This window comes from Streptomyces sp. NPDC000075, from assembly GCF_040301925.1.
GTDB classification, from domain to species: domain Bacteria; phylum Actinomycetota; class Actinomycetes; order Streptomycetales; family Streptomycetaceae; genus Streptomyces; species Streptomyces polychromogenes.
Window position 1 is genome coordinate 115344 of the sequence record NZ_JBEPFL010000011.1, and the last position, 55939, is coordinate 171282.

General features: G+C 73.9%; 54 protein-coding genes and 1 pseudogene (2 of these 55 only partly in view). 31 read left to right on the plus strand and 24 right to left on the minus strand.

Translation table 11 applies throughout. The annotated features are described in order from the left end of the window. Both ABT403_RS15600 and ABT403_RS15605 read left to right on the plus strand, forming a co-directional pair. On the plus strand, positions 1–753 hold the 3' portion of the coding sequence (locus ABT403_RS15600; protein WP_344152699.1) for a glycosyl hydrolase family 28-related protein. It extends 612 nt beyond the left edge of the window; the window shows 753 of its 1365 coding nt (coding positions 613–1365); its start codon lies beyond the left edge, outside the window; its stop codon occupies positions 751–753. A 105-nt stretch (positions 754–858) separates the two neighbouring features. Then, entirely contained in the window at positions 859–1197 is a 339-nt protein-coding gene (locus ABT403_RS15605; protein WP_344152702.1) for a hypothetical protein, read from the plus strand. Positions 1198–1215: 18 nt separating this feature from the next. Here ABT403_RS15605 and ABT403_RS15610 read toward each other — a convergent pair whose 3' ends face one another. From ABT403_RS15610 to ABT403_RS15620, 3 genes are all read right to left on the minus strand, one after another. Next, positions 1216–4140 carry a tetratricopeptide repeat protein gene (locus ABT403_RS15610; RefSeq protein ID WP_344152705.1) on the minus strand — a complete coding sequence of 975 codons (2925 nt, stop codon included), beginning with the start codon at positions 4138–4140 and terminating at the stop codon, positions 1216–1218. A gap of 196 nt (positions 4141–4336) precedes the next feature. Next, positions 4337–5659 carry an acyltransferase family protein gene (locus ABT403_RS15615; RefSeq protein WP_344152708.1) on the minus strand — a complete coding sequence of 441 codons (1323 nt, stop codon included), beginning with the start codon at positions 5657–5659 and terminating at the stop codon, positions 4337–4339. Between the two features lie 86 nt (positions 5660–5745). Continuing rightward, a complete protein-coding gene (locus ABT403_RS15620) occupies positions 5746–6573 on the minus strand; it encodes an SGNH/GDSL hydrolase family protein (RefSeq protein WP_344152711.1) in 828 nt (275 codons plus the stop codon). Positions 6574–6741: 168 nt separating this feature from the next. Between ABT403_RS15620 and ABT403_RS15625 the strand changes: the two genes are divergently transcribed. The 5 genes from ABT403_RS15625 (at position 6742) to ABT403_RS15645 (ending at position 11166) form a co-directional block, all read left to right on the plus strand. Continuing rightward, positions 6742–7449, plus strand: a complete 708-nt coding sequence (locus ABT403_RS15625; protein WP_344152713.1) for a response regulator — start codon at positions 6742–6744, stop codon at positions 7447–7449. After that, positions 7446–8948, plus strand: a complete 1503-nt coding sequence (locus tag ABT403_RS15630; protein ID WP_344152716.1) for a sensor histidine kinase — start codon at positions 7446–7448, stop codon at positions 8946–8948. Before ABT403_RS15625 ends, ABT403_RS15630 begins: the two co-directional genes overlap by 4 nt. Continuing rightward, entirely contained in the window at positions 8945–9529 is a 585-nt protein-coding gene (locus ABT403_RS15635; RefSeq protein WP_344152719.1) for a GerMN domain-containing protein, read from the plus strand. Before ABT403_RS15630 ends, ABT403_RS15635 begins: the two co-directional genes overlap by 4 nt. A 118-nt stretch (positions 9530–9647) precedes the next feature. Beyond that, positions 9648–10415, plus strand: coding sequence for an alpha/beta fold hydrolase (locus ABT403_RS15640; protein ID WP_344152723.1), 768 nt, complete (start codon positions 9648–9650; stop codon positions 10413–10415). Between the two features lie 136 nt (positions 10416–10551). Beyond that, the gene (locus tag ABT403_RS15645; RefSeq protein ID WP_344152726.1) at positions 10552–11166 is read left to right on the plus strand and encodes a hypothetical protein; all 615 of its coding nucleotides are present in this window, start codon (positions 10552–10554) and stop codon (positions 11164–11166) included. 86 nt (positions 11167–11252) lie between these two features. Here ABT403_RS15645 and ABT403_RS15650 read toward each other — a convergent pair whose 3' ends face one another. Further along, the gene (locus ABT403_RS15650; RefSeq protein ID WP_344152729.1) at positions 11253–11906 is read right to left on the minus strand and encodes a maleylpyruvate isomerase family mycothiol-dependent enzyme; all 654 of its coding nucleotides are present in this window, start codon (positions 11904–11906) and stop codon (positions 11253–11255) included. A 71-nt stretch (positions 11907–11977) separates the two neighbouring features. Here ABT403_RS15650 and ABT403_RS15655 point away from each other — a divergent pair, with 71 nt between their 5' ends. The 8 genes from ABT403_RS15655 to ABT403_RS15690 all read left to right on the plus strand — a co-directional run bounded on the left by ABT403_RS15655 (position 11978) and on the right by ABT403_RS15690 (position 21954). Further along, on the plus strand, positions 11978–12895 hold the full coding sequence (locus ABT403_RS15655; RefSeq protein WP_344152732.1) for a LysR family transcriptional regulator: 918 nt from the start codon (positions 11978–11980) through the stop codon (positions 12893–12895). A gap of 198 nt (positions 12896–13093) precedes the next feature. After that, entirely contained in the window at positions 13094–14626 is a 1533-nt protein-coding gene (locus ABT403_RS15660; RefSeq protein ID WP_344152735.1) for an aldehyde dehydrogenase family protein, read from the plus strand. Then, positions 14623–16176: a GMC family oxidoreductase gene (locus ABT403_RS15665; protein ID WP_344152738.1), complete on the plus strand. Its 1554-nt coding sequence runs from the start codon at positions 14623–14625 to the stop codon at positions 16174–16176. The genes ABT403_RS15660 and ABT403_RS15665 overlap by 4 nt, the downstream gene beginning before the upstream one ends. Further along, on the plus strand, positions 16173–17300 hold the full coding sequence (locus ABT403_RS15670; protein WP_344152741.1) for a quaternary amine ABC transporter ATP-binding protein: 1128 nt from the start codon (positions 16173–16175) through the stop codon (positions 17298–17300). Before ABT403_RS15665 ends, ABT403_RS15670 begins: the two co-directional genes overlap by 4 nt. Before the next feature lie 295 nt (positions 17301–17595). Further along, positions 17596–19497, plus strand: coding sequence for an ABC transporter permease subunit (locus tag ABT403_RS15675; RefSeq protein WP_344153013.1), 1902 nt, complete (start codon positions 17596–17598; stop codon positions 19495–19497). A 1-nt stretch (position 19498) separates the two neighbouring features. Beyond that, the gene (locus ABT403_RS15680; protein WP_344152744.1) at positions 19499–20470 is read left to right on the plus strand and encodes an ABC transporter substrate-binding protein; all 972 of its coding nucleotides are present in this window, start codon (positions 19499–19501) and stop codon (positions 20468–20470) included. 123 nt (positions 20471–20593) lie between these two features. Then, positions 20594–21289, plus strand: coding sequence for a hypothetical protein (locus ABT403_RS15685; protein WP_344152747.1), 696 nt, complete (start codon positions 20594–20596; stop codon positions 21287–21289). 125 nt (positions 21290–21414) lie between these two features. Continuing rightward, entirely contained in the window at positions 21415–21954 is a 540-nt protein-coding gene (locus ABT403_RS15690; RefSeq protein ID WP_344152750.1) for a hypothetical protein, read from the plus strand. 9 nt (positions 21955–21963) lie between these two features. Here ABT403_RS15690 and ABT403_RS15695 read toward each other — a convergent pair whose 3' ends face one another. Beyond that, positions 21964–23973: a spermine/spermidine synthase domain-containing protein gene (locus tag ABT403_RS15695; RefSeq protein ID WP_344152753.1), complete on the minus strand. Its 2010-nt coding sequence runs from the start codon at positions 23971–23973 to the stop codon at positions 21964–21966. Positions 23974–24111: 138 nt separating this feature from the next. After that, positions 24112–25059: a helix-turn-helix transcriptional regulator gene (locus ABT403_RS15700; protein WP_344152756.1), complete on the minus strand. Its 948-nt coding sequence runs from the start codon at positions 25057–25059 to the stop codon at positions 24112–24114. A 391-nt stretch (positions 25060–25450) separates the two neighbouring features. Here ABT403_RS15700 and ABT403_RS15705 point away from each other — a divergent pair, with 391 nt between their 5' ends. Then, entirely contained in the window at positions 25451–26023 is a 573-nt protein-coding gene (locus ABT403_RS15705) for a hypothetical protein (protein ID WP_344152759.1), read from the plus strand. A 152-nt stretch (positions 26024–26175) separates the two neighbouring features. Here ABT403_RS15705 and ABT403_RS15710 read toward each other — a convergent pair whose 3' ends face one another. Then, positions 26176–26592 carry a hypothetical protein gene (locus tag ABT403_RS15710; protein ID WP_344152762.1) on the minus strand — a complete coding sequence of 139 codons (417 nt, stop codon included), beginning with the start codon at positions 26590–26592 and terminating at the stop codon, positions 26176–26178. Between the two features lie 100 nt (positions 26593–26692). Here ABT403_RS15710 and ABT403_RS15715 point away from each other — a divergent pair, with 100 nt between their 5' ends. Further along, positions 26693–27124: an ATP-binding protein gene (locus ABT403_RS15715; protein WP_344152765.1), complete on the plus strand. Its 432-nt coding sequence runs from the start codon at positions 26693–26695 to the stop codon at positions 27122–27124. On the opposite strand, the gene ABT403_RS15720 is transcribed toward ABT403_RS15715, so the two are convergent. From ABT403_RS15720 to ABT403_RS15730, 3 genes are all read right to left on the minus strand, one after another. Next, positions 27082–28287, minus strand: coding sequence for a cytochrome P450 (locus tag ABT403_RS15720; RefSeq protein ID WP_344152768.1), 1206 nt, complete (start codon positions 28285–28287; stop codon positions 27082–27084). The two genes, ABT403_RS15715 and ABT403_RS15720, sit on opposite strands and share 43 nt — an antisense overlap. A 312-nt stretch (positions 28288–28599) precedes the next feature. Beyond that, the gene (locus ABT403_RS15725) at positions 28600–29133 is read right to left on the minus strand and encodes an EF-hand domain-containing protein (protein ID WP_344152771.1); all 534 of its coding nucleotides are present in this window, start codon (positions 29131–29133) and stop codon (positions 28600–28602) included. 182 nt (positions 29134–29315) lie between these two features. After that, the gene (locus ABT403_RS15730; RefSeq protein ID WP_344152774.1) at positions 29316–30860 is read right to left on the minus strand and encodes an MFS transporter; all 1545 of its coding nucleotides are present in this window, start codon (positions 30858–30860) and stop codon (positions 29316–29318) included. A gap of 105 nt (positions 30861–30965) precedes the next feature. Here ABT403_RS15730 and ABT403_RS15735 point away from each other — a divergent pair, with 105 nt between their 5' ends. Then, a complete protein-coding gene (locus tag ABT403_RS15735) occupies positions 30966–31688 on the plus strand; it encodes a TetR/AcrR family transcriptional regulator (RefSeq protein WP_344152777.1) in 723 nt (240 codons plus the stop codon). After that, positions 31681–32016, plus strand: coding sequence for a DUF6204 family protein (locus tag ABT403_RS15740; RefSeq protein ID WP_344152780.1), 336 nt, complete (start codon positions 31681–31683; stop codon positions 32014–32016). The genes ABT403_RS15735 and ABT403_RS15740 overlap by 8 nt, the downstream gene beginning before the upstream one ends. 7 nt (positions 32017–32023) lie before the next feature. Here the strand turns inward: ABT403_RS15740 and ABT403_RS15745 are convergent, their stop codons facing one another. Both ABT403_RS15745 and ABT403_RS15750 read right to left on the minus strand, forming a co-directional pair. Continuing rightward, the gene (locus ABT403_RS15745) at positions 32024–32662 is read right to left on the minus strand and encodes a response regulator transcription factor (protein ID WP_344152783.1); all 639 of its coding nucleotides are present in this window, start codon (positions 32660–32662) and stop codon (positions 32024–32026) included. An 8-nt stretch (positions 32663–32670) separates the two neighbouring features. Further along, positions 32671–33756 carry a sensor histidine kinase gene (locus tag ABT403_RS15750; RefSeq protein WP_344152786.1) on the minus strand — a complete coding sequence of 362 codons (1086 nt, stop codon included), beginning with the start codon at positions 33754–33756 and terminating at the stop codon, positions 32671–32673. A 215-nt stretch (positions 33757–33971) separates the two neighbouring features. On the opposite strand from ABT403_RS15750, the gene ABT403_RS15755 reads away from it, so the two are divergent. Beyond that, positions 33972–35255 (plus strand): tannase/feruloyl esterase family alpha/beta hydrolase, encoded by a 1284-nt coding sequence (locus ABT403_RS15755; RefSeq protein ID WP_344152789.1) that lies wholly within the window; start codon positions 33972–33974, stop codon positions 35253–35255. A 42-nt stretch (positions 35256–35297) separates the two neighbouring features. Here ABT403_RS15755 and ABT403_RS15760 read toward each other — a convergent pair whose 3' ends face one another. After that, a complete protein-coding gene (locus ABT403_RS15760; protein ID WP_344152791.1) occupies positions 35298–36359 on the minus strand; it encodes a GlxA family transcriptional regulator in 1062 nt (353 codons plus the stop codon). Between the two features lie 119 nt (positions 36360–36478). On the opposite strand from ABT403_RS15760, the gene ABT403_RS15765 reads away from it, so the two are divergent. Beyond that, positions 36479–37303, plus strand: a complete 825-nt coding sequence (locus ABT403_RS15765) for a dienelactone hydrolase family protein (RefSeq protein WP_344152794.1) — start codon at positions 36479–36481, stop codon at positions 37301–37303. A gap of 6 nt (positions 37304–37309) precedes the next feature. On the opposite strand, the gene ABT403_RS15770 is transcribed toward ABT403_RS15765, so the two are convergent. The 3 genes from ABT403_RS15770 to ABT403_RS15780 all read right to left on the minus strand — a co-directional run bounded on the left by ABT403_RS15770 (position 37310) and on the right by ABT403_RS15780 (position 41265). Then, positions 37310–39127, minus strand: coding sequence for a vWA domain-containing protein (locus tag ABT403_RS15770; RefSeq protein ID WP_344152797.1), 1818 nt, complete (start codon positions 39125–39127; stop codon positions 37310–37312). Then, positions 39124–40185, minus strand: a complete 1062-nt coding sequence (locus ABT403_RS15775) for an ATP-binding protein (protein WP_344152800.1) — start codon at positions 40183–40185, stop codon at positions 39124–39126. Before ABT403_RS15775 ends, ABT403_RS15770 begins: the two co-directional genes overlap by 4 nt. A gap of 102 nt (positions 40186–40287) precedes the next feature. Further along, a complete protein-coding gene (locus ABT403_RS15780) occupies positions 40288–41265 on the minus strand; it encodes a GlxA family transcriptional regulator (protein WP_344152803.1) in 978 nt (325 codons plus the stop codon). A gap of 103 nt (positions 41266–41368) precedes the next feature. Between ABT403_RS15780 and ABT403_RS15785 the strand changes: the two genes are divergently transcribed. Further along, positions 41369–42061 carry an HD domain-containing protein gene (locus tag ABT403_RS15785; RefSeq protein ID WP_344152806.1) on the plus strand — a complete coding sequence of 231 codons (693 nt, stop codon included), beginning with the start codon at positions 41369–41371 and terminating at the stop codon, positions 42059–42061. Positions 42062–42121: 60 nt separating this feature from the next. Continuing rightward, positions 42122–43048: a class A beta-lactamase gene (bla, locus tag ABT403_RS15790; protein ID WP_344153016.1), complete on the plus strand. Its 927-nt coding sequence runs from the start codon at positions 42122–42124 to the stop codon at positions 43046–43048. 28 nt (positions 43049–43076) lie between these two features. Here the strand turns inward: bla and ABT403_RS15795 are convergent, their stop codons facing one another. Together ABT403_RS15795 and ABT403_RS15800 are read right to left on the minus strand one after the other, a co-directional pair. Next, a complete protein-coding gene (locus tag ABT403_RS15795) occupies positions 43077–44441 on the minus strand; it encodes a cytochrome P450 (RefSeq protein WP_344152809.1) in 1365 nt (454 codons plus the stop codon). Between the two features lie 2 nt (positions 44442–44443). Next, positions 44444–44656: a hypothetical protein gene (locus tag ABT403_RS15800; RefSeq protein WP_344152812.1), complete on the minus strand. Its 213-nt coding sequence runs from the start codon at positions 44654–44656 to the stop codon at positions 44444–44446. A gap of 295 nt (positions 44657–44951) precedes the next feature. On the opposite strand from ABT403_RS15800, the gene ABT403_RS15805 reads away from it, so the two are divergent. Then, complete coding sequence (locus tag ABT403_RS15805; RefSeq protein ID WP_344153019.1) at positions 44952–45716, plus strand: FAD-dependent oxidoreductase; 765 nt, start codon at positions 44952–44954, stop codon at positions 45714–45716. Positions 45717–45770: 54 nt separating this feature from the next. Further along, positions 45771–46202 (plus strand): ester cyclase, encoded by a 432-nt coding sequence (locus tag ABT403_RS15810; RefSeq protein WP_344152815.1) that lies wholly within the window; start codon positions 45771–45773, stop codon positions 46200–46202. Positions 46203–46210: 8 nt separating this feature from the next. Here the strand turns inward: ABT403_RS15810 and ABT403_RS15815 are convergent, their stop codons facing one another. Next, entirely contained in the window at positions 46211–46438 is a 228-nt protein-coding gene (locus tag ABT403_RS15815; protein ID WP_344152818.1) for a hypothetical protein, read from the minus strand. 183 nt (positions 46439–46621) lie between these two features. Between ABT403_RS15815 and ABT403_RS15820 the strand changes: the two genes are divergently transcribed. Beyond that, positions 46622–47182, plus strand: a complete 561-nt coding sequence (locus tag ABT403_RS15820; protein ID WP_344152821.1) for a DUF6817 domain-containing protein — start codon at positions 46622–46624, stop codon at positions 47180–47182. Positions 47183–47377: 195 nt separating this feature from the next. Further along, complete coding sequence (locus ABT403_RS15825; protein WP_344152824.1) at positions 47378–48901, plus strand: FAD-dependent oxidoreductase; 1524 nt, start codon at positions 47378–47380, stop codon at positions 48899–48901. A gap of 5 nt (positions 48902–48906) precedes the next feature. On the opposite strand, the gene ABT403_RS15830 is transcribed toward ABT403_RS15825, so the two are convergent. Beyond that, positions 48907–49434, minus strand: coding sequence for an ArsR/SmtB family transcription factor (locus ABT403_RS15830; protein ID WP_344152827.1), 528 nt, complete (start codon positions 49432–49434; stop codon positions 48907–48909). A 101-nt stretch (positions 49435–49535) separates the two neighbouring features. Here ABT403_RS15830 and ABT403_RS15835 point away from each other — a divergent pair, with 101 nt between their 5' ends. After that, entirely contained in the window at positions 49536–50804 is a 1269-nt protein-coding gene (locus tag ABT403_RS15835) for an MFS transporter (RefSeq protein WP_344152830.1), read from the plus strand. A 114-nt stretch (positions 50805–50918) separates the two neighbouring features. Here the strand turns inward: ABT403_RS15835 and ABT403_RS15840 are convergent, their stop codons facing one another. After that, positions 50919–52034: a serine hydrolase domain-containing protein gene (locus ABT403_RS15840; RefSeq protein WP_344152833.1), complete on the minus strand. Its 1116-nt coding sequence runs from the start codon at positions 52032–52034 to the stop codon at positions 50919–50921. A gap of 113 nt (positions 52035–52147) precedes the next feature. Between ABT403_RS15840 and ABT403_RS15845 the strand changes: the two genes are divergently transcribed. Both ABT403_RS15845 and ABT403_RS39025 read left to right on the plus strand, forming a co-directional pair. Beyond that, on the plus strand, positions 52148–52747 hold the full coding sequence (locus ABT403_RS15845) for a TetR/AcrR family transcriptional regulator C-terminal domain-containing protein (protein WP_344152836.1): 600 nt from the start codon (positions 52148–52150) through the stop codon (positions 52745–52747). Positions 52748–52768: 21 nt separating this feature from the next. Next, a pseudogene (locus ABT403_RS39025) lies at positions 52769–53040 on the plus strand (class I SAM-dependent methyltransferase); the annotation flags it as partial. On the opposite strand, the gene ABT403_RS15855 reads toward ABT403_RS39025, so the two are convergent. From ABT403_RS15855 to ABT403_RS15865, 3 genes are all read right to left on the minus strand, one after another. Next, a complete protein-coding gene (locus ABT403_RS15855) occupies positions 52986–53837 on the minus strand; it encodes a HEAT repeat domain-containing protein (RefSeq protein ID WP_425580121.1) in 852 nt (283 codons plus the stop codon). The pseudogene ABT403_RS39025 and the gene ABT403_RS15855 sit on opposite strands and share 55 nt — an antisense overlap. A 3-nt stretch (positions 53838–53840) precedes the next feature. After that, entirely contained in the window at positions 53841–54311 is a 471-nt protein-coding gene (locus ABT403_RS15860; protein WP_344152842.1) for a hypothetical protein, read from the minus strand. Between the two features lie 76 nt (positions 54312–54387). Further along, positions 54388–55494, minus strand: a complete 1107-nt coding sequence (locus ABT403_RS15865) for a right-handed parallel beta-helix repeat-containing protein (RefSeq protein WP_344152845.1) — start codon at positions 55492–55494, stop codon at positions 54388–54390. Positions 55495–55775: 281 nt separating this feature from the next. Between ABT403_RS15865 and ABT403_RS15870 the strand changes: the two genes are divergently transcribed. After that, positions 55776–55939: the 5' portion of an FUSC family protein gene (locus ABT403_RS15870; RefSeq protein ID WP_344152848.1), read on the plus strand. It continues 1075 nt past the right edge of the window; the window shows 164 of its 1239 coding nt (coding positions 1–164); it begins with the start codon at positions 55776–55778; its stop codon lies beyond the right edge, outside the window.

Sequence of the window (55939 nt, forward strand, 5' to 3'; positions counted from 1 at the left end):
ACCACCGCCAGCACGACCCAGCCCAACATCTGGCTGCGCAACGCCTCCTCGGCCACCGAGGGCGCCTGGGGCCACAGCAAGGACAACATCAACCAGATCCACTTCACCGGCTGCCGCCTGGAGGCCTTCGGCACCGGCGCGCTGTGGATCGGCCAGGGCGCCGTCACCACCAACAACCCCAACGGCGTCTACCTCACCGACTGCAAGTTCGAGACCTCCCGCATGCAGGGCGGCCCGCACCTGAAGACCGACGCCGGGTGCCGGCACGTCTACGCCACCAACATCTACTGCTACGCCGGCGACTTCGCGGCGGGCACCCCGGCCACCGCCCGGAACATCATCAGCTGGGCGGCGAGCGCCAGCGCGCTGGAGAACGTGGTCATCGCCAACCGGGACAAGGCCACCGTCAACGCGGGCGTCGCCCTCTACTCGGGCCCCGGCTCCACCGCCGTGCTGCGCAACGTCGTCGGGCTCTACGCCACCGCGCCGACCGGCACCCACATCTACTACGAGCAGTCCTCCACCGGCGACTTCCGGGTGGAGAACAGCTACGGCAGCACCGGCGCCCAGGCGACCGGAACGATCCCCGTCAAGAACGCGCCGAACCCGCCGCTGCGGCTGGTGCCCGGCCCGGTCACCGACGCCTCCTTCACCCATCAGCCCCTCGACGGCACCATGGCCGTGGACTCCGCCAACAAGCGGCTCTACGTCCGCGTCGGCGGCCAGTGGCTCTGGTCGGCGCTCAACGCGTGACCGCCCGCTCCGGCCAGCGGCCCGCCGGTTCCTGAGTACGTGCCCCCAGGGGGCTGAGTAGCCGGACCCTGCCGCAGGCCCCGGCCGCCGGGGTTGGGTGGGGGCATGAACGCATCCGGTTCCCCTTCCCCCGCCCTCCCGGTGGCGCCGCCGCGCGACCGCGTCCGGTTCTGGGCGGTCCTGGCCGCCGCCCTGTTCCTGCCCGCCGCCGCGGGCGCCGGCATCCTGACGCTGGCGTCGGAGCGGGCGTCGCGGTGTGTCACGTACGGGGAGCCGTGCGCTTCCGGACTCCCGGGGTGGCTGTTCGGATGGGGCGCCGCACTCGGCGTCCTGGCGCTGGTCCTCGCGTTGGCCGCGCCGGCCGTGCGGGTCCGGCGGGCCGCGCTCGCCGTCCAGGTGTGCGCCGAGTGCGTCGCGCTGCTGGTGATCGTCAGCTACGCCTGACGTCACGGACGTGCCTGCTCAGAGGCCGGCCTTGCCGCCCCAGTAGGCGTGTTCGCGCAGGCTGGTGAGGGTGTCGGGATGGTCGGGGCCGAGTACGCGGGTGTGGTCCGCCAGCAGGTCGGAGTAGAGGGCGTGTGCCGTGGCGGGCCGTCCGGACCTGCCGGTCCAGCGGGCGAGTTTGTGCCGGCTCCACAGGGTCCTGCGGTGGTCGGCTCCGACGAGGCGGGTCAGCTCGGGGACGAGGGCTTCGAAGAGGGCGCGGGCCGCCTCCGGGAGCCCGGCCTCTCCGGTGAAGTGGGCCTGGTCGTGCCGGGTGTCGAGCGTGGCGGGGTCGTCGGGTTCGAGGATCCGCTCGAGGTCGGGCAGCAGGGCGTCGCACAGTTCGCGGGCGCGGGACGGGTCGCCGCAGCGGCCGGTCCAGCGCGCGAGCCCGGACCGGGCGGCCAGCGTCTCGGGATCGTCCACGCCCAGCCACCGCTCGTAGCGGGCGACCAGACCGGCGAAGAGGTCGCGCGCGGCGACCGGGTCCCCGGCTTCGCCGGTCCAGCGGGCGAGCTCGCGGTGGGCGTTCAGGGTCTCCACGTCGTCGGCGCCGAGGACCCGGGAGCAGTCGACCGCCAGACGGGCGTAGAGGTCGCGTGCGGCGGCCGCGTCACCGGTCTCACCCGTCTGGTGCGCGAGCCCCGTACGGGAGAAGAGGGTGTCGGGAGCGTCGGCTCCCAGGACGCGTTCGCGGTCCCGGACCAGGCGGACGTAGAGCTCGCGGGCGGTCGCCGGGTCGCCCGCCGAGGCGGTGTGATGGGCGTGGTTGTGGCGCGCGTTCATGGTGGCGGGATGCTCGGCGCCCTGGACGCGTTCGCGGTCGGCGACGAGTTCGGCGAAGAGGTCCCGCGCGGCCCGCGCCTCGCCCAGCTCCCCGACCCAGTACGCGTGGTCGTGCCGGGCGTCGAGGGTGGAGGGGTGGTCGGCGCCCCGGACGCGCCGGCGGTCGGTGATCAGGTCGGCGTAGAGGTCCCGCGCGCGGGCCGCGTCTCCGGCCTCACCCGTCCAGTGCGCGTGCTCGTGGCGAGTTTTGAGTGTGAGGGGGTGGTCGGGACCGTCGACGCGTGCGCGGTCGCCGATGAGACCGGCGTAGAGGTCGCGGGCGGCGTCCGCGTCCCCGGCCTCACCCGTCCAGTCCGCGTGGTCACGGCGTGCCTTGAGGGTGGCGGGGTGGTCGGCGCCGTGGACGCCCGCGCAGTCGGCGACGAGGTCGGCGTGGAGGTCGCGGGCGGTGTCCGCGTCCCCGGCCTGACCCGTCCAGTGCGCGTGGTCGTGCCGGGCGGCGAGGGTGTCGGGGGCGTCGGGGCCGTGGAGGCGTTCGAGGTCGGTGAGCAGGGCGGCGTAGAGGTCGCGGGCCGGGCCGGCCTCCCCGGCCTTGCCCGCCCAGTGGGCGTGGTCGTGCCGGGTGTCGAGGGTGTCAGGGGCGTCGGGTCCCAGCACGCGTGCGCGGTCGGTGACCAGGGCGGCGTGGAGGTCGCGGGCGGCGGCCGCGTCCCCGGCCCTGCCCGTCCAGTCCGCGTGGGCGTGGCGGGTCCTGAGGGTGTCGGGGTGGTCGGGACCCTGCACGCGTACGCGGTCGGCGATCAGGGCGGCGTGGAGGTCGCGGGCGGCGTCCCGGTGTCCGGCCCGGCCCGTCCACTCGGCGAGGGCGTACCGCGTGTCGAGGGTTTCGGGATGGTCGGGTCCCAGGGTGGTGGTCTCGTCCCGCAGGATCCCGGTGTACAGGTCGCGGGTGGCCGCGGCGTCCCCGCTCTCCCCGGTCCAGTAGGCGTGGTCGTACCGGCTGGCGAGGGTGTCCGGGTAGGTGGGGCCCAGCAGCCGGGTGGAGGCGCGTACGAGCGCGCCGTACGCGGCCGCGGTCGCGGCCGCGTCACCCTGCTCCTCGGCTTCCTTGGCGGCGGCGCGCAGCTGTTCGAGACTGCGGCCGTCCTCGGCGTCGTGGCCGTTGGCGGTGGCGGTGGCGGCGTTGTCCGGGACGGCCCCGGGTGGGGCCGCGCCGAGGCCCGTCTCGGTGCTGATGCGGGCGATGGTGTCGTCGTCGGTGTCGTTGACGGCGCTGACGCGGGCCAGGACGGCGTCGATGTCGTCGCCTTCGGGATCGCGCGGTACGCCCTGCGCGCCGGCCCGGGGCCCTCCGGCCGGGGCCGCCGGTACCGCGAGCGCACCGCCCGCCGGCGCGCCCGGCCCCCGCAGCCGGTCCAGCTCGTCGGTCAGTTCGTCGATCCGTTCCTGGAGCCGGGACGACAGGGCTTCGGCCTGCCGCTTCTTCGCGTCGGCCCGCTCCAGCTCCTCCTCGGCCTTCGCCTGCTGCGCCAGGGCCCTGTTGAGGCGTTCGTCGACCGCGACGGCCCGCGTGGCGTCCGGCCCCTCCCTGAGCCGGTCGCGTTCGGTGGTGAGGGCGGTGACGCGTTCGCGCAGCCTGTAGATCATCCCCAGCAGCACCATGATCAGCTTCGCGGAGTTGTCGGCGGCCTGCCGCAGCTCGCCCTGCTGCTCCAGCGACCGGGTCAGCCGGTCGTAGGTCTCGATCTGCCGCGCCTGCGCCGCGGTGAGGTCCGCGCCGCCGTGGGCCGTCCGCGGCCCGGGCACCGTCCCGGCGGTGCGCGGCGGATGCACCGCGTCCCGCAGCAACCCGGCCGCCTCCTCCTGCCGCCGCTCGCGCAACTGCGGCGGGACGGTGGCCCTGACGAGCGCGGAGACGAACGCGTGCGGTGGGACCTTCCCGGCCAGATAGGTGCTGACCTGGGACTTGGAGAAGTTCACCTCACCGGCCAGGACCGCCAGCGTCTTCCCGGACTCGTCCACCCGGGCCCGCAGGAACTCCGCCAGTCTCCCCGCCTGCGTGTTCTCGGGCCGGATCGGCCCCCAAGGCCGCCCCCCGGCAACGCCCCTGCCCGCCATCCCGCGCCCCCTCGCCCGGTCCCCGCCGCCCGCCCCGTTCCGGACGGCCGCCTCTGCGTCCGGAACTTACCCGCGTCGCCCCGCCCGGGTGGTGCGGAAGCCCCAAGTCCCCATGAGGGGATGGACGGGGACGCTGCGGCACGGGCCCGTCCCGGCGGTCAGCCCGGGCCGTGAGCCGCGTCAGGGGGCGGCGACCTCAATGAGTCCCTCCGGCCGTGAGCCGGTCGACGTCGACCGTGCCCGCGCCGAGTTGCGGCCGGGGGAGGAGGGCCCACAGGGCGGTGAGGAGGACGAGGGCCGCCAGGAGGGCCACCGCTCCGGCCCGGCCGTGCGCCCAGCGGGAGCGGAAGCGGACGGGGTCCTCCACCAGGCGCGCGGAGAGCAGGGCGGCGGTGAGGGAGACGGCGAGTATCACGGCGGTGCGGGCCCAGCCAGTCAGGCCCAGCCGCTCCTCGCTCAGCAGCAGGAACACCGGCCAGTGCCACAGGTAGAGGCTGTACGAGATCCTGCCGAGGCCGCGCAGCGGCGGCGCCGACAGGGCCCGGGCGAGCGGGCCGTGCGGGGTGCGCGCGACGCAGGCGATGAGCAGGGCCGCGGCCAGGGCGTGCAGGAAGAGGCCGCCCTGGAACAGGCCGGGGGAGCCCTGCCCGTCGGCGGTGGACCAGTACGCCGCGAGGGCGGCCGCGAGGACCGGGCTCCACCACTTCCGCGCCCGCTCGCCGAGCCGGCCGATGAGCCGCGCGGCGGGTTCCGTGGCCATCAGGGAGCCCAGGAGGAGGGAGAAGGCGCGGGTGTCGGTTCCCTCGTAGACGCGGGTGGTGTCGACCGGGTCGACGAGCGTGACCATCAGGACGAGGGAGAGGAGCGCCCCCGCAGCGGCCGTCGCCGCGACCAGACGCTCGCCCCGGACCCGGCCGGCGCGCACCAGTACGACGACCAGCAGCGGCCAGAGCAGGTAGAACTGCTCCTCGACGGCGATGCTCCACAGATGGCCGAAGACCTGCGTGCCGGACGCCTTCCAGTATCCGGCCTGGCCGGTGATGAAGTGCCAGTTGGCGAGGTTGGCCATCGCCCAGAGCGTGTCGTCGAGGGCCTGGCGCCGCAGCGGCGGCGTGCCGAAGGCGGTGACCAGCAGCAGCGTTCCGCCGATCATGACGGTGAGCGCGGGTGCCAGACGGCGCGCCCGCCGTCCCCAGAAGGCGGCCAGGCGGATCCGGCCGCCGCCCTCCCGGGCCTCTCTCAGCAGCAGCCCGGTGATCAGGAAGCCGGACAGCACGAAGAAGAGGTCGACCCCCAGGAAGCCGCCGCCGAAGTGGCCGGCGTGGAAGAGCAGCACGCCCAGGACCGCCGCGCCGCGCAGTCCGTCGAGGGCCGTGATGTGGCCCGGGGCGCCGCCCGGTTGCGGCCCGCCGCCCGGTGCCGCCGCGCGGGCGGGGCCCCGGCGGCGGTGCGAGCGCGGCGCCGGACCGGACGCAGGGGAGGCCGGGGCGGCGGGGGAGGTGGGGGAGGGGACGGTCATGGTGCTCCTAGGGAGCACGCGGCGGCACACGGCCCGTCGGGCGGGGTGCCGCCGCGTGCGGGGGACGGACGGGGCGACAGGGGCGGCTACGCGCAGCCGAGCGGGCCGTAGACCTTGTCGGCGGTCCACGTTCCGGTGGCCCACTGGTCGGGCGCGGCGGCGGCGAACCCGTACCGCTTGTTCAGCTCCTTGCCGAACCAGGCGGCGAACGCCGCCGAACCCTGCTGGCAGGAGTGGATGCCGTCCTTGCTGCGCAGCGCCCCGGCCGCCGCGCCGTCGGTGCCCCACAGCGCGGACGCGTCGAGGAAGCCGACGGACTGCGGGTGCTTCTCGGCGACCTCACGGGCGGAGCGCGGGGCCGTCTTGATGGCCGCCTCGTGCGGCTTGTAGAAGTCGTCGAGCTTGAACGGCGGGGCGGAGACGATCAGGAGGTCGGCGCCGGCCTCGGTGACCGTCTTGACCAGGCGCTCGTACCCGGCACGCTGTTCGTCGGCGGATCCCCAGTCGTAGGTGGTGATCTGGTAGGCGACGACGTCGGGCTTGAACTCCGCCAGCTTCTTCGGCAGGTCTTCCCAGGTGGGGGCCGCCATCTCACCGATCACCCCGCCGCCTCCCGCCGCGGCCATCGAGGCGAAGCCGGCCCCGCCCGCCTTCATGGCGGCGCCGAGCGCCGGCGCCTCGGCCTCGCCGATGGAGTCGCCCATCCACAGCAGCCGCTGCGGCTTCGCGTCGCCGCGGCCGTCACTCGGCCCGCCGGCGCCGCCCTTGTCCGCGGTGGCCCCGCCGCCCGGCCCGCAGGCGGTGAGGCCGAGGCCGAGGACGACGGCGGAGACGGTGGCGGTGGCGGTGGCGGTGGCGGTGGCGAAAAGGAAGCGGCCGGTACGGGTGTTCTTCATGGAACGTGCATTGCTCATGTCCTCGACGGAACCGCTTCGAGTGGCAGAAAGGGCAGGCCGTCATCGTTTCATCACGAAAAGCGGAACCCGTCGTCATACGCTTCGAGCACCCTTGTCGAAGAACACGGCAGCCATCCGAAGGCTCACCCGAGGACCCACCGAGCACAGGAGACGAGCGCACCCGCCATGGCACGAGTCCTGCTGATCGAAGACGACCTCGCCGTGCAGAAGGGCGTCACGCTCGCGCTCAAGCGCCGGGGCCACGAGGTCGAGGTCGCGGCCAGCGGCGAGACGGGACTGCTCCTGCTGGAACGCCACCGGCCGGACCTGGTGCTCCTCGACCTGATGCTGCCCGGGATGAGCGGACTGGAGGTCTGCCGCCGCATCCGGGAGAGCAAACAGCTCCCGATCATCATCCTGTCCGCGCGCGGCGACGACATCGACATGGTCGTCGGACTCGAAGCCGGCGCCGACGACTACATCGTCAAACCGGCGAGCGGGGAGGTCCTGGAAGCGCGGATGAAGGCCGTCCTGCGCCGGGTCGCCCCCGCCCCCGACGGCGGCCCCGGGGACGCGCCCGCGCACACCGGCGCCGAAAGGTACGGGGACCTGGCCGTGGACCGGACGGCGCTCATCGTCTCCAAGGGCGGAACCGAGCTCGCCCTCGCCCCCTCCGAGCTCAAGCTCCTGCTGTTCCTCTCGGCCTCACCCGGCCAGGTCCACTCCCGCCAGCAGCTGCTCGAACAGGTCTGGGAGCACTCCTTCTACGGCGACGACCGCCTCGTCGACGCCTGCGTGATGCGGCTGCGGGCCAAGATCGAGGACGATCCGCGCGCACCGGCGTACATCCAGACGGTCCGGGGCTTCGGCTACCGCTTCGGGCCCGTCGGATGAGGTGGAAACGTCCGGCCCTGCGGCCACGCGTCCCGCGCGGCCTGCGGGTACGGTTCGTCGTCGCCTTCCTCCTCGCCGCCGCCTTCGGCTCCCTGCTCACGGCGGGGCTCACCTTCCAGCGGGCCCGCTCCGCCATCCTCGACCGCACCCAGGACGCCGCCGTCGCCGACCTGCGCGCCCAGCTCGACTCCCTCGCCCCCGGCCTGCCCTTCCCGCCGAGCACCGCGGACCTGCGCGACCTGACCCTGCAACTCGACCGCGCCGGCGGCGCCCACCCCCGGCACTCCGGCGCCGCGTACCAGAACGGCCCCCTCGTCACCGCCACCCCCGGGAACCCGCCCGTCCCGCCGGAACTCCGCGCGGCGGTGCGGGACGGCGCCCAGGCCGCCTACCAGCGCGTCGAGCACGACGGGCGCCCCTGGCTGGCCCTCGCCATGCCGGTCGCCTACGCCGGCACACCGGCCGGATCCACCGCACCGAACCCCCCGGGGCCGTCCGGCCTCACCGTCTACACCTCCCTCCGCCTCGACGACGACGCGGCGGACATCGCGGCCCTGCTCACCGCCGCCCAGGCGGCGGCCCTCCCCGCCCTCGCCCTCGCCCTCGTGCCCGCCCTCTTCGCGGCCCGCCGCGTCCTGCGCCCCGTCCGCAGGCTCCACGACGGCGCCGAACGCATCGCCGCCGGTGAACTGGGCACCCGCCTCCAGGCCGAGGGCCGCGACGAACTCGGCGACCTCACCCGTACGTTCAACAAGATGGCGCAGACCCTGGAACGCGACGACGCCGAACTGCGCCGCATGGAAGCGGGTGCGCGCCGCTTCGCGGGCGACGTCGCCCACGAACTGCGCACGCCCCTCGCCGCGATGAGCGCGGTCACCGGAATCCTCGACGAGGACGCCGCCTCCGGAACGCTGCCGCCCGACACCGCCGACGCCGTACGCCTCATCAGCGACGAGACCCGCACCCTGGTCCGCATGGTCGAGGACCTGATGGAGGTCGCCCGCTTCGACGCCAAGACCGCCCCCCTGCGCGCCGAACGGATCGACCTGCGCACCCTCGTCACCAAGACCCTCCACCTGCGCGGCTGGGACGGCGACGAACGCGTCACGGCCGACCTCGCCGAGCCCGTACCCGTCCTCGCCGACCCGCGCCGCGTCGACGTGATCCTGGCCAACCTGGTCGGCAACGCCCTGCACCACGGCCGCCCGCCCGTCACGGTCCGCGCCCGCGCCCGCGCGGAGGACGGCACGGCCGTCCTCACCGTCACCGACCACGGACCCGGCATCCCCGAACACGCCCTGCCCCACGTCTTCGACCGCTTCTACAAGGCCGACACGGCCCGTACCCGCTCCGAGGGCAGCGGACTCGGGCTCGCCCTCGCCCACGAGAACGCCCTGCTGCACGGCGGCACCCTGACGGCCGCCAACGCCCCCGGCGCCGGTGCCCGGTTCACCCTCACCCTCCCCCTCGCCACCCCGCCCCCACCGGAACCCCGATGACCCGCCGCCACCCCACCCTCGCCGGAACCGCGATGACCCGCCGCCGCACCGCCCTCGCCGCGCTGCTCACCCTCCTCACCGCCGCCGGCTGCGGCATCACCCCGACCGGCCCGGTCACGGCCGGCGCCCCCGCCTCCGGCATCCAGCCGCCGGGCACGCGGGCCCGCACCGTCCAGCTCTACTTCGCCGGCCCGTACGGCATCCGCGCGGTCGACCGGCCGACCGACCGCCCGCTGAGCCCGCAGCAGGCCCTGGACCTCCTCCTGGAGGGACCGACCCCCGCCGAACGCGACCGCGGCCTGGTCACCCAGGTCCCTCCGATGGCGGGCCGGCTCACCGCGACCGCCGGCAACGGCGCCGTCGACGTCCACGTGCCGCGCGCCGTCAGCAGCGGGGACCTCGACGTGACGGCCGTGTCCCAACTGGCCTGTACCGCCGCCCACGCCCAGGTCCCGGGCGACCGCCCCCCGGCCCAGGTCGACATCCGCATCCACGAGAACCTCGGCTCCAACGGCCCCTCCGGAGCCCCGTGGACCGTGCGCTGCGGCCCCAACGGCACCGTGACACCGGTGCCGGGGTGAGACCCGGCCCCGCACGCCGCCGCTCAGCGGCCCCGGACCGGCCGCGCAGCCGACCGCTCGCCGCTCACCGCTCGCCGCTCGCCGTCGACTGTCAGTGCGGCCCCCTACGATCGAGGCCATGCGCGAGTACTTCACGGCGGGAGGGCGGCGGCTGTCATACCTGGACTTCGGCGGTCCGGGGAAGCCGCTCCTCGCCCTGCACGGGCACTACAACGAAGCGTCGGCGTTCGCCCCGCTCGCGCGGGCGCTCGCGCCGAGCCGGCGGGTGATCGCCCTCGACCAGCGCGGCCACGGGGAGTCCGACCCGGCCGACGGCTACGGGCGCGAGGACTACGCGGCCGACCTCCTCGCCCTCCACCGGCACCTGGGATTCGGCCCGGTGGCGGTGCTGGGGCACTCGCTGGGCGGGGTCAACGCCTACCAGTTCGCCGCACGCCACCCCGACAGGGTCGAACGGCTGATCGTGGAGGACATCGGCGCGGTCGTCGACTGCGACTGGTCGTTCACCACCCGCCTTCCCCCTCCCGCACCGTCCAGACAGGCGCTGGCCGAGGCACTGGGCCCGGCCGCGCCCTATCTGGAATGCGCGTTCCGGGAGCGGGACGGGCGCTGGGGCTTCTCCTTCGGCATCGAGTCCACGGTGACCTCCCAGAAGGCGCTGAACGGCGACCACCGGGCCGACTGGACCGCGGTGTCCTGCCCCACGCTGCTGGTCCGCGGAACGCACAGCGACGAGCTGACGGCAGCTCATGCCCGGACCATGATCGCCGCCCGCCACGACGGCCGCGCCCGCCTGGTGGAACTCCCCGCCGGTCACGTAGTCCACCACGACGCCCCGGAGCGCTTCGCCACCACGGTCTCCGCCTTCCTCGCCGAGTCCCGCTGAGGAACGGGGCCGGATCACCGGCGACGCCCCTGGGGTGAGCCGAGTGCCCCGCCCCAGCCCGGGGCAGTGGCCACTGACGGCGCCGGCCGACCGCCGTAACGTGACGTGACGAGACGCGAGAAAGAGAGAGCACGACATGGGCACGCCCTTCGAACCGCCGGTGGACCGAACCCCGCAGGAGCTCGTCACCGAGCTGCGGGGGCTGGCCGACGTCCACTGGGAGACCGTGTGGAACGGCCCGCCGCTGCCCGGCCAGGGGCTGGACGAGTGGTGCGCGCAGTTCGGGTGGACGCCCACGCAGTTCGAGTACGTGCTGAACGTGGTCACGCGGACGGGGGGCCGGATGACGCTGAACGCGGCGGGTGGCAGCTGGGCGCCCGTGCAGAGCCTGCGGCACTGGGTGTGGGGGGAGTCGGCGGCGAGTCCGGAGGAAAACCCGCGGGTGCTGGCCGAGGCGGACCGGGTCTGGCCGTTGTACCGGGATGCCGTGTCCTCGGTGTTCGGCGAGCCGGCCTGGGAGGGCGCCTGGGATTCCACCGCGTTTCCGCAGGAACTCGGCGAGTACGAGATCCCTCAAGACGCCGACAGGATCGAGGAGAAGGACCCGTACCACATGGCCTACTGGGAGCTCCCCACCCCGAGAGGCGCCCTCGTCAGCCTGCGTGTCACGCCGGCTCTGGGGACCGCCGACGGGTCCGACGCGGGAGCGGTGAACATGGGCCTTCGGGTCTGTCCCCATCCCCCGAAGTGACGGCGAGAAAGGTGAAGAGGACGAGGGCCGTCACCGCGCTGGCGGCCCACTGCACGTGGGGGCCTCCTTCGGGTGCGTGCCGGCGCTCAGGCGGTGGTGAAGCGGGCCCTCGCCTCGCCCCGGAGCCGCCCGGGCGGAAGCCTCCGGCCGAAGGCCAGCAGGAGGAGGTCCTGGGCGGCGCCGTACAGGGGGAGCCCTGATCCGTACGACCAGTCCAGGTCCTCGGCGCACAGCCGCACTCCACCGAGGTCGGCGCCGAAGAACCGCAGCCCGCTGGGCCGGATGTCGTCGAGCAGGACCCGCAGCCGGTCCTCGGGGACACGGCGGTCGTGGCCGAGGGCGACCGTGATGTCCAGGCCGTGCACCACGTCGTGGCCCAGCGCGGCCCGGAACCCCCCGACCGGTGGAGTCCAGGGGTGACGGGCGCCCTCCCGCAGGTACGCGGCGAGTTCGGCCGTGGAACGGGCGGCGGCGTCCCGGCGGGCGACGCCGTCCGTCATGCGGTGCAGGTTCCCCCGGGCCCTGGCCAGCTCGACGAGCATCGCGGGCAGGGAGAGCCGGAAACCCATCGACATGTGCGCCGCGACCTCGCGGATCCGCCATCCCGCACAGAGGCTCGGCTCGTCCCACTGGGCGGGCCGCAAGCCGTCGAGCAGATCGGCCAGTTCCTGCCGTTCCGCCGCGATCAAAGCTCTGATTCCGGCGTGCCGGTCGTCAGTTCGAGATGTCGTGTTCCCCATGCGACCAACCCTGGGGCCGGTCCAGCCATATGTCCAATAGATGGACGCGATGCGATCTAGAATCAGCAGTTATGGAGCTCCGCCAGTTGCGCTACTTCGTCACCGTCGTCGAAGAGGGCGGCTTCACCCGCGCCGCCGCCCGGCTCCATCTTTCCCAGCCGGCGCTCAGCGCCCAGATCCGCCAGCTGGAGAAGGAGCTCGGGCAGCCCCTCCTCGAGCGGTCCAGCCGATCGGTGACGCCGACTGCGGTGGGCCGGTCCGTCCTGCCGTACGCGCGGGCCGCGCTGGCCGCCGCGGACGCGGTGCGCAACGCCGTGGACGAGCACGCCGGACTCCTGCGCGGCCGGGTCACGCTCGGGCTGGTCTCCGGCGCCACCCACCATGCGTTCGACGTCGCCTCGTTCCTCGCGGACTTCCACGACGCCCACCCCGCCATCGAGATCGCGCTGACCGAGGACACGTCGGAGCGGATGCAGGCCGCGCTCCTGGCCGGTGAGATGGACGTCGCCCTCCTGGGGCCCACCGGAGAGGCCCCTCCGCCCGGCCTCGCCTACCGGACGGTCATCGACGTCCCGCTCGGCGCCGCTCTCGCGCCAGGCGACCCGCTGCTCACCCCCGCCGGGCGCGTCGACATCCCGCTGGCCGATCTGCGGGACCGCCCGCTGATCTGCCTGCCGCGCGGTACCGGAGTACGGGCGTCCCTCGAACGCGCCTGCGCCAGGGCGGGATTCCGGCCCCGCGTCGCATTCGAGGCGGCGGCCCCGCACGTGCTGGCACGGCTCGCCGCCCGGGGTCTGGGCGTCGCCGTACTGCCCCTCGGCGAGGAGGGCGCGGATCCGGCCGGACCCTTGCGCACCCTGCCGATCGTCCAGCCCCGGATCCGTGCCCGTATCGTCCTCGCCTGGCCGGCCACCGGACCGGTGAGCCCTGCGGCCCGGGTGCTCCTCGACCGCATGCGCGGCGTTCTGCCGACGGCACCCCCTGCGTAGTCGCGAGATCTCCAGCTGCCATTCGTCCTATTTGACCCCTTATATGCGGACCCGCCCCGTGAAGTGGATCACTCTCCTCCGCTCTTTCCGCATGCCCCCGGATGACGAGGGCACGCGCGCCCCGGGCGGCCGGCAGCGGCCTCCCGGTCCCCCGGACGACCAGCGGGGGGCCTGAAGGAACGAAAGGCAACACCCGACGTGAGCGCAGCACAACAGACCATCCACGTGGGCGGCGAGTGGCGGGCATCACTCTCCGGAGACGCCCGCCGGATCATCGACCCCGCCGACGCCACCGCCTTCGCGGTCGTCGCCGAGGGCGGGGTCCGGGACACCGACGACGCGGTGGCCGCCGCCCGCGCCGCCTTCGACGCGGGCGCCTGGCCCCGTACGCCCGTCGCCGAGCGCGCCGCCCTGCTGCGCCGGGTCGCCGACCGGCTGGAACGCGACCGGGAGCGGATCGGCGCCCTGGAGAGCCGGGACGCGGGCAAGACGCTGGAGGAGGGCCGCACCGACGTCGACTGCGTGCGCGACGCCTTCCGCTACTTCGCCGATCTGGTGGAGAAGGAGAGCGCGGAGCGCGTCGTCGACGCCGGCTCCCCGGACGTCCACAGCGTGGTCGTCCACGAGCCGGTGGGCGTCTGCGCGCTGATCACCCCGTGGAACTACCCGCTCCTCCAGGCCAGCTGGAAGATCGCGCCGGCCCTCGCGGCCGGCAACACCTTCGTCATCAAGCCCAGCGAGCTCACCCCGCTGAGCACGGTCGCCCTGGTGGAGCTGCTGCTGGAGGCCGGACTCCCGCTCGGCGCCGCCAACATCGTCACCGGCCCCGGCCACACCGTGGGCGCGCGGCTCGCCGAGCACCCCGACGTCGACCTCGTCTCGTTCACCGGCGGGCTCGCCAGCGGCACCAAGGTCGCGCGGGCGGCGGCCGGCAGCGTCAAGAAGGTCGCGCTCGAACTGGGCGGCAAGAACCCCAACATCGTCTTCGCCGACGCCTGCGCCACCCCCGAGGGCTTCGACACCGCCGTCGACCAGGCCCTCAACGCCGCCTTCATCCACAGCGGCCAGGTCTGCTCGGCCGGCTCCCGCCTCATCATCGAGGAGCCGCTGCGGGACCGGTTCGTCGCCGAACTCTCCCGCCGGGCCCGGCTGATCCGGCTGGGCCGCGGCACCGACCCCGGCGTCGAGTGCGGGCCCCTGGTCTCGGCCGCCCAGCGGGAGCGGACCGAGGAGTACGTGGCCTCCGCCCTCGCCGAGGGCGCGGTGCTGCGCGCCGGCGGAAGCCGGCCGGACGGCCCCGGCTTCTTCTACCGGCCCACCGTCCTCGACCGCTGCCACCGGGGCATGCGCGTGGTGCGCGAGGAGGTCTTCGGCCCGGTCCTCACCGTGGAGACCTTCCGCACCGAGGAGGAGGCCGTCGCCCTCGGCAACGACACCGAGTACGGCCTGGCCGGGGCGGTGTGGACCGCCGACGCGGAACGGGCCGGCCGCGTGGCCGGGCTGCTGCGCCACGGCACCGTGTGGATCAACGACTTCCACCCGTACCTGCCGCAGGCGGAATGGGGCGGCTTCGGCAAGTCCGGCATCGGCCGCGAACTGGGCCCCACCGGCCTCGCCGAGTACCGCGAGGCCAAGCACGTCTACCGCAACCTCGCTCCGCGCCCCGTCCGGTGGTTCGCCGGCGGACGGCACGACGGCGCACGGAACGAGCACCGGAAGGACCGGGCATGAACCACCAGCACCCCCAGCACCGCCAGGACGACCAGCAGGTCTACGACTACGTCGTCGTCGGCGGCGGGACCGCCGGCTGCGTGATCGCCTCCCGGCTCACCGAGGACCCCTCGCTCAGCGTGGCCGTCATCGAGGGCGGACCCAGTGACGTCGGCCGCGAGGACGTCCTCACCCTGCGCCGGTGGACGGGGCTCCTCGGCGGCGAACTGGACTACGACTACCCCACCACCGAGCAGCCCCGCGGCAACTCCCACATCCGGCACAGCCGGGCGCGGGTGCTGGGCGGCTGTTCCTCGCACAACACGCTCATCTCGTTCAAGCCGCTCCCCTCCGACTGGGACGAGTGGGCCGAGGCCGGCGCCGAGGGCTGGGACGCGGTCTCCATGGACCCGTACTTCGACCGGCTCCGCAACAACATCGTCCCGGTCCACGGGGACGACCGGAACCCCATCGCCCGGGACTTCGTGGAGGCGGCGCGCGGCGCCCTCGGCGTCCCCCGGGTCGAGGGGTTCAACAAGGCGCCCTTCCACGAGGGGGCCGGCTTCTTCGACCTGGCCTACCACCCGGAGGACAACAAGCGGTCCTCCGCCTCGGTCGCCTACCTGCACCCCTTCCTCGACCGCCCGAACCTGCACATCGTCCTGGAGACGTGGGCGTTCCGGCTGGAGCTGGAAGGGACCCGGGTCACCGGAGTGCACGTGCGCACCGCGGACGGCCGGGAGCACGTGGTGCGGGCCCGCCGCGAGGTGCTGGTGTGCGCCGGCGCCGTGGACTCGCCGCGGCTGCTGCTGCACTCGGGCATCGGACCCCGGGCTGACCTGGAGAAGCTGGGCATCCCGGTCGTGCACGACCTGCCGGGCGTCGGCGAGAACCTCCTCGACCACCCCGAGTCGGTCATCGTGTGGGAGACGAAGGGCCCGATACCGGAGAACTCGGCGATGGACTCGGACGCCGGGCTGTTCGTCCGCCGGGATCCGGCGTCCCGGGGGCCGGACCTGATGTTCCACTTCTACCAGGTGCCGTTCACCGACAATCCGGAGCGGCTGGGCTACGAACGCCCCGCCCACGGCGTGTCGATGACCCCGAACATCCCCAAGCCGCGCAGCCGGGGCCGGCTCTACCTCACGAGCGCCGACCCCGAGGTCAAGCCGGCGCTGGACTTCCGGTACTTCACCGACGAGGACGACTACGACGCCCGGACCCTGGTCGACGGAATCAAGATCGCACGGCGGATCGCGGCGGCCGAGCCGCTGGCCGGCTGGCTGGGCCGCGAGGTCTGCCCGGGCCCGGAGGTCACCTCCGACGAGGAGCTCAGCGCGTACGCCCGGCAGGTCGCGCACACCGTGTACCACCCGGCCGGTACCTGCCGGATGGGTGCCGAGGACGACGCGCTCGCCGTCGTCACACCCGATCTGAGGATCCGGGGCCTGTCCGGCGTCCGGATCGCCGACGCGTCCGTCTTCCCGGCCATGACCGCCGTGAACCCGATGATCGGGGTGCTGATGGTCGGGGAGAAATGCGCCGAACTGCTGGGAGGTACCAGCCGATGAGCCGACCGAACGCACACGCGGACGTACGCGCGGACGTGAACGCGAAGGCACAGGCCGGGGGAGGCCCTGACGCCGGCGCCGAGCCCGTCTTCGCCGTCCGGAACCTGTGGAAGGTCTTCGGGCCGAAGGCCGGACGGGTCCCGGCCGATCCGGAATTGGCCTCGCTGGACGCCGCCACGCTGCGCGAGCGGACCGGCTGCACGGCCGCCGTCCGCGACGTCTCCTTCGACGTGCGCAAGGGCGAGGTGTTCGTGGTGATGGGCCTGTCGGGTTCCGGCAAGTCGACGCTGGTCCGCTGCCTGACCCGGCTCATCGAGCCGACCTCCGGCAGCCTCTCCGTCGACGGCGAGGACGTCCTCGCCATGGACCCGGCCCGGCTGCGCGAACTGCGCCGCCACCGGGCCGCGATGGTCTTCCAGCACTTCGGGCTCCTGCCGCACCGCACCGTGCTCGACAACGTCGCCTACGGCCTGGAGATCCAGGGCGTCGGCCGGGGCGAACGCCGCGAGCGCGCGGCGGCGTTCGTGGCGAAGGTCGGCCTGGAGGGCATGGAGCGGCGCCGGCCCGGGCAGCTGTCCGGCGGTCAGCAGCAGCGGGTGGGGCTGGCCCGCGCCCTCGCGGTGGACCCCGAAGTACTCCTCTTCGACGAGCCGTTCAGCGCGCTCGACCCGCTGATCCGGCGGGACATGCAGGAGGAGGTCGTCCGGCTGCACCGCGAGGAGGGCCGCACCATGGTCTTCATCACCCATGACCTCGGCGAGGCGCTGCGGCTCGGCGACCGGATCGCGCTGATGCGGGACGGCCGGATCGTGCAGCTGGGAACGCCCGAGGAGATCGTCGGCGCCCCCGCCGACGACTACGTCCGTGACTTCGTCCGGGACGTGCCGCGCGAACAGGTGCTGACGGTCCGCTCGGCGATGCGCCCGGCGCGCGCCGAGGAGACCGGGGCCGGACCGGCGCTGGCACCGACCGCGACCATCCACGAGGCCATCGAGGCGGTCGCCCGGACCGGGGAGAACGCCCGGGTCGTCGAGGACGGACGGTGCTTGGGGGTGGTCGACGGGTCGGCGCTGCTGGGCGTGGTCGCCGGGGTCCCCGTCGCGGCCGGGAAGGCGGTGGCCTGATGTACGCCCCCACCCCCTGGCCGCCGCCGTGCGGCGGCACACGGATCGTCGGGCCGGGGCGGTGCGGCCGATGAGCGCCGGTACCACCTCCGCCCCCGCCGGCCGTACGGCGCCCCCCGGCGCCACCCCCGCCACCCCGGCCGGACGCCGTGCTTCCGGCGGCGGTACTCCGAAGGCGGGCGCCGGCACCGGAGCGGGCGCCGTCCCCGGCACCGGAGCGGGCGCCGGCACCGGCACCGGGTCCGCCGGGACGCGGGCCCAGTCGCCGACGGCCCTGCCCCGGCACCGGCGCGGGATGCTGACGGTCGCGGGCGCGGCGCTCCTGCTCGTCCTGGGCGCCGTCCTGCTCGGCGGCGGCAGCTGGCCCGCCGGGCTCACCGTGGACGTGTCCGCGCCACTGGACCGCGCCGGCGACTGGATCATCGACCACCGCGACGGCCACCCGCTCTTCCTCTACTTCCTCGGGCACGTCAGCAACGCCGTGGTCGTCTCCGTGCGCGCCGTGTACCTGCTGCTGCTCGCCCTCGGCTGGGCCGGGGTGACGGCGGCGGCCGCGCTGGTGGCCTGGCGGCTCGCGGGGGCGCGCCTCGCACTCGTCTGCGCCGCCGCGTTCGCCGCGTGTGGGCTGCTCGGCATGTGGCTCCCCACCCTCCAGACCCTCGCCCTGATGGTCGTGGCGGTCCTCGCGTCCGTGCTGCTCGGCGCGCTCCTCGGGCTGGCCGCCGGCCTGTCCGGGCGGATGGACCGCGTGCTGCGCCCGGTGCTCGACACCATGCAGGTGCTGCCGGCCTTCGCCTACCTGCTGCCGGTGGTGCTGGTGTTCGGCATCGGCGTGCCGGCCGCCGTCCTGGCGACCGTGGTGTACGCGGCCCCGCCGATGGCCCGCCTCACCGCCCTCGGGCTGCGCGGGGCGGACGCCGGGGTCATGGAGGCAGCCGCCTCCCTCGGTGCGACCGGCCGGCAGCGGCTGCTGACGGCCCGGCTGCCACTGGCCCGGAAGGAACTGCTGCTCGGCGTCAACCAGTCGATCATGATGGCGCTCGGCATGGCCGTGATCGCCTCCGTGATCGGCGCGGGCGGCCTCGGCGACCGGGTCTACCAGGCACTGGCCTCCGTAGACGTCGGTGCCGCGCTCGCCGCGGGCCTGCCGATCGTGCTGCTCGCCGTGGTCCTGGACCGCGTCACCGCCGCCGCCGGCGCCCGGCTCGGCTCCGCTCCGGCCCGCAACGACCGGCGCCGCCGCACCCGGGCCCTCGCGGCGGCCGCCGTCGTCGCCGCGACCGCCGCGGCCGGTCACCTCACCGGCCGGCTCGACTGGCCGCAGGCGTGGACCGTGGACACCGCCGGGCCCGTCAACCGGGCCGTGGACTGGATGACCGCGCACCTGTACTCCGGGGTGCCCGTCGTCGGCGGCACCGCCGACTGGGCCTCCCACCTCACCACCGGTGTCCTCAACCCGCTCCGCTCCGGCCTGCAGTGGCTGCCCTGGTGGTCCGTCCTGCTCGTGATCGGCACCCTCGCCCTGCTCATCGGCACCTGGCGGACCGCCGCCACCGCCGTCCTGGCGATGGCCGCCATCGGCGTGCTCGGGGTGTGGGGGCCCGCCCTCGACACCCTCTCCCAGGTGCTGGCCGCGGTCGCCGTCACCCTGCTGCTCGGCATCGCCCTCGGCGCGGCCGCCGCGCGCAGCGCCCGCCTGGACCGTGTGCTGCGGCCCGTCCTCGACGTCTTCCAGACGCTGCCCCAGTTCGTGTACCTGATCCCGGTGGTCGCCCTGTTCGGCGTGGGCCGCGCCCCGGCCGTCGCCGCGGCCGTGGTGTACGCGCTGCCCGCCGTGGTGCGCATCACCGCGCAGGGCCTGCGGGCCGTCGACCCGGGCGCGGTGGAGTCCGCCCGGTCCCTCGGCGCGACGGGGCGCCAGCAACTGCTCCAGGTCCAGCTGCCGCTGGCCCGGCCCGCACTGCTGCTCGCCGTCAACCAGGGCGTGGTCCTGGTCCTGGCCGTGGTCGTGATCGGCGGCCTGGTCGGCGGCGGGGCGCTCGGCTACGACGCCGTGCTCGGCCTGGCCCGGGGCGACCTGGCGACCGGCCTCGTCGCCGGCGCCGCGATCGTCTGCCTGGGCCTGGTGCTCGACCGGGTCACCCAGCCGACGCGCCGGCCGACGCGCCGCCGTACCCGCACCGGAAAGGGGGCCTGAGATGGCTCGCACCCGTATCGCCGCCCTGGCCGCCGCCGCGGCCCTGACCGTCGGGGCCGGCCTCACCGGCTGCGGCGCCGCCGACATGACCCGCCAGTCCTCCCCGTTCGCCCACGCCGGGGGGCCGTCCCGCACGGTGACGCTGTCCGTGCAGTCCTGGGCGGGCGCGCAGGCCAACGCCGCAGTCGCCCGCTACCTGCTGGAACACGAACTCGGCTACCGCGTCGAGACCGTGCAGATCGACGAGGTACCCGCCTGGGACGCACTCAGCCAGGGCCGGGTGGACGCCATCCTGGAGGACTGGGGGCACCCGGAGCAGGAGGCCCGGTACGTCGGCGGGAAGGGCACCGTCGCCCCCGGCGGAGACCTGGGGGTCACCGGGCACATCGGCTGGTTCGTACCGACGTACTTCGCGCAGGCGCACCCCGACGTCACCGACTGGCGCAACCTCGCCACGTACGCGCCCGAACTGCGCACCGCGGAGAGCGGCGGCAAGGGGCAGCTGCTCGACGGCTCCCCGTCGTACGTCACCAACGACAAGGCGCTGGTGAAGAACCTGGGCCTGGACCTCCAGGTGGTCTTCGCGGGCTCCGAGGCGGCCCAGATCACGCAGATCAAGCAGTTCGCCAAGGAGAGGAAGCCCTTCCTCACCTACTGGTACGAGCCGCAGTGGCTGTTCGAGAAGGTGCCCATGACGGAGGTGAGGCTGCCCGCGTACGAGGAGGGCTGCGACGCCGATCCGCAGAAGGTCGCCTGCGCGTACCCGCACACACCGCTGCGGAAGTTCCTCAACGCCCGCTTCGCGAAGGACGGCGGTGACGCGGCCGCCTTCCTGAAGAAGTTCCGCTGGACGACGGACATGCAGAACGACGTCGCGCTGATGATCGCGGAGGAGAAGCTGACCCCGCAGGACGCGGCGGCCCGCTGGGTGAAGGAGAACCGCGCCACCTGGCAGACCTGGCTGCCCGGCTGACGGCGTTCGGCGGGCTCCCCGGCGGGGGAGCCCGCCGTCTGACGCCGTGGCATGAGGACGATCCCCTCACACCGAGGGTGCGGACCGCGCCGGATTGTCAGTGGCGTCCTGGACCATGTCCGGATGACTCAACGAACGCAGGACCCCGACACCGCCGGACCCGACACCGGGATCGCATGGCTCGCCGCGCCCCGCTGGATTCCGTTCGGCGGATACAACGTGGTGATGGCGCGTGGGCTGACCCCGGACGAGCTGGTGCGGCGGCTCGCGGCGACGGCCTCCTGGGAGGCACCCGCCGTCGTCCACCGGGCGCCCGGCGAGCACACCGCCGAGGAGGTCGCGAACCCCGCCCTCTTCGACGACGACTCGGACGTGCACCTGCGATACGGCGCGTACGCGGGCCTGTCGTTCGCGGTCATGTACGGCCCCTGGTGGGGCGAGTTCGAGACGATGGGCCCGGTCTCGGCGGGCGGCGCGGAGGTCTTCCAGGTGACGTTCGAAGAGGACAACGGCAAGCCCGTGCCGCCCTTCTTCGCGTACCACCGGGACGGGCGTCTCGCCTGCTCCTTCAACCTGCATCTGGACGGGTCATGGGGATACGACGGCGTCGACGGGGACCCGGCGGTGGCGGCGCGGGTGACGGAGGCCATGGGTGAGGCCGGCCTGCCCGTCGCCGGCCGGGGAGGCTACACGGGCGAAGCGGACGAAGAGCAGATGCGGCGCACCCTGCTGCGCCTCCTGGGCCGTCTCTTCGACCTCTCCCTGCCCCGCGAGCGGATCCTCCGGGGTTCCCTCGCCACGGCCACGCTGACGACCTGACGACCTGACGACCTGACGGGCCGGTACGCCTGACCCCAGGGCGGCGTGTTCTCGCCCTGGCGGCCCCGGACCGGTGGTGCGAGCCTGGTCAGAGCGTCCACCCGTACGACGACGGAGAGACAGTCATGCGTAAGCGCGCGCGGATCGGGGCCAGGTGTGCCGCCCTCACCCTGCTGCCCCTGGCCGCTCTGATCGCGGCGGCGCCGGCACACGCCGACGCGCGGGGCCTCTACAACGGCTTCGAGGAATCCGACATCGGCACATGGGACCGCCTCGCCGGCGGCGACGGCCGGGCGGGCTTCGAGATCGGCACCGGTACCGCCCTGACCGGCCAGGGCAACGGCCGGCTGTCCGCCACCCGGGGCTGGGCCCGCGAGGGCACCTGGGCCTCCTTCGGCCAGGCCTTCCGCTACTGCACGGCGCGCGTCTACGTACGGCCCGACCAGGACCTCCAGTTCGAACTCAGGGTCTGGACCCCCCAGGGCAAGCAGCTCATCAGCACCGCCCCCTGGCTCACCGCGGGCGACTACCGCCTCGTCCAGGTCGACTGGACGGGGGAGGGCGACAACAACTTCGTCGAGGCCGTCATCGGCGCGAACGGAACCCCACGGGCCGTACGCCTGGACGCCCTGACGGTCGTATGCGCCGACGGGAGCAGGACCTAGCCGGCCTGGCTAGCCCCGGCGGGCCCCTGCGTCGTCCGGTGCCGGGGTCGCCGCGTGCCCGGCCACGCGCATGGCCACGCACGCTCCCAGGTACAGCAGGGCCACCACCAGCAGCAGGGCCTGATAGCCCGTCACCAGCGCCAGGTACTCGAGCGCGCCCCCGGTCAGGGCCCCCAGCAGGTTCGCGCCGAAGGCGGCGGTCGGGTCCGGGGCGAGTGCGAGGCGGTCCGAGAAGATGAGGTTGGCACAGAAGACGGGGGCGAAGGCCAGGGCGATGGCGGCGGCGAGCCGGGCGGGGAAGGGCAGCGCGAGTACGGCGTGCGCGGGGACGAGCCAGGCCACCGCGAGGGTGGCGAAGAGGAGCAGCTGCAGCAACGGCTGGTTGACCCGCCGCAGCCGGCGGCGCACCTCGACCCCCGCGAGGACGGCGAGCAGGACGCCGATGAAGACGAGGGCGTTGACCAGCCAGGTCGTACCGAAGTAGAGCGCAAAGTTGATCACGCTCTTCGTTTCGAGCAGCATGAAGGCCGCTCCCAGCAGGAACATGTCGGCGTAGCGGACCGTGCTGCGGATCCGGACCCCGGTCAGGCGGACCGACAGGAGCGTCACGAGCAGGATCGCGCCCAGCGTGCCCAGGTAGAGCGTGGGGATGCTGCGGTGGAGCAGGTACGGGAAGGGCCGGTCGTCGCTGGCGGCCGCCGGGACGGCGCCACTGGGCTGCCAGGTCTGGTCGCAGGCCTGGTCGGCGGCCGTCATCCCGGCCACCAGCACGGCCGCGTTCTGGCCGAACGTCGACATGCAGGGGGCGTGGCCGTAAACCTCTTCGAGGGTGCCCGCGAAGCGATCGACGAGCCAGCTCTGCCGGTAGTAGTTGTACATGACGAACGCACCGTGCGGCGTGAGGTGTTCGCGTGCGGCCTCGAACGCCTGCCGGGTGAACAGATAGCTCTCCAGCCGTAGATTGCTCGCGCCGGGCACCAGCGTCAGTGAGTCCGGCAGCGCCAGCACGACGAGGTCGTACGTGGCGTTGGTCCGCTCCAGGAAGGCCCGTCCGTCATCGATGTGGACGTGCACCCGGGGGTCGTCGTACGGCCTCGCCGGGTGCAGGTCCGCGCCGATCTCCTGGAGCCGGGGATCGATCTCGACCGCGTCCACGCGCTCCGCCCCGTTCGCCAGCGCGACCGCGACGTCGTTGCCGTTGCCGGCTCCGATGACCAGGACGCGCCGGTGCGGATTGCCGGGCGTCCGGTCGTAGGCCTGCCGTTGGGGCGCGTTCTCCATCAGCGTCGGGAGCGGCACGATGGCCTGGTGCGGGATGCCGTTCACGGCGATCACCGGGTTGAAGAGCTGGACCTTGTAGTAAGGCGACCAGGAGACGCCGGCCGTGGTCGTCTCCACGAACAGCGCGGCGACCATCGCCGCGAGGGGGACTCCGTACCGCAGGACGTCGCGCCGTCCGCCGAGGACCAGCAGGGCCCCGGCCGCGACCACGCCCCACACGACCGACGGAGCGCGGAGCCAGGACAGCAGGGCGAAGCACACCGAGCCGGTGAGGCTGCCGAGCAGGTCGTAGCGGTACGCGTCGAGCGGGCGGAGCCGGCGGAAGAGATCGGCGGTGATCTTGCCGATCGCCGCCGTGATCACGGCGGTCAGCAGGAAGATGGCCGGCAGCGTCACCCACTCGGGGAAGCCGGTGGTCCTCACCGAGGTGAAGTAGAGGACCTGGCTGCTGCTCTGACGCACCTGCACCGGATACTCGCGCACCAGAACGACCAGGAGCGCGAGCGGGACCGGCGCCCAGCGTTTGAGCCACTGCCCGCGCTCGGCGGGGAGCAGGAACCCGAGGCCGATGCCGAGGAACGAACCCAGCAGGATGAAGTTCGAGAAGTAACTGAGGTGGACGACGTTGGCGCCCGCCCATCTGATCAGCGCCAGCTCGACGAAGAGCATGGTGGCGCTGGCCAGCAGCAGCCTCCAGCGCACCGAGCCGTCGGTTCGTCCGGTTTCGCTCCGCTCCATGCGTGCTGAGAGTGCCACCTCCGACGGCGGAGCGCCGGACGCCTTGCCGGTGTCGCGACACGGAGCCCGGACCGTTTCGGTACTCCTCGCGTTCCAGTTACCCGCCCGAGGACCGGCCCCCTGGGCGGCGGATCCGGTTCAGCTGCGGGCGTGGAGCAGGGAGGAGGGGCTGACGCCGTAGGCGGTGCGGTGTTCGACGGCGAACCGGCCGGGGTTTCCGAAGCCCCATTTGCCCGCGATCCCGATGACCGAGCCGGTGCCCGGGTCGGTGGCCTTGAGCTCCTCGTGGGCGCGGGCGAGGCGGACCCGGCGGAGGTGTGCGAGGGGGGTGGTACCGGCGTGGCGCCTGAAGGCGTACTGCACGGCCCGGGGGGTGAGCGGGATGGAGGCGGCGATCTCGGCGAGGCCGATGTCCCGGTCGGCGTTGGCCTCGATGAAGTCCATCGCGCGCCGGAGCGTGTCGCTCGTGGCGTCCCGGCGGGTGCTCCGGGCCCCGTCGGTGTCGAGGTCGGTGTGGGGGAACGCGGAGAGGGCGGCCGCGGCCAGGACGCGGACCGCGCCGGCGACGACCAGCGGGTGGCCGGCCGCCGGTCCGGCCATGACGTCGTCGCGCAGGTAGGCGACCGTCCGCTCCAGGAGCCGGTCCCCGGCGGCGTCGACCGCCCGCTGCCCGGTCAGGCGTACGGGGCTCGCGCCGGGGCCGCCGCCGGCGACGCGGGTGAGGAGGCCGGGGTCGAACATGGTGATCGTGTAGGCGGCGGCGCGGACCTCGCCGGTGTAGGGCCGGTCGGGCTGCGAGATCAGGAACGTCCGGCCGGGGCCGTGGATCTCCTCCCCGCCGCCGGTGGTGTCGGCGACGGTGCCCCGGTGGATCGTCAGCAGGCAGATCCGCTCCAGGCAGCCCGCGTCGTAGGACATCGTGTAGTCGAAGGCGAGTTCGTCGACGATCAGGCCGCCGGCCGCGCGCCGCTCGACCCGTGTCCCGGTCCGCTCCGGACGGCCGCCGATGTGCATCGGGGTGTAGGCGTCGGAGAGGAAGGACTCCGTCTCGCTCAGGCTCTCGCTGGCGAACGACAACCGATCCACGACTCCCACCCTCCGCTCCACGACGCCCGTTCCTACGGGCCGGTCCACTGCGGACCACCCCACGACGCTAGCCGTCCGCCGGCGAATCCGCCCGGCCACACGCCAGGTTCGCCGACCGGGACGCAGGCCGGGACGCGGGCCGGGACGCGGGCCGGGATGTCGGCACGACCGCGCCCGCCGACGCGTGCCCGGGGGTCCGTGACCGGGCCGGACCGGCGGCGGCCCGGCCCCCGCCGCGCCCCGGCGGACGGTGGGACGGTGACGTGGGTCATGCCGCACGCCGGTCGCTCCCGGCTACGCTGGCCGTCCACGAGCGGAGCGGTGCGGCTTCGCGCCGCAGCTCGCGGGCCCGGAACGGGCCAGGGCGAGCACGCCCCCCCGAGGAAGCGCCGTGTCCGCCGATCTCACACCCGTCATAGCCGCCGGCACGCGCTGGCTGCTGACCGCCTTCCCGCCCTCCGCGGGTGCGTTCAGCCGGGCCCTGGCCGAGGCCCAGGCCCGGCAGGCCGTCACCCTCGCCGCGGCCCTGCGGTACCCCACGCCGATCGACGCGGAACTCCTGCACCTCCTCGGCCCGGGCGGAAGCGCGCGGCTCGACTGGGTGACGGGCGCCGATCACCCCGCCGACTCCGATCACTCCGATCACTCCGATCACTGCGCCGACTCCGCCGACTCCGGCGACGAGGCCGGCTGGCGGTCCTGGGTGGACGAGGCCGTCGTCAGCTGGGCCGCCTGCCTCCTCGCGGACCCCGCCCTCGCCGCCGACGCCCACCGCCTCGCCGGCCGGGGCCGGACCGGCGAGGTCACCCGTCTCACCCGCCCCGGCGAGCACGAACACGAGGCCGCGCCGCTGCTGCGCCACCCCGACCTGCTCGAACCGGTCGCCTCCCTCCACCGGGCGCCGCTGCTGGAGCTGCTGGAGTTGCCGGAGCCGCTCGACAGCGAGAGCGCCGCTCTCGGGTAGGTGCCCGTGACCTTCCGGCCGGGGAATCGTTCCTCCTGTTGTCGCACGGCATACACACCGCTCCCCCGCGGTACCGCGACGCCGGGCCCGGGAAGCCGCCCCCCGACTTCCCGGGCCCCCGCCCGCCCCCGTAGGCCGGCGGCGGGGTGGCGTCAGGAGTCGGTGATGAGGACGAGCGTCCTGTGGAGGCGGCGGATCGCCTCTTCGGCCTCGGTGTACTGCTGGGGGGTCGGCCGGACGGCGCCGAAGGTGGGGCCCTGGTCCTCGGGCAGGGCGCGCCAGTGCAGCACGGGTGTGAGGGCGGTGACCGCCGCGCCGAGGAACCAGGCCAGGCGTCCGTGGACGCTGGCCAGGGCGATGGCCAGGACGGCCAGGGCCTGGCGCAGGTGTTCCAGCCGGTCGATCGCGGTCAGGGATTCCTGGGTGTGCGGGGTGCCGACGGCGGCGTGGAGGTCGGCGGCGGCCTTCGCGGCGATGGCGCGGTCGGCGGAGGCCGGGACCCAGGTGTGGTCGCGGATCTGCTGGTCGGCTTCCTCGGCCAGATGCTCGATGAGCGTCCCCATGTCCATCCCGTCACCCTAGGACCCGTCGGCGTCGACTGCCGACCGCCGGGCGGGGTAGGAGCCGGAAAGTGAAGAGGCTCGGGATGATGGCTTTCGGAGAGCGGAGATGGGTTTTCCCGTACGGCGTCGTTGGGTCTGCGGTGTCGAGGGTGCCGCCGCGCGGGCGCGTGCCGAGATCGGCCGCTTCATCGCGGACGGCGAGGCGTGCGGCCTCGCGGTGCCCGCGTCGGCACGAGAGGTGGCGCTGCTGGTGGCCTCGGAGATGGTGGCCAATGCCGCCCGCCACACCGGTGGCCCGTGCGTCCTGGAGGTGGCCTGGGGGGTGCGGGGCGGCCTCGACATCGACGTCACCGACACCAGCCCGGACCCGCCCCGCCCCCGCCCGCCTGATCTGGCGGGCGGGGGCGGGTTCGGCTGGCCGCTGGTCAACGTCCTCGCCACCGACGTTCACGTGCGGCCGTCATCCGGGGGCGGCAAGACGGTCCACGCCCACGTTCAGGCCTCGTCCCAGGTGACCGGCAGCCGGTGTACGCCGTAGATGTTCATGTCGGTCCGCAGCGGCACCTCGTCCGCCGGCACGGCCAGGCGCAGGGTCGGGAACCGGCGGAGCAGGGCCGGCAGGGCCACCGTCAGCTCCACGCGGGCCAGCTGCTGACCCAGGCACTGGTGGATTCCGTGCCCGAAGCCGAGGTGCCCGGTGGCCTTGCGCCGCAGGTCGAGGACGTCCGGGTCGTGGAAGCGCGCCGGGTCCCGGTCGGCGGCTTCCAGCGACAGGGTGACGGTCTCCCCGGCCCTGATCACCTGACCGTCCAGTTCGACGTCCTCCAGCGCGGACCTCGCGCTCGTGTGGGCGACGGTCAGGTAGCGCAGCAACTCCTCGACCGCCTGGGGTGCGAGGTCCGGGTCCGTGCGCAGGGCCTCGGCCTGCTCCGGGTGGACGAGCAGGGCGAAGGTGCCGTGGGCGATCATGTTGGCGGTGGTGTCGAGTCCGGCGGCGAGCAGGAAGCCGCCGAGGCCGACCAGTTCCTCGTCGGTGAGGTCGCCGTCGCGGGCCAGGTCTCCGAGCAGGTGGTCGGAGGGCCGGGCGCGCTGGGCGGCGACCAGTCCGGCCATGTACTCCTGCAACCCCGCCACCGCCGCGTACCGCTCCTCGGGGGTGGCGTCCATGGTCATCACGGTGTCCGCGTGGCGCTGGAAGCGCGCGCGGTCGTCGTAGGGCACACCGAGCAGCTCGCAGATCGCCAAGGCGGGGACGGGACGGGCGAAGGCCTCGACGAGGTCGGTGCCGGGCCCCTGCCGTTCCAGCGAGTCGAGGTGCTCGGCGGTTATCCGCTCGACGCGTTCGGTGAGCCGGCGCATCCGGCGCACCGTGAACCGGCCCATGAGCAGCCGCCGGTAGCGGGTGTGTTCGGGCGCGTCCATCCCGGTCATGTCACCGACCGGGGCGGGCGGTATCGGGCCTTCGGCGCCGGGGAAGGGGTTGTGCATCAGCTCGTACCGCGAGCTGAAGCGCGGGTCTCCCATGATGGAACGGACCGTGGCGTGGCCCGTGGCCAGCCATCCGAGATGACCGTCGGGGTACGTCATCCGCACCAGCGGCGTCCGCTCGCGCAGCTCGCCCAGCCCGGCGGGCGGGTCGAACGGGCAGCCGGGCCGCCCGGTGGGCAGCGTGACGGGTAAGGGGGTCGGGTGAGCAGGCATGACGGTTCCGTCCTCTTGGCTGAAGCGTGGTCCGCTGGGATAAGGAGAAGGCATCGCAAAGGTGCCGAGATGGCGCCGAGATGGCGCCATCTCGACGCTTCTGTTCAGACGAGCCCGTCCCGGGCGCGGCTGACGGTGTCGTCGCGCGCCGGCCCTGGGCCGTGCGGCGGCGCGTCCACCGCGATCGGCGTGCGCGTCAGGTTCATTACGCCATGATGGCGCCATTGTGGCGCCAAGGCAAGACCGTGTGGCATCGCGTGGCGCCGATGAGGGGCACGTGGCACCACCGGAGGCCGGCCGCGGTGTCAGGCCTCAGGGGCGGGGGAGGGTTCGGTAGGCGGCCGCCATGGGGGAGGAGCCGGCGGTGACGTAGTCGTGGATGGCGGCGAGGTAGTCGTCGCGGTCGACGAGGCCGTCGCCGTCGGTGTCGAGGTCGTCGAAGGCCTGGCCGGCGTCGTCCCCGGCGTTGCCGGAGGCCATGCGCAGCCGGGTGAACTGCTCGCGGGTGAGCCGGCCGTCAAGGTCGTGGTCGGCGACGTCGAAGAGCGAGCCGAGGGCCGGCCGGCAGGACCGCTCGAACGCGTCGTGTCCGGCCCAGGTGCGGTATTCCTCGAAGGTGATCCGGCCGTCGTGGTCGGCGTCCATGTCCGCGAAGACCTCCTCGTGCGCGGCGCGTGCCGTGCGCACCACCGGGTCGTCGGCGCCCCGGCCCATGGCGGCCGCCGCCCGGTCGACCCGCGCGAGGTACTCCGAGTGGGTGATGGCGCCGTCGCCGTCCCTGTCGAGCATGGCGAAGATCCGCCGCTTGGCCGCGTCGGTCATGGTGGTGGTGGCTTGCTGGGGCACTGGCCTGTTCCTGTCTGCCGTCTACGGGTCCGCTCCGGCGTGCGCGTCCGCCGTGCGGAACACGGCGTGCGCGGGCGCCTGCGGGATGACACCGCAGAGATCATCACGTTCGTGGGCCGGAGGCCCCCGGCCCCGCCCACCGCTCACCCGAAATGCTTGCGCGGCCGCTGAGCGCGCGCCGGTCACCCGTACGTGTCCGCAGGCCGCCGAACCGGTCGTTCGTCGGCGGGTGACGACGGGGTGGCGTCTCGTCGCGGGCGCAGGAGCAGCGCGACGAGGAGCGCCGCGCCGGCCAGGGCGGCGCTGCCGCAGCGCAGCGCCAGGTGCAGGGCGTCGATGAAGGCGGCGTCGACGGCGTCGCGGACGGGGGCGGGAAGGGCGGCGACGCCGTCCGGGGCGGTGCCTGGGAGGTGGCGGCCGAGTTCGGACGGGGCGCCGAGCCGGTGGAGCGAGTCGGCCAGGGCGCTGGTGAGCCGGCCGCTGAGGACGGCTCCGAGGACGGCGACACCGATGACCCCGCCGATCTCGCGCAGGGTGTTGAGGGTCGCGGAGGCCATCCCGGCCCGCGCCGGGTCGACGCGCCGCATGACCGTGATGGACACAGGGGTGAACGTCATCCCCATGCCGAGGCCCATGACGAGCAGCACCCAGACGTACTGCGCGTAGTGGGCGCGGGCCCCGTAGAGCGAGAGGGCGCCGAGCCCCGTGGCGCACAGGGCCAGGCCGGTGACCAGCGGGAGGCGCGGGCCGTGGCGTGAGGTGAGCGCGCCCGACAGCGGCGCGGCGACGACGATCATCGCGGTCATCGGCAGGCCCGCCACGCCCGCGTCCGACGGGGACCAGCCCATCACGTCCTGCATGAGCAGGGGCAGGAAGAACGCGGCTCCGAACATCCCGAAGCTGATCATGAACCCGCTCACCGCGGCACCCGTGAGCACCCGGTCCCGGAAGAAGCCCAGGTCGAGCATGGGGTCGGCGGTGCGGGCCTCGACCACGACGAACGCGGGCAGGGCCAGCGCCGCCACGGCGGCGAGGGCGAGCACCCGGGTGTCGGTCCACCCCCGGGCGGGCCCCTCGATGAGCGCGTACACCAGAGCGCTGGATCCCAGCGCGGAGAGTGCCTGGCCCGGCAGGTCCAGCCGCCGGGAGCGGGCCGCGAACTCGGGGAGGACCCGGGCCGCGAGCAGCAGCCCCGCCACCCCGACGGGGACGTTGATCCAGAAGACGGCGGCCCAGCCGAAGGCGTCCACGACGGGCCCGCCCACGACCGGGCCGACGGCGAGGCCCAGTGCGGAGACACCGGACCACAGGCCGACCGCCCTGGCCCGCTCGTTCTCGTCCGTGAAGACGTGGCGCAGGATGGCCAGGCTGCCCGGTGTGAGCAGTGCCGCTCCGAGGCCCTGGAACATCCGGGCGGCGATCAGCGTGCCGGTCGAGCCGGACAGCGCGGCGGCCGCCGAGCCCGCGGTGAAGGCGGCCAGGCCGGTGAGGAAGATCCGCCTGCGGCCGTACCGGTCGCCGAGGGTGCCGCCGGTGAGCAGCAGGGCCGCGTAGACCAGGCTGTAGCCCTCCACCACCCACTGGAGTCCGCTGACGCCGGAATGCAGCTGCTGCCCGATGCGGGGCAGCGCGTTGTTGACGATGACGTTGTCGAGCATCGCCATGAACATCGTGGCGCACAGTGTGGCGAGCACGAGCCCCTTGTGCCGGCCGGGCGGCTTCATCATCACACTCCCTAACAGTGTTAGTCGTTGATCGGTGCGGCTAGACTGCCTCTAACGGTGTTAGTTGGCAAGCGGGATTCCCGGCGGGACCCGAGAAGGAGGTGGCCGATGGCCGCGGAGAGCAAGGGCGATGACGGCCCGCAGCAACCGGGACTCACCCGGCGGGCGCTCGTCCAGGCCGCCCTGCGCGTGCTGGAGAGCGAGGGCGTGGGCGGCCTGTCCATGCGCAAGCTCGCAGCCGAACTGGGGGTGAAGGCGTCCTCGCTGTACTGGCACGTGCGCAACAAGGAGGAGCTCCTCGACCTGCTCACCGACGAGCTCATGGCCGACGCGCAGGCGCCGCCCCGGGAGGGCGACTGGAGGCAGCAGCTGCGCGAGTACTGCATGCGCTACCGCCGGCACCTGCTCGGCAAGCGCGACGCCGCCAAGGTCGTCGCGGGCCGGCTCGCCCCCGGCCCGCACCTGCTGCGCCTGATGGAGGACCAGCTCGGCCGCCTGCGGGAGGCCGGGTTCTCCGACGCGGACGCCGCCATGATCAACTACCTGCTCGGCGCGTTCGTCCAGGGCTTCGTACTTCAGGAGCAGGGGCCCCTCTCGGCCTCCGAGGCCATGGGCGCCGGCCGCCGGGAGGTCGCCACGGCGGCGGGGGAGCAACTGCGGCGGCTGCCGCAGGACACCTTCCCCAACCTGGTCGCCCTCGCCGGCGACCTCACCGGCCCGTCCATGGAGGCCCGCTTCTCGTTCGCCCTCGAACGCCTCCTCGACGGACTGTCCACCCTGCTGGAGCAGGACGGCTCCGACGCACGGAACGAAGGGACGTCCCATGAGTGAGCGCACCTACCGGGTCATCGTCCGCGGCGTGTTCGCCGGCCTCGACGACACCCAGCGCACCCGGCTCCTCGCCACCGCCGACGAACACGACATCCTCAGGGCCGCGTTCACCGACGACGGCACCCTCGTCTACGACCGGGAACTGCGCGCCTTCTCCTTCCGCTGCGTGGTCCGGCAGGCCGCCGACCTGGGGGACGAGGCCGCGGGCGACACGGCCTGCCACCGGGCGGCCGCCGCCCTCGCCGCACGCGGCATCGGCCACGGCGCCCTGCGCACCAAGGTCACCAGCGTGGACGACATGAAGATCCGCCGCCCCCGCCGGCCCTAGCACATCGCTAGACCAGCCCGTTGTCCCGTGCGTAGAGCGCGGCCTGGGTCCGGTCGCGCAGGCCCAGCCGGCTCAGCACACGGGAGATGTGGTTCTTGACGGTGCCCTCGCTCAGGTACAGCCGGGCGGCGATCTCCCTGTTCGTGGCGCCCGCGGAGATGAGCCGCAGCACCTCCGTCTCCCGTGGCGTCAGCAGGTCGGGAGCGGGAGCGGGGGTGCCGGCGGCCAGCGCGGCCAGGACCGTCTGATCGAACTGGGCGACCCCCGCGTGCGCCAGGCGGACCGCCTGGGCGAGTTCCGCCGCGGGCAGGTTCTTCAGCAGGTAGCCCACCGCCCCGGCCCGCAGGGCCCGGCCGACGTACTCGTCGTCGTTGAAGGTCGTCAGCATCACGATCCGGCAGCCGGGCAGTTGACGGCGCAGCAGCGCCGTGGCGGCCACCCCGTCCATGCCGGGCATCCGGACGTCCATCAGCACCACGTCCGGGTGGGACCGCCCGGCCACGTCCACGGCCTCGCCGCCGTCGCGCGCGCTGCCCACCACCTCGATGCCCGGCTGGATGCCGAGCAGCGCGGCGATGCCCTCACGGACGAGGTCCTGGTCGTCGACCACGAGGACGCGTACGTCCTTCGCCCCCTCCCGAGCCACGGGCCCGTTCACCACGGCACCCCCACCGTGAGCGCGGTGCCCCGGTCCGAACTGGACAGCTCCAGCGTCCCGTCGGCCAGGCGGACGCGCTCCCGCAGCCCGGCCAGGCCGAAGCCCTCCTCGGCCCCGCCCAGACCGCCGCCGTTGTCCGTGACGCACAGGCTCGCGCCGTGGTCGCCGTAGCGGACCCGCACGCCGATCTCCGTCGCGCCCGAATGCCGGCAGGCGTTGGTCAGGCCCTCCTGCGCCGCCCGGTACAGCACCAGCAGCGGCCGCCGCTCGACGCCCGACACGTCCAGGGAGATCCGCCCGGCGCCGCCGTCCAGATGGTGGACGAGGTCGGCCAGCGTCCGGGCGAGGCCCACCGGCTCCGACTCCGCCTCGGGCCCCAGGGTGCGCACGGAGGCCCGCACCTCCTCCAGGGCCCGGTTCGCGGACCAGCGGGCATGGGACACGGCCTGCGCGGAGGCGGCCGGATCCAGCGCCGCGAACGCCTCGGCCTTCTCCAACTGGATCCCGATCGCGGTCAGATGGTGACCGAGACTGTCGTGGATCTCACGGGCCAGCCGGTTGCGCTCCCGGGCCGCCGACAGCTGAGCCACCTGCGCGAGGGTGTCCTCCAGCCGCCCGCGCGCCCGCCGCTCCCGTACCGCGACGGCCGCCGTGGCCAGCGCCAGTACGACGCCCAGCGCGAACATCAGCAGGTCGGAGATGTACTCGGCGCGCACCGCCCAGCCCGGCACCCACAGCGTGAACGCGCCCGCCAGCAGGGCCACACAGCCCGCGCCGAGCCACACCGCGGCGGCCGGCCCGAACGCGAAGAACCCCAGGAACGGCACCAGCACGAACAGCACCCGCGAGAGCCCCGAGACGTCGAGCGCGGCCACCGCGCAGAGCAGCACCGCCCTGAGGACGAACACGGCGCCCTCGGGGATCCGCCACACCCTCCCGTCGAGGACCGCCAGCACGCACAGCAGCGCCGCGAACCCGCCGGTGCGGGCACCGAACCCCGGCCCGATCGCGGCATAGTAAAGGCCCCCGGCGAGCACCGCGCCGTACAGGACGGCGGGTATCCAGGGCACAGGGCGCGGCATCGGACGACCTCCTCGCGAATCCCGTGCGTACGCACGGGTCCCCGCAGCCTACGCAGTCCCACGCCCCCGTCCGCACCACGCGTCCGGCGGAGTGCGCGATGTGGCCGAAGGTCATGTGCCCCCCGGCCCCGCCCACCCCTGCCGCTGCGCACTTACCCCGCACGACCTGCGGTTCCTAGATTTCTCGGCATCACCACCGCACGAGATGAGGACTCATGCAGCTGCGTTCCCTCGCCATCGCACCCCTGCTGATGGCAACCGTCCTGACCGCCCCGGCGGCCGCCCGGACCGGCCCCGCCGACCTCCTGGTCCCCGGCGCCGAACACACCGTCTCCGCCCGCCTCACCGATCTGACCACCACGGGCACCCTGCTCACCGGGCACACGGAACAGAACGACTGGGCGGGCCTGGAGGCTCCCGGCACGAAGACCCCGTCCGGCGTCCCCGGCGTCCAGATCGACGGCTACTTCCCCGACACCTCCACCACCAACACCAACCACCACTGGAACCACGACAGTCAGTTCGTCATACGGCTGCCCGACCACTGGAACGGCGGACTCGTCGTCGCCGGACCGCCGGGACTGCGCAGGCAGTACGCCAACGACCGGATCATCAGCGACCAGGTCCTCGCCAAGGGATACGCCTACGCCGCCACCGACAAGGGGAACACCGGCCCCGAGATCTACAAGGACGGGGACCGCCCCGGGGACGCCATCCTGGAATGGCACCGCAGGGTCACCGAACTCACCGTCGCCGCCCGGAAGGTGGCCGACCGTCACTACGGCCGCAGCCCGCGCTTCACCTACGCCGCCGGCCTCTCCGCGGGCGGCTACCTCGTCCGCTGGCAGCTCGAACACCGGCCCGACCTCTACACCGGCGGCCTCGACTGGAACGCCCTCACCTTCACCCCCGACGGCGGCCTCCTCGCCACCCTCCCGCCCGCCCTGCGCAACTACCCCCGCTACGAGAAGGGCGACCGGAGCGCCCAGGCCGCCATGTTCGCCGCCGGCTACCCCAAGGGCTCCGAACCCCAGTGGGGCTGGCACTACGACAAGCAGTGGAACCTCCTCCAGCGCGTGATCCGCGAGGAGCTCGACCCCGACTACGACGGCCCCGCAACCCCCCAGCCGGGCACCCCGCCCTGCCCCGCGGGCACCGGAGCCGGCTGCGACACCGACTACGACTTCGCCTCCCGCCCCCGGGCCGTGCACGAGGCGGTGGAGCGGATCTCCCTCACCGGCAACATCCGCCGCCCCCTCATCAGCATCCAGGGCAGCCTCGACGCCCTCACCCCGCCCGCCGCCTTCGGCGACGCCTACCACCGCATGGTCACCTCCGCCGGACGCGGGGGCCTGCACCGCTACGTCACGGTCGAGGGCGGCGCCCACACCGACGGCCTCGTCCCCCTCGACCCGGACCACCTGCGCCCGATGCTCGGCTCCTTCACCCAGGCCCTGAGCGACCTCGAGCGCTGGACCCGCCCCACCACCGCCTCCTGACGACGAAGACCCCCGCCCCGGAAGCCCCGGGGCGGCCGCCGTTCACGACGCGGACGAAAGGGGCGCCGGGCCGCCGCCCCCGGCCTCCCGGCTCCCGGCCGCAGGGCGGAACGCGGCACGGTAGGCGCTCGGGCGCCGGCCGGTGTGGCGGGCGAAGAGCGCGGCGAAGGTGCCGGGGTCCCGGTATCCGACGGCCGCCGCGACCGCGGCGACGGTGCGGTCGGTGGACTCCAGCAGATGGCGGGCCCGGCGGACCCGGGCCGCCTGGAGATGGGCCAGCGGGCTGTGTCCGGTCTCCTCGGCGAAGCGGCGCAGCAGCGTGCGGGTGCTGACCTGGAAGGCGTCCGCGAGGGCGGCGAGGTCGTACCGCTCGGCGAGGCTCTGGTCGAGCCGCCGCATGACCCGCTGGGAGAACTCCCGGCCGGGCTGCGGCAGGAGCCGGGGATCGACGTACGGGGTCTGGGAGTCCCGCGCCTGGTCGAGGAGCGCGACACGGGCGGTGGCCCGGGCCACGCCGGCGCCGTGGTGCCGGCGGATCAGGTCCAGCGCGAAGTCGTACATGGCGCTGAAGGCGGCCGTGGTCGTCACGCCCCTGTCGGTGACGACCAGGTGCCCGGGCCGCACGTCCGCGCCGGGACAACGCCCGGCCAGTTCCCCGGCGTGCAGCCAGGAGGTGGTCGCCCGGCGCCGGTCGAGGAGGCCCGCCTCGGCGAGCAGGAACGCGCCGACGCACAGGGAGACGACGGCGGCACCGGCGGCGGCCTGCGCCCGGATCGCCGCGGTCTCCGGGGCGAGCCGGCCGAGCAGGACGTCGAGATCCGCGCCCACGGGCAGCTCGAAGCCGGGGACCACGAGGACGTCGACCTCGCGCAGCGGCCGTACGTCCAGCACCGCGCCGCCCGAGGCCGTGACCCGGCGGCGGGGCGAGAGGACCGACACCCGGCAGCCGGGGGCGTCCGGCCCGGCCACGTGCCCGGCCATCGTCAACAGGTCCGGCACGCCGAACACTTCGGACGCGAAACAGCCCGGGTACGCCAGGACCCCGACCCGCAGTTCCCCCGCCCCGTCGCCGCCCGCCACCGCCGGCCCGGCTTCCGCCCCCACCCGTACCCCCCGCTGCCCCGCGCCCCGTCCCGTCCCTCCCCAGGGTATGGCGAGATCGCCCTCGGTCCCGGCGATCCCGCCCCTCACCCCGGCACCCGGTTCCGCGTCAGGCTGGCCCCATGAGCGAAGACGATCCCCTCACCGACTTCATCCGCCGGACCGTGGCCGTGGAGGGGGTGGAGAAGACGGTGTACGTGGCCGGGGCCGGCCCGGCGGTCGTGGTGCTGCCCGAGATGCCGGGCATCAGCCCCGACGTCCTGCGGCTCGCGCGGTGGGTGCGGGACGCGGGCTTCACCGTCCACGTGCCCTCCCTCTTCGGGACGGACGGCGCCTTCCCCACGGTCGAGGGCGGCCGGGAGGTCGTCCGCCGTGCCTGCGTCAGCGCCGAGTTCCGCGCCTTCGCCGGGGGCGGCACCAGCCCGGTGACGCTCTGGCTGCGCGGCCTGGCACGCCGGGCCCACGCGGAGTGCGGCGGGCCGGGGGTGGGGGCGATCGGCCTGTGCTTCACGGGCAACTTCGCCCTCACCATGGCCCTGGAACCCGCCGTGATCGCCCCGGTGGTCAACCACCCGTCGCTGCCGCTCGACGACCCCGGCGGAATCGAACTCGACCCGGCGGACGCCCGGGCGGTGCGCGACCGCCTCGACCGCGACGGACTCACCGTCCTCGCCTACCGCTTCGAGGGCGACCGCTGGTGCACCGGGCAGCGCTTCGCCGCCTACCGGGCCCTGCTGGGCGAAGCCTTCGACGGCCGCGTCCTGCCGGACGCCGCCGCCAACCCGGCGCCGCCGCCCTTCTTCGCCGACGTGGTCGCCGCCCCCCACAGCGTCGTCACCGCCCACCTCGTCGACGAGGCGGGCCACCCCACGCTCCGGGCACGCGACGAGATCCTCGCCTTCCTCACCGGCCGCCTGCACCCGCACCCGCCCCGCCCCCTCCTGTGACCGGGTTCAGGTCAGGCGGAAGACCGGGCCCCTGGGGGTGAAGGGCAGGGACGCGCCCTGGGGGATCAGGTAGGCGTGTTCGCGGCGGACGCGCAGGGTGTCGCACCGGCCGTCGGTGATCACCAGGAGCGGCGCCGCCGGCGGGAAGTCCTCGGCGCGCTGGAGCAGGTCGACGCCCGGCTGGAGCACCGTGCCGCCCCGGCCGCGGACCCGGACCCGGCCCGCGATCCCGGCCGGCGGGAGGTAGCCCGCGTCGTACGGTGCCGCGTCGCAGAACACGACCCGTGCCGCCGGCACGTCGCGGGCCTCGGCGTAGGAGGCGATCGCGCCCAGCGCCTTCCCGAGCAGGGTGGCGTTCATCGACCCGGAGGTGTCGAGCACCACGCCGAAGGTGCACCGGGCCGTCTCCTCGGGCGGGAAGTACCGGCCCGCGCGCGGGATGTCCGGGGTCGAGGCCTGGCGGCGCGCCGGGCGGGCGTAGGACCGTACGGCCTCCGGCCTCGGCACGTACGCGTCGAACCAGCGGGCGAGCCGGGCGTCCCAGGGCACCGGCGGGTGGGACAGGGTCCGGATCGCCTGGACGAGCCCGGCCGGCAGCAGGCCGCGCCCGTCGCGGACGTGCAGGTCGAAGCCCTGGACGAGGCCGCGCCGGTAGAACTCGTCGAGATCCGCGTACGGGCGCCCCGCGCCGTGCGCGAGGGGCTCGCCCAGGATGTCCCCGGCGCCCTTGCCGCGCGGCGTGGCCAGGCGCCGCATCCGGCGCGGATCGGCGGCGATCCGGTCGTACACCTCCTCGACGGAGAGCCCGCGCAGCGCCGGGTCGTGCAGCAGGCCCTCGGGCATGCCGCCGACCCGCATCTCCACCAGCCAGTCGTTGACGACGTAGTCCGCGGCGACGTTGTGCAGGTACGGGTCGCGGCCGCCGCGGCGTTCACCGTGGCGCAGGGCGGCGTGCAGCATCTCGTGGGCCAGGATGAACCGCCACTCGTCGTCCTCGAAGGTGCGCAGCGGGTTGACGTAGATCTCGCCGGCGGCGGCGCTGACGGCGGCGATCGCGATGCCCTGGGCACGGGCCAGTTCGGCGTCGGCGACGACGGTCAGGCCGGCGGCGATCCCGCCGAGCAGCGGGTACGAGGACACGAACCAGTTCAGGGCCCGGTCCCAGGGGCGCTGGGCGACACGTTCGCCGGTGGTCCGGTCACGGCGGCCGCCTGCCACGTCCATGGCGGCGGAGACGCTGCGGGTCAGGGCGGAGGCGAAGGCGGTCTGCCAGTCGGGGACGGCGTTGTTCCAGGCCCGCCACGTGGCGAGGACCTGGTCGGGGCCGTGGCCGGCGGTGCCGCAGTGCTCGTAGGCGGCCGGGACGCCGTCGCGGCGCCAGCGGGCGGCGAGCTCCTCCTCGTCCCCGCCCGGGTACTCGGCGGGCAGGTGGTCGGGGGCGCGGCCGACGGGGAAGGTCAGCAGGAAGCGGTTGACGACCGCGCAGCGGGCGGCGAGATCGAAGCGGTCCGGCTGGGGCCGGTCCTCGTCCGTGGACGCCGGGACGTGGCCGAAGCCGAGGTGGAGCAGCGCGTGGGCGATCGCCCACGCCCACTCCCCGGGTTCGGCCCGCCGGGTGGGGTGGACGTGGACGACGCCGTTGGAGGTGACGGCGGCCAGACCCCCGGAGGGGGACTGCGGGCAGCCGGCCTCCCGGCAGATCGTGCCGTCGAGGGCGCCGAGGGCCGGGTTCCGCTTGACCAGGGCCAGGCCCTCGGCGAAGGCCCGGGCCGCCGGGTCGGGCTTGGCGGCGGCCTTCGCCCGCGCCGAGCCGCCCCGGCTCACCGGCGGGCCTCGACCAGGCGGGGCATGTCGCGGGCGGCCTCGATCAGGAACCATCCGGGCAGCACAGGCAGGCCGTCGGCGTCGTCGGCGATGACGGTCTGGGCGACCTCGACGGAGATCTCGGCGAGCTGGACGAGGAGCGACTTGAAGCGGTGGGTGCGCTGGCGCAGCGCGGGCGAGACGTGTTCCTTCCGCGCGGGCAGTTCCTTGAGCAGCCGGCCCCGGAAGGCTTCGGCGAGGTAGTAGAGCAGGTCGCGGTCCTGGAGCCGGGCGGGCCAGGAGGCGTCGCCCTTCAGGATGGCGTCGATGCCGAAGGTGTGCCGGACGATCTTGGCGTAGCCGCAGAAGGAGACGGCGTGCGCGGGGGTGAGGGTGCCGTGGGCGACCACCTTGAGGGTCTGCTCGTCCAGCTCCGCGCCGAAGGAGTGCAGGGCGTCGGAGAGCATGTGCCAGGAGCGCGGGGTGGAGAAGGGCTCCTCGGTCTTGGGCGGCTGCGACCAGAGGTGGTCGGGGCGGTCGGTGAGGTAGTCGGTGACCCAGGGGTGGATGCCGTGCTCGCCGTCCCACACCAGCCAGTCCCGCGCGGACGCCTGGAGGTGGACGTGCGTGAGGCGGTTGACCAGGGCGGAGGCGATGGGCCGGGCCAGGGCGTTGTCCATGGCGCGGTTGCCCGCGCCGATCACGATGGAACCGGCGGGCAGTTCGTAGGAGCCGATCCGGCGGTCGAGGATCAGCGAGTAGAAGGCCTTCTGCACGTCCGGGCTCGCGGCGTTGAGCTCGTCGAGGAAGAGGCAGTACGGCTCCTCGCGGGCGATCGCCTCGGGCGGGCAGAACACCGAGCGGCCGTCGCGGATCTGGGGTACGCCGATCAGGTCCTCGGGGGCGAGCTGCGTGCCGAGGAGGCTGACGCACTCCAGGCCCAGGGAGTCGGCGAACCTCCGCACGAGCGAGGACTTCCCGATGCCGGGCGCCCCCCAGAGGAAAACGGGCCGCACCGTGGCGAGGCCGAGCAGCAGTTCGGGGATCTGGGCGGGGGTGACGGTGACGGCAGCCTGCACGGGCGCGGAGGTCCTTCGGGGTGGGACGGCGTGTGGTGCGGCCAGTGTGGTCACACCGCACACGGCCCGGCATCCGGTTTTTCCCGGCCGGGGCCGGGCGGTTCAGCGGCCGTCGCCGGGCTCCCGCCGCCGGAAGGCGGCGCGGTAGGCGTAGGGGGAGGTGCCGGTGTGGCGGGTGAAGTGGTGGCGCAGGGTCGCCGGTGAGCCGAATCCCGTCCGGTCCGCGAGGAGGGTGACGGGCAGGTCGGTGGTCTCCAGCAGCTGCCGGGCCCGGTGGATGCGCGCGTGCAGGAGCCACTGCAACGGGGTGGTTCCGGCCTGCTCACGGAAGCGGCGGTTGAGCGTGCGGACACTGATCCCGGCGTGGCCGGCGATGTCGGCGAGGGTGAGCGGCCGGTCGAGGCGGCTCTCCATCCAGTTCATCACGGGCTGGAGGGCGCTGAGATCGGCCGGGGCCGGGGGCCGTTCGATGTACTGGGCCTGGCCCCCGTCACGCTGGAGGGGCATGACGATACGGCGGGCGGTGGCGGCGGCGAGCTCCGCGCCGAGGTCACGGCGCACCAGGTGGAGGCAGAGGTCGAGTCCTGCGGCCACCCCGGCCGAAGTGATCAGACGGCCGTGATCGACGAACAGGACGGCGGGATCGACCTCGACGCGCGGATAGCGGCGGGCGAACTCGTCGGCGTACTGCCAGTGGGTGGTGGCCCGGTACCCGTCGAGCAGACCGGTGGCGGCCAGCGTGAAGGCGCCGACGCACACCGAGGCCAGACGCGCCCCCCGCGCCGCCGCCCGGGCCAGCGCGTCGGTGACGTGCGGGGGCGGCGGGGCCGCGAAGCCGGCGTGGGCGGGGATGACGACGGTGTGGGCGCCGACGAGGCCCTCCAGACCGTACGGGGTGTCGATCCGGAAGGCACCGTGCTGGACGGAGGTCGTCGCGCTGCGGCCGGGGGCACAGACCCGGATCTCGTAGCGCACGGTGCCGGCGGCCTCGTTGGCCGTGCCGAAGACCTGCCCGGGCGTGGCCAGTTCGAAGGGGGCGACACCGTCGAGCGCGAGAACGGCCACCACTTCAAGGGTCATGGCCAGAATTTAGCGCATGACGGCATTGTGGCCACTGTCCGGGCGGCGCACGGGGCCGCACGATCGAGAGGTTCCCCTTCCGCACCGATGAGGAGTCCCCGCCGTGACCGTCGCCCTGCCCGCCGTCTACGACGCGTTCGACCTGCCCCGGACGGAGTTGACCGCCCGCGCCCTGCGCTACGCCGAGGAGGCGGTGCCCGCGGTCATCTTCCGCCACAGCGTGCGCAGCTATCTCTTCGCCCGCGCGCTCGCGGACCACGACGGCATGAAGGCCGGAGCGGACTTCGACGACGAGCTGGTGTTCCTGGGCTGCGTCCTGCACGACCTGGGGCTGTCGGAACAGGGCAACGGCCACCAGCGGTTCGAGGTGGACGGTGCGGACCTGGCGGCCCGCTTCCTGCGCGAACAGGGCGCCGGCGAGGAGGCCGTGACGGTGGTGTGGGACGCCGTCGCCCTGCACACCTCGGAGGGCATCGCCTCCCGCAAGGGCCCGGAGATCGCACTGGCCCACGCCGGCATCTCGGTGGACGTCCTGGGGCGCGGCAAGGAGCTCCTGCCCGAGGGGTTCGCCGACCGGGTGCACGCCGCGTTCCCCCGCGCCGACCTCGGCTACGCCATCACGGACGTGATCGTCCGGCAGATGCTGGACAACCCCGCCAAGGCCGGCCCGCTCAGCTTCCCCGGGCAGCTGCTGCGCGCCCACGTGCCGGCCGGCACGCTGCCCGACTGGTCCGACCTGATCGACGCGGCCGGCTGGGGAGACCGGCCGGCGGGCGGGCCGGTGCAACCGTCCTGAGACGGTTCGCGTGTTTCCTCCCGTAGTGATGATCAACGATGAGGAGACGATGTGAAGCGCGTGGCAAGCCGTCCGTCCCGGCGTACGGTCCTGACCCTCGCGACCGGGGGCCTGGCCGCGCTCGGCCTCGGCGCCGCCGCTCCGGCGTCCGCGTCCGCGTCCGCGGGCACCCGGCCGGGCGCGGGCCCGGGCGCCCCGCGCCGGCTGCGGGACATGGAACGGGAGCACGGCGCCCGCATCGGTGCCTACGCCCGCAACCTGGTCACCGGCCGGACGGTGGCCCACCGGGCGGAGGAACTCTTCCCGGTCTGCTCGGTGTTCAAGCCCCTGGCCGCGGCGGCCGTCCTGCGGGACCTCGACCGCGACGGGGAGTTCCTGGCCCGCCGCGTCCACTACACCGCGGCCGAGGTCGACGCGGCCGAGTGGACCCCCGTGACCCAGGAGCACGTGGCCGACGGGATGACGGTCGAGGCCCTGTGCGCCGCCGCGGTGAGCCAGAGCGACAACCTCGCGGGCAACCTGCTCCTGCGCGAACTGGGCGGCCCGACCGCGATCACCCGCTTCGCCCGGTCCCTCGGCGACCGCGTCACCCGCCTCGACCGCTGGGAACCGGCCCTGAACTCGGCCGAACCCTGGCGCACCGAGGACACCACCAGCCCGCGCGCCATCGCCGAGACCTACGCCCGGCTGCTGCTCGGCGACGTACTGCCCCGCGGGGACAGGGACCGGCTCACCGGCTGGCTCCTCGCCAACACCACCAACACCCATCGCTTCAAGGAGGGCCTGCCCGGCTGGACCCTGGCCGACAAGACCGGCGGCGGCGACGACTACGGCGTCGCCAACGACGTGGGCGTGGTGTGGAGCCCGGCCGGTGTGCCGGTGGTGATGGCGGTCCTGACGACCAGGCCGCAGGCCCCGCACGGCCCGAACGACAACGCGCTCGTCGCCGGCACGGCCCGCCTGCTGGGCGAATCCGTCCTGGACTGACCCGCACCGGCCCGCACCGGCCCGCTCCTCATGGCGCTCGCCGCGCGGGCGTTGCCGAAGAGGCCGGTGTTCCGGCGGGACGGGGGCGCAGGTCGTGCGGATGGTCGGTGATGTCGAGGGCGAGCTTGTGGGGCTGGAGGATGGTGCGGGTGCTGAAGACGGGCGTGGTGCCCGGGGTGCGGTTGATCTGGTAGCTGCTGGTGAGGGTGGCGGTGGTGACGGTCATCGCGACGGTGGCGAAGTGGGTTCCCAGGCAGGTGCGCGGTCCGCCGCCGAAGGGCATGAACGCGTACTTGGGCAGCGGATCGGCGGGGGAGCGGCCCGTCCAGCGGTCGGGGCGGAAGGCGTCCGGCTCGTGGTAGTGGCGGGGATCGCGCTGGAGGACGAAGGGGCTGACGGCGACGCGCTGCCCGGGGCGCAGGGGGAAGCCGGCGAGTTCGGTGGGTTCTTCGACGGTCCTTTCGATCAGCCACAGCGGCGGGTACAGCCGGAGCGTCTCCTTCACCACGGATTCCGTGACGGCCAGGCGCGGGACGTCCGCGGCGGTCGGGAGGCGGCCCGCGAGCTCGCGGTCGGCCTCGTCCCGTACCTGCCGGCGGATGCGGGGGTTCCGGTCGAGGAGGAGGAACAGCCAGGCGAGTGCCGCGGCGGTCGTCTCGTGGGCGGCGAACAGGTTGGCGACGATGATGCTGGTGGCTCCTTGACGGGTGATGGCGCCTTCGTCACGGGCGGTGTTCAGCAGGTCGGCGACCACCTGCGGGGAGTCGTCGCGGTGCGTCGCCCGCCGCTGGTCGATCAGGCGGGACACCTCGGCCGCCAGGTCGCGGTTGACGCGGTGCAGGCGCCGCCCGCGCAGGACGCGGCAGCGGGCGGGCAGCGGCAGTACGGGGGGCAGGAGCGCGTCCTGCAGCCGGGCCAGGAGGGCGGGGACCCTGCCGGTCTCCGGCCCCAGGCAGAACTCGGCGATGAGGTGGGCGGTGAGGTCCTCCAGTGCGGGGATCGCCTCGACCGTGCCGCGCGCCCGCCAGGCCTGGGAGTGCCGGGCGGCCGTGGCCGCGAGGCGGTCCTCGGCGGCGCGCATGCTGGTGCGGTTCAGGCCGCGTCCCGCCAGGCCGCGGGCCCGCATCCACCGGGCCAGGTCCTCGGAGGCCCGGCCTCCGTCGGTCTCCTCGCCCAGGAGGTCGCGGCTGATGGCGTACGTGGTGTTGGTGTGCTTGAAGACCTCCTCGGCGAGGACCGGCGAGTTCGCGAGGTACAGGCCGTCGTCGACGCGGACGAGATCGCCGTACTGCCGCTGGTGGAGCAGGAAGCCGAGCTGGTCGCGTTCGAAGGCGCGCCGGTCGCCGTGCCGCCCGGCCCCACCGGGGCCGGGCGGCACACGGAGCAGACCCACGGTTACTGTCCCTGTACGTAGTAGTAGTAATACGCACTGCCACGATCGCCGCCGAGCGACGTGAGCGGACTGGTGCGCTGGATTCTCGCCCCGGAAGGGTCACTGGCCAACGGGGCCGCGTTCGAGGCGGCGAAGGCCGATCCTCCGCCGACGAGCGCGGCGATGGCGGAGACGGCGATGAGGAGCGACTTGCGCAGGGGGATCAGGGCAGCCATGGGGGATTCCTTTCAGAGGTGCCGGGCGGTGTTTCCGCCCGGTCCGTTGCCCTCTATTCCGCCCTGTGGTGGCGCCCGGGACACGTTACGAGGAGATGGGACATGTCATCGGCCTCCGCTTCTGTCACAATGACGCGCCCGTCGCCCGTCGCCCGTCGCCCGTCGCCTGTCGCCCGGCCGCATGTGACGCACGCCACGTCGAAGGGCTGTCACAGGACCGGGCCCGCCGGCATCTCATGTCCGACCAGTCACCAAGGCGGGAGGCCGACATGAAGGGTCGACGACGGGTACGGGCATCGACTTCGACTACGCGTTCCTCGCCGTGGGCAGCACCGTCCGCCCGATACCGGGAACGGTCCCGGTGGCCCTCGCCGCGCTGCACCCGGGCAGCAGGGTCACGGTGATCGGGGGCGGCGCGACCGGCATCGAGACGGCGGCCGAGGTGGCCGAGGCCAGGCCGGACCTGCGGGTGCGCATCGTCGGATCCTCGGTCGGCGGGGGCTTCTCCGGCCGGGCGTACGAGCGGGTCCGCTCCGGACTGGCGGGGCTGGCCGTCGACATCGTGGACGACGGCGTCACGGAGGTCACCGGCGGCGTCGTACACCTGCGCTCGGGAGCGGCGTTCGCCTCCGACCTGACCCTGTGGGCGATCGTGTCGGGCGTCCCCGGCCTCGCGGCCCGCAGCGGCCTGCGCGTGGACGTGGACGGCCGCGCGGTCGTGGACGAGTACCTCCGCAGCGTCGACGACGAACGGATCTTCGCCGTGGGCGACTGCGCGGCCGTACCGGGCGCCCGTTTCGCCTGCGCACTCGCCGCGCCGCAGGCCGCCCACGCGGCCGACGCCCTCGCCCGCCTGATCGAGGGCCGCAGGCCCGAGCCGTACTCCCCGCGTTACGTCGCCCGCGCCGTCACCCTCGGACGGAAGAACGCGGTGGGCCAGTTCACCCGCCCCGACGACAGCCTCCGGCGGGCCTGCGTCACCGGGCGCACCGCGGTCGTGCTCAAGGAACTGGCGTCCCGCGGCGGGAAGTACGGCGCCCGCACGGGCACCGGCGCCTGACCGGGGACCGTGAACGGCCTCCACCACCGACCCGACCCGAAGGGAAGATCGCACATGTCAGCAGCTCAGACGGCCATCAACAAAGAGGCGTTCGGCCGCTTCCACGCCGCCGTGAACACGGGTGACGCGGAGCTCATCTCGAAGACGATCGACGAGGTCTTCGCGCCGGACGTGCTGTTCCACGCTCCCGTGCCGAACGGTGCGACGGGGGCACAGGCCCTCAAACAGGTGTGGGTGGTCCTCCTGCGCGCGTTCCCCGACCTTCACGTCACGGTCGAGGACGTCATCGCCGAAGGCGACAAGGTCGTCTTCAGGAACACGGTCACCGGCACCCACCAGGGCGACTACCGGGGCCTCCCGCCCACCGGCAAGCCGGTCAGGTACGGCGAGATCTTCATCTTCCGCTTCGCCGGCGGCCGCATCGCCGAGGTGTGGGGTGTCGTCGACGTCCTCGCGCAGCTGCGACAGCTCGGCCTGGTCCCCTGAGCCCGTCATCACCGAGAGCGCACGCGCTCGGCCGCCTTCCGCGTCCGCACCCCGCCGGCGACGAGCGCCAGCCCCACGGCGACGACACCCAGGTAGGCGGCGGACGGAAAGTCGACGACCTTGTGCAGCCAGCCCCACTCCGTTCCGAAGAACGTCCGCGAGGCGAAGCCGACGACCCCCTGGGCGCCTATGACGTATCCGATGCTTTCGAGCGTGTATCCGATGGTTGTTCGCACGGATCCACCCTCTCGCGGCGGTGGCACGGCCGCGTCCTGCGCAGGACTGAGAACACGGTAGGCCGAAGGATGCACGCGCACCGGAGGCCCGCCGGGCCGGGACGCCGCGGACTTCCCTGTCCGCATGTGTCCGCATGCCGGTCCGGGCGTACGCCCGAGCGGGAAGCCCGTCATCATGGGCCCATGACGCACAGCGACGATCAGCACACCGACTCGCCCGCGATAGCCCTGCTCAAGGAGGTGGGAGCGGAGACCGTCAAGCACTCCGGCGGCACGCTCCTGACCCACCTGCTGCGCGTCGAGGCGCTGCTCGCGGCCTGGGGCGCGCGCCCCGCCCTGCGGACCGCGGCGCTGTGCCACGCCTTCTACGGCACCGACGGGCTGCCGCTGGTACTCCTGGAGCTGTCCGAGCGCGCGCGTCTGGCCGAGGCGATCGGTGCGGAGGCGGAGGAACTCGTGTACTTCTACGCCAGCTGCGACCGCAAGGCCTCCTACCCCGGCCTCGCCGCGGCGGACGGGGAGGCGGTGACCTTCCGGGACCGGTTCACCGGTGAGGAGTTCACCCCGACGCCGCGGCAGCGCCGCGACTTCGCCGAGCTCACGGTGGCCAACGAGCTGGACCTGGCGAGGGTGAACGAGTCCTTCCGCGAGCGCAACGGGGCGGGCCTGCTCGATCTGTTCACGCGCTGGGCGCCCCTCCTGTCGGAGGCGGCCCGCCGCGAGGTGACCGCCGTCCTCGGCTGAGACCCTGCCCCGGTCCCGGGGCCGGCCCCGATCCCGGGGCCGGCGCGAGCCGGGGGCCGGGCCGCCGGGCCGGTGGTACCGGTCGTTTGTCGGTGACGTGCCGGCGCCGTCGGTGCGTTGTCGGTGGCGTCCGGCACCGTTGGAGAGGTCCTGCCGGACGTCCGTCCGGCTCGGAGTCCGAGGAGGGGATCTCTCGTGCATGACGTGGTGATCGTGGGAGCCGGTCCGGTGGGTCTGGCCCTGGCCTGCGAGCTTGGCCTCGCGGGCTGTTCCGTGGTGGTGCTCGAACGGGAGCCGGAGCCCGGCTCCCCGTTACGGTCGGCCCCGCTGGGCAGGCGCGGGCTGTCCGCCGCCTCGGTCGAGGCGTTCTACCGGCGCGGACTGCTGGAACCCCTGCTGGCGGCGTCGGGCGTCCAGGAGGTGTTCGGCGCGGCCCCCGAAGCGGGTGCGCCCGCCCGTTCCCGGTTCGCCGGCCACTTCGCCGGCATGATGCTCGACGCGGACCGGGTCGACGTCGCCGCCCTCCCCTTCCGGCTTCCCGGCCCGGCGCGCGAGGCCGTGGTCACGGACCTCGAAGCGGTCGAGGCGGTGCTGTCCGGGCAGGCGGCCAAGCTCGGCGTGGACATCAGGCGCGGCGTCACGGTCTCGGCCGTCTCCCAAAACGGGCAGGGCGTGGTCGCCCGGGCCGGCGCGGACGCGTACGAGGCGCGCTGGCTGGTCGGCTGCGACGGTGGACGCAGTACGGTGCGCAGGCTCGCGGGCTTCGAATTCGTCGGTACCGAACCGCAGTTCACCGGCTACACCATGCAGGTCACCCTCGCCGGCACCGAGAGCCTGCGCCCCGGCTTCCACCTCACGCCGTCGGGCATGTACCTGCGGATGCCCCTCGACGGGCACATCGCCGTGGCGGACTTCGACGGCGGCGCGTTCGACCGTTCACGGCCGCCGACCCGCGAGCACCTCCAGGCGGTCCTGCGCCGCGTGTCCGGCATCGACGTGACGATCGACGAGGTCCACCTCGCGTCGACCTTCACCGACCGGGCGATGCAGACGACGGCCTACCGGCGGGGACGCGTCCTGCTCGCGGGCGACGCCGCCCACATCCACTCCCCCCTCGGCGGCCAGGGGCTCAACACCGGCATCGGCGACGCCGTGAACCTGGGGTGGAAACTCGCGGCGACCGTGCGCGGGCACGCGCCGGACGGGCTGCTCGACACCTACGCCGACGAGCGCCATCCGATCGGCGCGGCGGTGCTCGACTGGTCGCGCGCCCAGGTGGCGACCATGAGGCCGGAACCGTACGCCCAGGCCATCCAGGCCGTGGTCCGCGATCTCATCGGGACCCGTGACGGAGCGACCTACGTGTTCGGGAGGCTGTCCGGGGCGTGGATCCGGTACGACCTCGGCAGCGAGCACCCGCTGGTCGGCCGCAGCGCCCCCGACTACCGCCTTGAGGACGGCACTCGCCTCGGCGACCTCATGGAGGACGGACGGGGCGTCGTGCTCGACTTCAGCACCGACCGGCGCCTGCACGCTCCGGCGACCGGCTGGGAGGGCCGCATACGGTACGCGGCCGGGACGGCGACGGACGACCTCGGCTCGGGTGCCGTGCTGGTGCGGCCGGACGGCGTCGTCGCCTGGGCGGGGGACCGGCACCCCGACCCCGAGGAATTCGCGCGGGCCGCCGGCCGCTGGTTCGGCGGCCCGCTCGACCGTTGACCGGCTCAGGCCGTCGACGGGTCCGGAGGTGGCGTGTCCCGCAAGGGGAAGGCCATCATGCTGACGCCCAGGGGGACGGTCCCCGGTGAGTGCGGTGGCCGTGCGGCCCGGTGGAGTTCGACGGCGAGTTCGGTGAGTCGTCGCCTCGCCTCCTCCCAAGTGCCGGGATCCACCCACAGCTCCGCGTCGACGGTCACGCCCTCGCTCGCCTCCAGCCGTCGACCGGCGCGCTCCCGGAGGGTGTGGGCCATGGTCTCGGCCAGCATCAGGGCGCCGTCGTGCTGGTCGGACAGCGGTGTGCCGGGGACGGTGCGGTAGCGCCGCTCCCGGCCACCGCGGCGCGTGCGCTCCTCCGCCAGCTCGACCAGCCCCACCGCGTCGAGGCGCCGCAGGTGCTGGCTGGCCAGCGCGTGCGAGACGTCCAGCTCGCGGGCGAGCTCGGCGGCCGACATCGGTCCCGGCCACATGAGGCTCAGCATCCGTAGCCGCAGGGGATGGGCGAGTGCGCGAAGTACGGGGTCGGTATCGGTCACACAGGCCAGTAAACCGTACGGGCGTCGCCTGGACCTCTACCCCCAATGAAATGCTTGGGGGTAGAGTGCGCGATCAAGCGCACACGAGACGGGGGATGTTGATGAGCTGGCGCACGCTCGAAGTCCTGAAGGAACGCAACGCGGGTCTGTATCTGGGCGGGGTGACCGTCTCCGCCTTCGGCGACACGGCCATGTCGCTCGCCGCCGGCATCTGGGTCAAGACCCTCACCGGTTCCGACGGCCTGGCCGCTCTGGTCGGCTTCTGCCTCTGGCTGCCCACCTTCGCGGGCCCACTGATCGGCACGGTGGCGGACCGCGTGCGCCGCCGCCCCCTCCTGGTGGCCGTCAACCTGGCCCTGGCCGTCGTCATGACCGCACCGATCGCCGTGCACTCGGCTGCGGACGTCTGGCTGCTCTTCGCGGTCCTGACCCTGGTGGGCACGGGAATGGTGCTGACGGACGCGGCGCAGACCGCGCTGGTGGCCGCCGCCGTGCCGGAGGAACTGCGCGGCGACTTCAACGGCATGGTGTACACCGCGATCGAGAGCACGAAGCTGCTCGCCCCGCTGGCCGGCGCCGGGCTGTTCACCGCCTTCGGCGGGCCCGCGGTGGCGGTGCTGGACGCGGTGAGCTTCGTACTGGCCGCGCTCGCCTTCCGGTTCATCCGTGTACGGGAGGCCCGGCCCGCGGCCCGCGACAAGCGCGCCTGGACCGCCGAGACCGCTGAAGGCGCCCGCTACCTGTGGCGGCACCCGCTGCTGCGTCCACTGGTCCTCACCGGCGCGACCGCCATGGTCCTGTCCAGCCTGAGCAGTACGGCCACGTTCGCCATGCTCGACGGCGGCCTGCACCAATCGCCGGCCTACGCGGGCGTACTGACCCCGGTTCAGGGGCTCGGGTCGGTCGTCTGCGGGCTGGCGGCCGGTGCGTTGATGCGCCGCATGTCCGAACGGGCCTTCTCGGCGGTCGGACTCTCCCTCTTCGCCCTCGGCGTGCTCGCCCGGGCCACGCCCTGGCTCCCCGTCGTGCTGGGCGGCAGCCTGGCCATCGGGCTGGGCCTGCCCTGCGCACTCATCGCCGCCATGACCGCCGTCCAGCGGGAAACCCCGGGTGAACTGCTGGGCCGGGTGGCGGCCACGGCCAACACGCTGATGTTCGCGCCCACCGGGCTCGCCCTGCTCATCGGCACGGCGATGGTGACCGGGCTCGACTACCGGGTTCAGCTCCTCGCCGCCGGGATCCTGGGCCTGACCTGGGCGGCGGTCCTCCTCCTGGGCCGCGCGGCCCGGCCCACGGGACGGGATGGCGCGCGGCCGGCGCCGGCCGGCGCCCGCGAGCCCGACACCGCGGGCAGCAGCACCACACCATGAGACCCCCGAGCCGGCCCCGGCCGGCGTCCCGGCGCGGCTCGCGGCGGTCGCGGCGGTCGATCACGACAGCCGCACCACCACCATCAGCCGCTACCGGCAGATGCGGGACGACCCTCAGGCGGTGATCCCCAAGGCCGTCCGGATCTCGTCGGCGACCGTCTGCGGCACCGTGTTCTCCTGGCCGCCCGTCAGCCGGGTGTGGAGGACGGCGACGGCGAGCCCGTGTTCCGGGTCGGCGAAGGCGATGCTGCCGCCGGAGCCGTGGTGGCCGAAGGCGGTGCGCCGGCCGCCCGTCTCCGGCAGGCCGAGGAAGTAGCCCAGGCCCTTGGCCATCGGGCGCCCGAACATCACGTCGGTGTCGTCCGTGGCCAGGGCGGCGATCCGCGCCGTGTGCCGCGGCGGCAGCAGCCGCACCCCGTCGACCTCGCCGATGAGCGCCGCGTACATCCGGGCCACGGCGGACGCGGAGAAGGTTCCGGCGGCCGGGAGTTCGGCGCGCAGGTACTCGGGACGGTTGGCGAGCTGTGCGGTGGTCCACACCCCGCGGTTCGGGACGGACCGGAAGAACGGCAGGTCCTGGGGCATCGCGGCCAGGGACGCCTCCCAGTTGCCCTCGACGAGGGTCGCCACCCGGGGCAGGGCCTGCTCGGGGACGGCGAGGAAGAGGGAGTCGGCGACGCCCAGCGGGCCGGCGACCTCCTCGCGGAGCACCTGGGAGATGCCGCGCCCGGTGACGCGGCGGACGGTCTCCCCGACGAGCCAGCCGAAGGTCCAGCCGTGATAGCCGGTGGCGGTGCCCGGCTCCCACAGCGGTTCCTGGCCGGCGACGATCGCACACATCGCGTCCCAGTCGTAGAGCTCCTCGGCGGTGATGCCGGCGGGAAGCTGGGGCACACCCGCCGCGTGGGTGAGCGCGTGCCGCAGGGTGACCTGCTCCTTGCCGTGGGCGGCGAACTCCGGCCAGTGGTGGGCGAGGGGGGTGTCGTAGTCGAGGACGCCGCGCGCGGCCAGGACGTGGGCCACGGTCGCGGTCACGCCCTTGCCCGCGGAGTAGGAGTGGATCAGGGTCTCCCGGTCCACCGGCCGCCCGGTGGACGGGTCGGCGGTTCCCGCCCAGGCGTTCACCACCATCCGCCCGTCCTTGTAGGCGGCCACCTGGACGCCGGTCTCCCGCCCGGACTCCACCAGCCGGTCGATCGTCTTCTGTACGCGTGCCTGCACCTCGGTCATGACGGTTCCCCCTCGTCGGCGTTATCCTGAACACTGTTCAACCCGAACGCTGTTCAAGGTAACCTGAACACCGCTCAGGTGCAATGGCAGGACGAGACCCAGGGAGACCCGGCATGCCGGTACGACGGCCGGACGTGATCGACGCCGCCATGGAACTGCTCGACGAGACCGGGCTGGACGAGCTGTCCACCCGCAGGCTGGCCGAGCGCCTGGGCCTGCGGGTCGGCGCGCTCTACTGGCACGTCAAGAACAAGGACGAGCTCCTCGCCGAGCTGGCGGACCGGATCGTCGCCGAGGCCCTGGCCGAACCGGTCCCGGCGGCGGAGCTCGCCGACCGCCTCGCCGGCACGGCGTCGGCGCTGCGCCGGGCCATGCTCGCCCACCGCGACGGCGCCCGCCTGGTCGCCGGGTACGCGGTCCCCAGCCCCCACGCCCTCGCCCTGGCCGACCGCCTCCTCGGCATCACCCGCGCCGCCGGGATCCCGCTGCCGCTCGCCGCGACCGTCACCGACGCGCTGCTCAGCTACACCACCGGGTTCGTCCTCCAGGAGCAACTGCGGCCACGGCACCCCGCCCCCACCACCACCCCCGACCTGTCGGCCCTGCCCCACCTCGCGGAACTCGCCACGACCGGCTTCCCGGACCGCGACGCCTCCTTCCACGCCGGCACCCGCCTGATCACGTCAGGCCTCACGGCCACCTCGTCGGGGTGAGCCCGGGGTACGTGGACGCCCCGGCGCACGGAGCGGCGGATCGCGGCGAGGATCCGGGAAGCGCTCGGCGACGCGCGGACGGTGCTGAACGCCGGGGCCGGCACCGTCTCCTACGAGCCGGCGGACCGTGAGGTCACGGCGGTGGAAGCCGTCGGCGGTGATGCGGGCGGCGCAGCGCCCGGCCGTCGGCGGTCACCGGCGTCGATTCCGCTGCTGAAGCCATGGCCCCAGGCACCGTTCAGAACCACCCGGTCGCTGGCGCGAGGGCTCGGCGCGCGGCATCGCGTACGGTCGCCTCCTCATCCGTCGCGAGTCGTTCGAGTGCGGCTCGGGCATCGGGGGCCGGCCTTCCGGACAGTGCCGCCGCTTCGCGTGCCCCGTAGAGGGCGCTCACAACTGCCCGTCGGACCTCCGGTGCGGCGTCGGACGCGCCGGCGATGAGGATGTCCAAGGCCCGCGAGGGATCACCCAGGCCGACGCTGGAGCCGAGGGTGGTCATCACGTCGGCGCGCACCCCGGGGTCCGGGTCGCAGGCCGCGTCGGCGACCAGACCGAAGTACTCGGTCCCGAGCGAGTCGAAGAAGCAAACGCCCCAGAGACCGACTCTCCGCAGACCCGGATCATCGGAAACGGTGTACTCCATGGACAGGGCGAACGCGGTGTCCGGCCATGCCTCGAAGAGATCGAGGACGTCGACGTGCAGCATGTCCCCGTCCTCGTTGCGATCGGTCACCATCGCACGCAGCAGGGCAGGCAGGGCCTCCTGACCACAGGCACCCGCCAGCACGTGGGCCATCCGGTCCCGCGCGAAGGAATCGTCCGCGGCGACGTGACGGGCAAGCCGTTCCTCCAGCTCCGGCTTCAGGAACGCGGCCGCCGGTGTCCGCAGCTTCTCCACCAAGGAATCGAACCGAACACAAGCCCCGGGACCCCGCTCGGCACCTGCGGCCAACCGCGCGTCCAACTCCTCCAGCGCACGGCGCAACGCGGCGCGCTCCGCACTGCCCTCGCCTCGATCCGTCCCGGCCATGCCGCTCACCCTATGTGCCGTGGTGTCACCGCCATCACCCTCGGACAGCCCGTGGGACATGCCCTAGGCCTCGGGGTCGGCAGATCTGCGTTTGTAGTGGCACGGGTAGGGATAGGGGTCCCCTCCGTCCGCGTAGACGGTCCCGTCCATCCGCAGCTCTCCACGCTCCACATAGAAATGCAGAATCTGGATGTCGTTGTGATTCTTGAAACTGAGCACCAGATAAGGCGGCAGGCCGGAATCCTTGTTGACGCCGTGCCACTCCCCGTCGGATGAACGGCGGGTCACCTGCGAGTCCGGGCCGGGACCGTCCCACTGGACCGGAAAGTCCTGGGCGGAAAAGGTGTAATCGTCACGCAGCCGAACCATCGGCGATCCGCACTTCGGCTCCCCGTCCCACCGGCCGACCAGTTCGGGATGAGTGACCGCCTCCGGTGTGATGACGGGTTTCTCCGCCCCGCAAGCGGCCGGGACGAGTGCCGTTACGGTGGCCGTCGCGAGGCTCGCGGTTATTCGAAGCACGTCGAATTTCACGCTGCCAGTATGCCGGGGCCCTGCACGTCCACCCGCGCCCGGGGGGAAGAGGAACGACCGCCCCCCTTCCGGCAGGTCAGGGCTTCGTGGTGGTCACCGTCGCGGTGAAGCCGCAGCACTCGAAGGTGCGGGTCCGGTCACCCGAGATCTTCGTGATCCGCACCTGGTCCAGCCGTGCGGTGGTGTCGACGGCCGAGGCGACGACCGCGACGCCGCCGACGCCGCCCCGGATGGTGTCCTTGACCGCGGTGAACCTGCCGTCCTGGAAGGCGATCCCGAAGTACTCGCTGTCGACGATGGTGTTGTGGCCGGTCTCCATCGTGCCGAAGGCATAGATGCCGAGCTGGTTGCCGACGAGACGGTTGCGGGTGACCTCCACCCCCGTGTTGGCCAGGATGCCGGCGTGCTGGAACTCGCTGAAGAAGTCCGGCCCGCAGCCCGGATCCGGCTCGCGGCAGGCGTTGTCGCTCACGGTGTTCTCATCGGCTCGTCCCGTCGCGTCGACGAACTCGATGCCGTCGGTGGAGAGGCGCTTCTGCCCGGTGACCACGTTGCGCAGCAGTGTGGCGTTCGAGGCCTGGTTGAGGACGACGATCCCGGCGCCCTGATAGTCCGTGATCTTCGAATCCCGGATGCTCGCCGACCCCGTGCCCGTGGGGAGGTCCCCGATGAGGACGGCGTTGGCGCTCCGGAAGCACGGGGCCATGGGGGTGTCCTTGATGTGGGACACCGCCGCGTGGCTCAGGTCCAGGTGCGCACCGCCCAGCACCCGGATGCCCGCTCCGAGCGCGCCGGCGGCGCAGGTGCCGGAACCCGGCCCGCTCACCGAGAGACGGGAGACCTTCACGCGCGCAGCGTTGTCGAGGAAGACGATCGAGTTGAGGCCGTCGGATCCCGTCACCAGATGCTCGGGAGCGAGGATGGTGGTCTTCCCGGCGCCCGCCCCCGTGAGGGTGAGGTCCTTGTGGATCGTCAGCTGCTCGCGGTAGACGCCGGCACGGACGGCGATGCGGTCCCCGGGGTGCGCCGCGTCGACCGCGGACTGGACCGTCGGGTAGGCCGTCGACGGAACCACCAGTTCGCGTGGCTGTGAGGCCGCGGACGAGGGCGCGTAGGAGCCGAGGGCCGCCCATGCGAGCAGTGTGCCGAGGGCCACCGCGCAACGGCTGCGGAAGGGGGTCATCGCGGTTTCCTCCCGGAGGAAAGGGCCGGCTGCGAGGGCCGCTCGGCGCCGTGGCAGAGGTGGCGCCCCGGCGGGAACGGCCGGTGCGCCACGGGTACCCGAGCACAGACGGGCACCGTCGGCGGAGGGCCGTGCCGCAGGGGTGGGCCGATCGGAGCAGCGGGACCACACGCCAAGGCGCATCCTGCGCGGGGTCGGGTCCTCCGGCCTCGGCCCCGGCCCCGTTACTGGCCCCCTGTCCGCCGCGTGATCACGGCCGCCGACGGGGAAGAGGCGAAGGTATGCCCGACCTCGCGAGGCCCTTCCGCCGCTTCCGCCCCCTCCGCCACCTCCCGCGCCGCCTGGCCGCCAGACGGCGGGACCCCGTGGTGGTGCAGAGCGTACGGTCCACCGGGGCCGCCGTCCTCTCGTACGTGGTCGCGCTGCGGCTCAGCAACGAGCCCGC

Coding starts and splice junctions, on each gene's coding strand:
- ABT403_RS15740 (WP_344152780.1), top strand. CDS start 31,681: ATGAGTGAGCGCACCTACCGGGTCATCGTCCGCGGCGTGTTCGCCGGC.
- ABT403_RS15780 (WP_344152803.1), bottom strand. CDS start 41,265: ATGACCCTTGAAGTGGTGGCCGTTCTCGCGCTCGACGGTGTCGCCCCC.
- ABT403_RS15675 (WP_344153013.1), top strand. CDS start 17,596: ATGCTGACGGTCGCGGGCGCGGCGCTCCTGCTCGTCCTGGGCGCCGTC.
- ABT403_RS15765 (WP_344152794.1), top strand. CDS start 36,479: ATGAGCGAAGACGATCCCCTCACCGACTTCATCCGCCGGACCGTGGCC.
- ABT403_RS15620 (WP_344152711.1), bottom strand. CDS start 6,573: ATGAGCAATGCACGTTCCATGAAGAACACCCGTACCGGCCGCTTCCTT.
- ABT403_RS15800 (WP_344152812.1), bottom strand. CDS start 44,656: ATGGCTGCCCTGATCCCCCTGCGCAAGTCGCTCCTCATCGCCGTCTCC.
- ABT403_RS15690 (WP_344152750.1), top strand. CDS start 21,415: ATGCGTAAGCGCGCGCGGATCGGGGCCAGGTGTGCCGCCCTCACCCTG.
- ABT403_RS15735 (WP_344152777.1), top strand. CDS start 30,966: ATGGCCGCGGAGAGCAAGGGCGATGACGGCCCGCAGCAACCGGGACTC.
- ABT403_RS15655 (WP_344152732.1), top strand. CDS start 11,978: ATGGAGCTCCGCCAGTTGCGCTACTTCGTCACCGTCGTCGAAGAGGGC.
- ABT403_RS15710 (WP_344152762.1), bottom strand. CDS start 26,592: ATGGACATGGGGACGCTCATCGAGCATCTGGCCGAGGAAGCCGACCAG.
- ABT403_RS15865 (WP_344152845.1), bottom strand. CDS start 55,494: ATGACCCCCTTCCGCAGCCGTTGCGCGGTGGCCCTCGGCACACTGCTC.
- ABT403_RS15730 (WP_344152774.1), bottom strand. CDS start 30,860: ATGATGAAGCCGCCCGGCCGGCACAAGGGGCTCGTGCTCGCCACACTG.
- ABT403_RS15845 (WP_344152836.1), top strand. CDS start 52,148: ATGCCGGTACGACGGCCGGACGTGATCGACGCCGCCATGGAACTGCTC.
- ABT403_RS15835 (WP_344152830.1), top strand. CDS start 49,536: ATGAGCTGGCGCACGCTCGAAGTCCTGAAGGAACGCAACGCGGGTCTG.
- ABT403_RS15715 (WP_344152765.1), top strand. CDS start 26,693: ATGGGTTTTCCCGTACGGCGTCGTTGGGTCTGCGGTGTCGAGGGTGCC.
- ABT403_RS15645 (WP_344152726.1), top strand. CDS start 10,552: ATGGGCACGCCCTTCGAACCGCCGGTGGACCGAACCCCGCAGGAGCTC.
- ABT403_RS15820 (WP_344152821.1), top strand. CDS start 46,622: ATGACGCACAGCGACGATCAGCACACCGACTCGCCCGCGATAGCCCTG.
- ABT403_RS15855 (WP_425580121.1), bottom strand. CDS start 53,837: ATGTCCCACGGGCTGTCCGAGGGTGATGGCGGTGACACCACGGCACAT.
- ABT403_RS15640 (WP_344152723.1), top strand. CDS start 9,648: ATGCGCGAGTACTTCACGGCGGGAGGGCGGCGGCTGTCATACCTGGAC.
- ABT403_RS15635 (WP_344152719.1), top strand. CDS start 8,945: ATGACCCGCCGCCACCCCACCCTCGCCGGAACCGCGATGACCCGCCGC.
- ABT403_RS15755 (WP_344152789.1), top strand. CDS start 33,972: ATGCAGCTGCGTTCCCTCGCCATCGCACCCCTGCTGATGGCAACCGTC.
- ABT403_RS15720 (WP_344152768.1), bottom strand. CDS start 28,287: ATGCCTGCTCACCCGACCCCCTTACCCGTCACGCTGCCCACCGGGCGG.
- ABT403_RS15650 (WP_344152729.1), bottom strand. CDS start 11,906: ATGGGGAACACGACATCTCGAACTGACGACCGGCACGCCGGAATCAGA.
- ABT403_RS15665 (WP_344152738.1), top strand. CDS start 14,623: ATGAACCACCAGCACCCCCAGCACCGCCAGGACGACCAGCAGGTCTAC.
- ABT403_RS15810 (WP_344152815.1), top strand. CDS start 45,771: ATGTCAGCAGCTCAGACGGCCATCAACAAAGAGGCGTTCGGCCGCTTC.
- ABT403_RS15680 (WP_344152744.1), top strand. CDS start 19,499: ATGGCTCGCACCCGTATCGCCGCCCTGGCCGCCGCCGCGGCCCTGACC.
- ABT403_RS15625 (WP_344152713.1), top strand. CDS start 6,742: ATGGCACGAGTCCTGCTGATCGAAGACGACCTCGCCGTGCAGAAGGGC.
- ABT403_RS15685 (WP_344152747.1), top strand. CDS start 20,594: ATGACTCAACGAACGCAGGACCCCGACACCGCCGGACCCGACACCGGG.
- ABT403_RS15750 (WP_344152786.1), bottom strand. CDS start 33,756: ATGCCGCGCCCTGTGCCCTGGATACCCGCCGTCCTGTACGGCGCGGTG.
- ABT403_RS15670 (WP_344152741.1), top strand. CDS start 16,173: ATGAGCCGACCGAACGCACACGCGGACGTACGCGCGGACGTGAACGCG.
- ABT403_RS15610 (WP_344152705.1), bottom strand. CDS start 4,140: ATGGCGGGCAGGGGCGTTGCCGGGGGGCGGCCTTGGGGGCCGATCCGG.
- ABT403_RS15695 (WP_344152753.1), bottom strand. CDS start 23,973: ATGGAGCGGAGCGAAACCGGACGAACCGACGGCTCGGTGCGCTGGAGG.
- ABT403_RS15615 (WP_344152708.1), bottom strand. CDS start 5,659: ATGACCGTCCCCTCCCCCACCTCCCCCGCCGCCCCGGCCTCCCCTGCG.
- ABT403_RS15630 (WP_344152716.1), top strand. CDS start 7,446: ATGAGGTGGAAACGTCCGGCCCTGCGGCCACGCGTCCCGCGCGGCCTG.
- ABT403_RS15840 (WP_344152833.1), bottom strand. CDS start 52,034: ATGACCGAGGTGCAGGCACGCGTACAGAAGACGATCGACCGGCTGGTG.
- ABT403_RS15605 (WP_344152702.1), top strand. CDS start 859: ATGAACGCATCCGGTTCCCCTTCCCCCGCCCTCCCGGTGGCGCCGCCG.